Origin of the sequence: Rhizobium sp. BK008 (assembly GCF_014197345.1) — a bacterium.
Classification (GTDB): Bacteria; Pseudomonadota; Alphaproteobacteria; order Rhizobiales; family Rhizobiaceae; genus Rhizobium; species Rhizobium anhuiense.
In genome coordinates, this window is the sequence record NZ_JACIFK010000002.1 from 283,174 (window position 1) to 340,844 (window position 57,671).

At 61.1% G+C, this 57,671-nt stretch carries 51 protein-coding genes and 1 pseudogene (2 of these 52 only partly in view); 31 read left to right on the top strand and 21 right to left on the bottom strand.

Annotated elements, in window-relative coordinates:
- The 12 genes from FHT69_RS12820 to FHT69_RS12875 form a co-directional block, all read left to right on the top strand.
- Window positions 1-613: the end of a cytochrome-c peroxidase gene (locus tag FHT69_RS12820; RefSeq protein WP_097622704.1), read on the top strand. The gene continues 677 nt to the left of window position 1, outside the view; 613 of the gene's 1,290 nt are visible here — the last part of the coding sequence; its start codon lies off the left edge, out of view; its stop codon occupies window positions 611-613.
- 126 nt (window positions 614-739) lie between these two features.
- A complete protein-coding gene (locus FHT69_RS12825) occupies window positions 740-988 on the top strand; it encodes a FitA-like ribbon-helix-helix domain-containing protein (protein WP_183905435.1) in 249 nt (82 codons plus the stop codon).
- Entirely contained in the window at window positions 985-1,416 is a 432-nt protein-coding gene (locus tag FHT69_RS12830; RefSeq protein WP_183905436.1) for a type II toxin-antitoxin system VapC family toxin, read from the top strand. Before FHT69_RS12825 ends, FHT69_RS12830 begins: the two co-directional genes overlap by 4 nt.
- 99 nt (window positions 1,417-1,515) lie before the next feature.
- Window positions 1,516-2,442, top strand: a complete 927-nt coding sequence (locus FHT69_RS12835; protein ID WP_174824429.1) for an ArsR/SmtB family transcription factor — start codon at window positions 1,516-1,518, stop codon at window positions 2,440-2,442.
- A gap of 210 nt (window positions 2,443-2,652) precedes the next feature.
- Window positions 2,653-4,161, top strand: a complete 1,509-nt coding sequence (locus FHT69_RS12840) for an alpha-N-arabinofuranosidase (protein WP_183905437.1) — start codon at window positions 2,653-2,655, stop codon at window positions 4,159-4,161.
- A gap of 166 nt (window positions 4,162-4,327) precedes the next feature.
- Window positions 4,328-6,232 (top strand): ABC transporter substrate-binding protein, encoded by a 1,905-nt coding sequence (locus FHT69_RS12845; RefSeq protein ID WP_097622701.1) that lies wholly within the window; start codon window positions 4,328-4,330, stop codon window positions 6,230-6,232.
- Between the two features lie 113 nt (window positions 6,233-6,345).
- Window positions 6,346-7,350, top strand: a complete 1,005-nt coding sequence (locus FHT69_RS12850; RefSeq protein ID WP_097595657.1) for an ABC transporter permease — start codon at window positions 6,346-6,348, stop codon at window positions 7,348-7,350.
- A gap of 3 nt (window positions 7,351-7,353) precedes the next feature.
- Window positions 7,354-8,211, top strand: coding sequence for an ABC transporter permease (locus FHT69_RS12855; protein WP_047612835.1), 858 nt, complete (start codon window positions 7,354-7,356; stop codon window positions 8,209-8,211).
- Between the two features lies 1 nt (window position 8,212).
- Window positions 8,213-9,202: an ABC transporter ATP-binding protein gene (locus FHT69_RS12860; protein ID WP_097543484.1), complete on the top strand. Its 990-nt coding sequence runs from the start codon at window positions 8,213-8,215 to the stop codon at window positions 9,200-9,202.
- Window positions 9,199-10,011 carry an ABC transporter ATP-binding protein gene (locus FHT69_RS12865; protein ID WP_047612830.1) on the top strand — a complete coding sequence of 271 codons (813 nt, stop codon included), beginning with the start codon at window positions 9,199-9,201 and terminating at the stop codon, window positions 10,009-10,011. Before FHT69_RS12860 ends, FHT69_RS12865 begins: the two co-directional genes overlap by 4 nt.
- A 106-nt stretch (window positions 10,012-10,117) precedes the next feature.
- Window positions 10,118-12,346: an EAL domain-containing protein gene (locus FHT69_RS12870; protein WP_183905438.1), complete on the top strand. Its 2,229-nt coding sequence runs from the start codon at window positions 10,118-10,120 to the stop codon at window positions 12,344-12,346.
- 234 nt (window positions 12,347-12,580) lie between these two features.
- A complete protein-coding gene (locus FHT69_RS12875; protein ID WP_097622699.1) occupies window positions 12,581-12,859 on the top strand; it encodes a hypothetical protein in 279 nt (92 codons plus the stop codon).
- Between the two features lie 236 nt (window positions 12,860-13,095).
- Here the strand turns inward: FHT69_RS12875 and FHT69_RS12880 are convergent, their stop codons facing one another.
- The 3 genes from FHT69_RS12880 to FHT69_RS12890 all read right to left on the bottom strand — a co-directional run bounded on the left by FHT69_RS12880 (window position 13,096) and on the right by FHT69_RS12890 (window position 17,229).
- Complete coding sequence (locus FHT69_RS12880; protein ID WP_097543485.1) at window positions 13,096-15,189, bottom strand: carboxy terminal-processing peptidase; 2,094 nt, start codon at window positions 15,187-15,189, stop codon at window positions 13,096-13,098.
- A gap of 256 nt (window positions 15,190-15,445) precedes the next feature.
- Window positions 15,446-15,910 carry an NUDIX domain-containing protein gene (locus FHT69_RS12885; RefSeq protein WP_097622697.1) on the bottom strand — a complete coding sequence of 155 codons (465 nt, stop codon included), beginning with the start codon at window positions 15,908-15,910 and terminating at the stop codon, window positions 15,446-15,448.
- A 101-nt stretch (window positions 15,911-16,011) separates the two neighbouring features.
- A complete protein-coding gene (locus tag FHT69_RS12890; RefSeq protein WP_183905439.1) occupies window positions 16,012-17,229 on the bottom strand; it encodes a flavin monoamine oxidase family protein in 1,218 nt (405 codons plus the stop codon).
- Window positions 17,230-17,329: 100 nt separating this feature from the next.
- On the opposite strand from FHT69_RS12890, the gene FHT69_RS12895 reads away from it, so the two are divergent.
- Together FHT69_RS12895 and FHT69_RS12900 are read left to right on the top strand one after the other, a co-directional pair.
- Window positions 17,330-18,871: a cation:proton antiporter gene (locus tag FHT69_RS12895; RefSeq protein ID WP_183905440.1), complete on the top strand. Its 1,542-nt coding sequence runs from the start codon at window positions 17,330-17,332 to the stop codon at window positions 18,869-18,871.
- Between the two features lie 304 nt (window positions 18,872-19,175).
- On the top strand, window positions 19,176-19,481 hold the full coding sequence (locus FHT69_RS12900) for a hypothetical protein (protein ID WP_097622693.1): 306 nt from the start codon (window positions 19,176-19,178) through the stop codon (window positions 19,479-19,481).
- Between the two features lie 102 nt (window positions 19,482-19,583).
- Here FHT69_RS12900 and FHT69_RS12905 read toward each other — a convergent pair whose 3' ends face one another.
- Entirely contained in the window at window positions 19,584-20,480 is an 897-nt protein-coding gene (locus tag FHT69_RS12905; protein ID WP_097622692.1) for a GGDEF domain-containing protein, read from the bottom strand.
- Window positions 20,481-20,684: 204 nt separating this feature from the next.
- Here FHT69_RS12905 and FHT69_RS12910 point away from each other — a divergent pair, with 204 nt between their 5' ends.
- From FHT69_RS12910 to FHT69_RS12940, 7 genes are all read left to right on the top strand, one after another.
- On the top strand, window positions 20,685-21,119 hold the full coding sequence (locus FHT69_RS12910) for a hypothetical protein (RefSeq protein ID WP_097543488.1): 435 nt from the start codon (window positions 20,685-20,687) through the stop codon (window positions 21,117-21,119).
- A 511-nt stretch (window positions 21,120-21,630) separates the two neighbouring features.
- Window positions 21,631-24,621: an AAA family ATPase gene (locus FHT69_RS12915; RefSeq protein ID WP_183905441.1), complete on the top strand. Its 2,991-nt coding sequence runs from the start codon at window positions 21,631-21,633 to the stop codon at window positions 24,619-24,621.
- A gap of 15 nt (window positions 24,622-24,636) precedes the next feature.
- A complete protein-coding gene (locus FHT69_RS12920) occupies window positions 24,637-25,785 on the top strand; it encodes a YcaO-like family protein (RefSeq protein WP_097622690.1) in 1,149 nt (382 codons plus the stop codon).
- The gene (locus FHT69_RS12925; protein WP_097622689.1) at window positions 25,778-26,542 is read left to right on the top strand and encodes a TfuA-like protein; all 765 of its coding nucleotides are present in this window, start codon (window positions 25,778-25,780) and stop codon (window positions 26,540-26,542) included. The genes FHT69_RS12920 and FHT69_RS12925 overlap by 8 nt, the downstream gene beginning before the upstream one ends.
- A gap of 42 nt (window positions 26,543-26,584) precedes the next feature.
- Complete coding sequence (locus FHT69_RS12930; RefSeq protein ID WP_097622688.1) at window positions 26,585-27,805, top strand: hypothetical protein; 1,221 nt, start codon at window positions 26,585-26,587, stop codon at window positions 27,803-27,805.
- A 19-nt stretch (window positions 27,806-27,824) separates the two neighbouring features.
- Window positions 27,825-28,301 (top strand): hypothetical protein, encoded by a 477-nt coding sequence (locus FHT69_RS12935; protein ID WP_047614865.1) that lies wholly within the window; start codon window positions 27,825-27,827, stop codon window positions 28,299-28,301.
- A gap of 23 nt (window positions 28,302-28,324) precedes the next feature.
- Entirely contained in the window at window positions 28,325-28,690 is a 366-nt protein-coding gene (locus tag FHT69_RS12940) for a hypothetical protein (protein WP_097622687.1), read from the top strand.
- A 97-nt stretch (window positions 28,691-28,787) separates the two neighbouring features.
- On the opposite strand, the gene FHT69_RS12945 is transcribed toward FHT69_RS12940, so the two are convergent.
- The 6 genes from FHT69_RS12945 to FHT69_RS12970 form a co-directional block, all read right to left on the bottom strand.
- Window positions 28,788-30,158 carry an alpha-glucosidase/alpha-galactosidase gene (locus FHT69_RS12945; RefSeq protein WP_047614861.1) on the bottom strand — a complete coding sequence of 457 codons (1,371 nt, stop codon included), beginning with the start codon at window positions 30,156-30,158 and terminating at the stop codon, window positions 28,788-28,790.
- A gap of 22 nt (window positions 30,159-30,180) precedes the next feature.
- A complete protein-coding gene (locus FHT69_RS12950; protein WP_183905442.1) occupies window positions 30,181-31,848 on the bottom strand; it encodes an ABC transporter ATP-binding protein in 1,668 nt (555 codons plus the stop codon).
- 10 nt (window positions 31,849-31,858) lie between these two features.
- Complete coding sequence (locus FHT69_RS12955) at window positions 31,859-32,995, bottom strand: ABC transporter permease (RefSeq protein ID WP_097543495.1); 1,137 nt, start codon at window positions 32,993-32,995, stop codon at window positions 31,859-31,861.
- 1 nt (window position 32,996) lies between these two features.
- The gene (locus FHT69_RS12960; protein ID WP_047613455.1) at window positions 32,997-34,004 is read right to left on the bottom strand and encodes an ABC transporter permease; all 1,008 of its coding nucleotides are present in this window, start codon (window positions 34,002-34,004) and stop codon (window positions 32,997-32,999) included.
- A 173-nt stretch (window positions 34,005-34,177) separates the two neighbouring features.
- Window positions 34,178-36,265, bottom strand: a complete 2,088-nt coding sequence (locus tag FHT69_RS12965) for an ABC transporter substrate-binding protein (RefSeq protein ID WP_047612783.1) — start codon at window positions 36,263-36,265, stop codon at window positions 34,178-34,180.
- A 122-nt stretch (window positions 36,266-36,387) separates the two neighbouring features.
- Entirely contained in the window at window positions 36,388-37,854 is a 1,467-nt protein-coding gene (locus FHT69_RS12970) for an alpha-glucosidase/alpha-galactosidase (RefSeq protein WP_097543496.1), read from the bottom strand.
- Between the two features lie 245 nt (window positions 37,855-38,099).
- Here FHT69_RS12970 and FHT69_RS12975 point away from each other — a divergent pair, with 245 nt between their 5' ends.
- On the top strand, window positions 38,100-38,942 hold the full coding sequence (locus FHT69_RS12975; RefSeq protein WP_097543497.1) for an AraC family transcriptional regulator: 843 nt from the start codon (window positions 38,100-38,102) through the stop codon (window positions 38,940-38,942).
- A gap of 19 nt (window positions 38,943-38,961) precedes the next feature.
- Here the strand turns inward: FHT69_RS12975 and FHT69_RS12980 are convergent, their stop codons facing one another.
- Complete coding sequence (locus FHT69_RS12980) at window positions 38,962-40,023, bottom strand: class I SAM-dependent methyltransferase (protein WP_097543498.1); 1,062 nt, start codon at window positions 40,021-40,023, stop codon at window positions 38,962-38,964.
- Between the two features lie 329 nt (window positions 40,024-40,352).
- Between FHT69_RS12980 and FHT69_RS12985 the strand changes: the two are divergent.
- From FHT69_RS12985 to FHT69_RS13005, 5 genes and pseudogenes are all read left to right on the top strand, one after another.
- A pseudogene (locus FHT69_RS12985) lies at window positions 40,353-40,439 on the top strand (XRE family transcriptional regulator); the annotation flags it as partial.
- A 31-nt stretch (window positions 40,440-40,470) separates the two neighbouring features.
- Window positions 40,471-40,710, top strand: coding sequence for a hypothetical protein (locus FHT69_RS12990; RefSeq protein ID WP_047612774.1), 240 nt, complete (start codon window positions 40,471-40,473; stop codon window positions 40,708-40,710).
- Window positions 40,595-40,939, top strand: a complete 345-nt coding sequence (locus tag FHT69_RS34645) for a hypothetical protein (protein WP_080759866.1) — start codon at window positions 40,595-40,597, stop codon at window positions 40,937-40,939. The genes FHT69_RS12990 and FHT69_RS34645 overlap by 116 nt, the downstream gene beginning before the upstream one ends.
- Before the next feature lie 125 nt (window positions 40,940-41,064).
- Window positions 41,065-43,626: an FAD-dependent oxidoreductase gene (locus FHT69_RS13000; protein WP_183905443.1), complete on the top strand. Its 2,562-nt coding sequence runs from the start codon at window positions 41,065-41,067 to the stop codon at window positions 43,624-43,626.
- A 511-nt stretch (window positions 43,627-44,137) separates the two neighbouring features.
- Window positions 44,138-45,658: a mechanosensitive ion channel family protein gene (locus tag FHT69_RS13005; RefSeq protein WP_183905444.1), complete on the top strand. Its 1,521-nt coding sequence runs from the start codon at window positions 44,138-44,140 to the stop codon at window positions 45,656-45,658.
- Between the two features lie 72 nt (window positions 45,659-45,730).
- Here FHT69_RS13005 and FHT69_RS13010 read toward each other — a convergent pair whose 3' ends face one another.
- The 3 genes from FHT69_RS13010 to FHT69_RS13020 all read right to left on the bottom strand — a co-directional run bounded on the left by FHT69_RS13010 (window position 45,731) and on the right by FHT69_RS13020 (window position 47,601).
- Window positions 45,731-45,955: a hypothetical protein gene (locus tag FHT69_RS13010; protein ID WP_183905445.1), complete on the bottom strand. Its 225-nt coding sequence runs from the start codon at window positions 45,953-45,955 to the stop codon at window positions 45,731-45,733.
- On the bottom strand, window positions 45,952-46,704 hold the full coding sequence (locus FHT69_RS13015) for a COG4280 domain-containing protein (protein WP_097630774.1): 753 nt from the start codon (window positions 46,702-46,704) through the stop codon (window positions 45,952-45,954). Before FHT69_RS13015 ends, FHT69_RS13010 begins: the two co-directional genes overlap by 4 nt.
- A gap of 159 nt (window positions 46,705-46,863) precedes the next feature.
- A complete protein-coding gene (locus FHT69_RS13020) occupies window positions 46,864-47,601 on the bottom strand; it encodes a phosphatase PAP2 family protein (RefSeq protein WP_183905446.1) in 738 nt (245 codons plus the stop codon).
- 191 nt (window positions 47,602-47,792) lie between these two features.
- Between FHT69_RS13020 and FHT69_RS13025 the strand changes: the two genes are divergently transcribed.
- Entirely contained in the window at window positions 47,793-48,335 is a 543-nt protein-coding gene (locus FHT69_RS13025; protein ID WP_183905447.1) for a hypothetical protein, read from the top strand.
- 5 nt (window positions 48,336-48,340) lie between these two features.
- Here FHT69_RS13025 and hutH (FHT69_RS13030) read toward each other — a convergent pair whose 3' ends face one another.
- The 5 genes from hutH (FHT69_RS13030) to FHT69_RS13050 all read right to left on the bottom strand — a co-directional run bounded on the left by hutH (FHT69_RS13030) (window position 48,341) and on the right by FHT69_RS13050 (window position 53,019).
- Window positions 48,341-49,834 carry a histidine ammonia-lyase gene (gene hutH, locus FHT69_RS13030; RefSeq protein ID WP_183905448.1) on the bottom strand — a complete coding sequence of 498 codons (1,494 nt, stop codon included), beginning with the start codon at window positions 49,832-49,834 and terminating at the stop codon, window positions 48,341-48,343.
- Window positions 49,831-50,607 (bottom strand): ABC transporter ATP-binding protein, encoded by a 777-nt coding sequence (locus FHT69_RS13035; RefSeq protein WP_183905449.1) that lies wholly within the window; start codon window positions 50,605-50,607, stop codon window positions 49,831-49,833. The genes hutH (FHT69_RS13030) and FHT69_RS13035 overlap by 4 nt, the downstream gene beginning before the upstream one ends.
- A gap of 23 nt (window positions 50,608-50,630) precedes the next feature.
- On the bottom strand, window positions 50,631-51,335 hold the full coding sequence (locus tag FHT69_RS13040; protein WP_028759049.1) for an ABC transporter permease: 705 nt from the start codon (window positions 51,333-51,335) through the stop codon (window positions 50,631-50,633).
- A gap of 10 nt (window positions 51,336-51,345) precedes the next feature.
- On the bottom strand, window positions 51,346-52,071 hold the full coding sequence (locus FHT69_RS13045; RefSeq protein WP_028759048.1) for an ABC transporter permease: 726 nt from the start codon (window positions 52,069-52,071) through the stop codon (window positions 51,346-51,348).
- Between the two features lie 105 nt (window positions 52,072-52,176).
- Window positions 52,177-53,019 (bottom strand): transporter substrate-binding domain-containing protein, encoded by an 843-nt coding sequence (locus tag FHT69_RS13050; RefSeq protein WP_183905450.1) that lies wholly within the window; start codon window positions 53,017-53,019, stop codon window positions 52,177-52,179.
- A gap of 196 nt (window positions 53,020-53,215) precedes the next feature.
- Between FHT69_RS13050 and hutC (FHT69_RS13055) the strand changes: the two genes are divergently transcribed.
- Entirely contained in the window at window positions 53,216-53,971 is a 756-nt protein-coding gene (gene hutC, locus FHT69_RS13055) for a histidine utilization repressor (protein ID WP_183905451.1), read from the top strand.
- Window positions 53,972-54,005: 34 nt separating this feature from the next.
- On the opposite strand, the gene hutC (FHT69_RS13060) is transcribed toward hutC (FHT69_RS13055), so the two are convergent.
- Together hutC (FHT69_RS13060) and FHT69_RS13065 are read right to left on the bottom strand one after the other, a co-directional pair.
- Complete coding sequence (hutC, locus tag FHT69_RS13060) at window positions 54,006-54,728, bottom strand: histidine utilization repressor (protein WP_183905452.1); 723 nt, start codon at window positions 54,726-54,728, stop codon at window positions 54,006-54,008.
- A gap of 120 nt (window positions 54,729-54,848) precedes the next feature.
- The gene (locus FHT69_RS13065; protein WP_183905453.1) at window positions 54,849-56,195 is read right to left on the bottom strand and encodes a formimidoylglutamate deiminase; all 1,347 of its coding nucleotides are present in this window, start codon (window positions 56,193-56,195) and stop codon (window positions 54,849-54,851) included.
- Between the two features lie 122 nt (window positions 56,196-56,317).
- Between FHT69_RS13065 and hutI the strand changes: the two genes are divergently transcribed.
- A complete protein-coding gene (gene hutI, locus FHT69_RS13070; protein WP_183905454.1) occupies window positions 56,318-57,580 on the top strand; it encodes an imidazolonepropionase in 1,263 nt (420 codons plus the stop codon).
- Window positions 57,577-57,671 carry the start of a histidine ammonia-lyase gene (gene hutH, locus FHT69_RS13075; RefSeq protein ID WP_028757211.1) on the top strand. Its footprint extends 1,441 nt past the window's final position, so the window shows 95 of its 1,536 coding nt (coding positions 1-95); its start codon is at window positions 57,577-57,579; its stop codon lies off the right edge, out of view. Before hutI ends, hutH (FHT69_RS13075) begins: the two co-directional genes overlap by 4 nt.

Genomic DNA, 57,671 nt, shown 5'->3' on the forward strand with positions numbered 1-57,671 from the left:
TTCCAGCCGCTACGACGCCTTTCTCGCCGGCAAGGCGACGCTGACAGCGCAGGAGCTACGGGGGCGGCAGCTGTTCGAGGATCCGGCCAAGGGCAACTGTTCGAGCTGTCATCTGAGCGAGCCTGCCAATGACGGCGAACCGCCGCAATTTTCCGATTTCGGCTTCCTCGGACTCGCCGCTCCCCGCAATATGGCAATCCCGGCCAATAGCGATCCGAACTATCACGATCTCGGCCTCTGCGGCCCTCAGCGCACCGACTTTGCCGGACGCAGCGACTATTGCGGCCTGTTCCGCACCCCGACGCTGCGCAATGTCGCTCTGAAGAAGAGCTTCTTCCACAACGGCTATTTCCACTCGCTGCGCGACGTCGTCTCCTTCTATGCGACCCGCGACAGCGATCCCGGCCGGTGGTATCCGAAAAATTCAGATGGCACGGTCCGTAGATATGACGACCTGCCGCAAGCCTATTGGGACAATCTCAACCAGGACCCACCCTTCGGCCGGAAGTCCGGCGATGCGCCTGCCCTCACCGACCTCGAGATCGACGACATCGTCGCCTTCCTGGGAACGCTGACGGATGCCGATCTGCAATCTGATGCGATCGGGCATTGACCCGGGGCCGGCGGACCACTCTTGTTATGGACTTGCTAGGCTAAGGACGGAAACGCATCTCGCGACCGTTGCTTGAGAATATGCAATCAATGATTTATATGCTGTCATTGATGAATGGAGGCAATGATGGCCAGCATGACGATCCGCAATCTCGATGATGGATTGAAGCAGCGGCTGCGCGTTCGCGCCGCCACGCATGGGCGATCAATGGAAGACGAAGCACGCGATATTCTGCGTACGGCACTTGCGACCACCGAGCCGGTGGCGCGCAATCTCGCCGATACCATTCGCGCCCGCGTGCAATCGGTCGGAGGGGTTGAGCTCGAAATTCCGCCCCGGCAGCCGATCCGGGACGCGCCGGACTTTGACGCGTGATCGTTCTCGATACCAACGTCATTTCGGAACTGCTCACGCCGGCGCCGAATGCGGCTGTAATCGAATGGCTCGGGGCACAACATCCACTATCCGTATTCACGACCGCGATCACCGAAGCGGAAATTTTGTATGGCTTGCGTCTCCTTCCTCCCGGCCGGCGTCGGCGTAATCTCGAGGCAGCCATCCTGCCGATATTCAATGAGGACATGAGTGGCCGTATCCTGCCATTCGATCGTGACGCGGCAGATGTCTATGCCATCATTGCCACCGATCGCCGCAAGGCTGGCAGGCCGATCAGCCAGTTCGATGCGCAGATCGCAGCCATCGCCATCTCGCGCGGCGCTTCACTCGCAACGCGAAATGTGTCCGATTTCGACGGAACCGGCTTGCAGATCATCAATCCGTGGAAGGATCTCCTCGCATCGTAGAATTCTAAACCATCTAAGTCAGCCAAGGTCGACCTAAGCATTCCCACTTGATGTATCATAATTTCCGATATACATCATTTTACTGGAAATGATGGGGGAATGATGGAACGCTCGTTTTTGACGATTGCCGCCGGCGAGAATAACGACGCGATCCGCGCCCTTTCGGCCCCGGCGCGGATTGAGATTCTCAAACTGCTCTGTGCCAAAGGGCCGATGAATATCAACGACATCGCACGCGCGCTTTCCCTCCCCCAATCCACCGTCGCAACCGGCATCCAGATTTTGGAGGACGCCCGGCTTGTCGATTCCCAGCTGGCGAAAGCCCGCAAGGGAAATCAGAAGATCTGCTCGGCAATCTACAGCGAAATTCTGATCAGCTTCGAGGAAAGTGCGGCCCAAAGGGCCAACAATATCATCGAAGTCGAGATGCCTGTGGGGTTGTACACCAGTTGCGACGTCCATGCGCCCTGCGGTCTTTGCTCCACCGAGAGCGTCATCGGTCCCCTCGATGTGCCGGACTATTTCCTCGATCCGCAGCGCATGCAGGCCGGGCTCGTCTGGTTCGGCCGGGGCTATGTGGAATATAAATTCCCCAACAACGCCAAGGTGTTGAACAAGGATATCCGCGCCATCGAGTTTTCGCTGGAGCTGTCGTCCGAGGTGCCCGGCACCAATCCGGACTGGCCCTCCGATATCACGCTCTGGGTCAACGGCATGGCGATCGGCACCTGGACATCGCCCGGCGATTACGGCGACAAGCGCGGCGCCTTCACGCCGGCATGGTGGAAGCTCGAGGGCTCGCAATATGGGATGATGAAGACCTGGCGCATCTCGACGCGCGGAACCTTCATCGACGGCATCGCCGCATCGAATGTCACGCTCAGCGATCTGGCGCTTGCCCAGCACTCCTCGATCCGGCTTAGGGTCGGCATCGCCGAGAATGCCGGCCATACCGGCGGCGTGAATATTTTCGGCCGCGGCTTCGGAAATCATGGACGCGATATCATCATGCGGCTGCATGTCTGAATTATAAATATCGGAAATCTTGATTTAAATATCACGCTTCTTTCCAGATTTGACAACCAAAAATGCACGACAACATACTGTAATAACACAATTATTTTAGAAAATTGAATTAGTATGATTAAAACCGTAACTCGGTTGACAGAACGACATTCCTGATATCAAGTTAGAGACAAGAAAACAAAAATTCTGATATATAAACGGGAGGATCCGTTGAAGACGAATGTCGTTGCCCACCGCGATTTCCGCGTCGCGACCATTGACGCCAGGCTCTACAGTTCATTTCTCGAACATCTCGGCAGAGCGATTTACGGCGGCATCTATGAGCCCGGACATCCCACAGCCGACGAGGACGGATTTCGCCGCGACGTGCTCGATCTTGTGCGTGAGCTCGACACGCCATATTGCCGTTATCCCGGCGGCAATTTCGTCTCGGCCTATAATTGGGAAGACGGCGTCGGCCCGCGTTCGGAGCGCCCGGTTCGCCTCGATCTTGCCTGGCGCACCCGCGAAGCCAACCAGATCGGCGTCAATGAATTCGTCGACTGGTGCAAGAAGGCCAACACCAAGCCGATGCTCGCCGTCAATCTCGGATCACGCGGCCTCGATGCCGCCCGCAATTTCCTGGAATATTGCAATCATCCCGGCGGCACCTACTGGTCGGACCTGCGCCGCAAGCACGGCTGGTCCAATCCGCACGATGTCAAATTGTGGTGCCTCGGCAACGAGATGGATGGGCCCTGGCAGGTCGGTCACAAGTCGGCCTATGAATATGGCCGGCTGGCGGATGAGACGGCCAAAGCCATGCGCGGCTTCGACAAGTCGCTCGAACTCGTGGTCTGCGGCTCGTCCAATTCCGATATGAAGACCTATCCCGAGTGGGAAGCGCAGGTTCTCGACCAGTGCTATGACAGCGCCGACCATATTTCGCTGCACATGTATTTTGCCAATCGCGAGAAAAATACGCTCAACTATCTCGCCCGCGCGACGAAACTCGACCGCTACATCACCACGATCGGCGGCGTGATCGACTACATCAAGGCGAAAAAACGCTCCAAGAAGTCGATCGGCATTTCCTTCGACGAATGGAACGTCTGGTATCATTCCAACCAGCAGGACAAGGAGATCCTGGCGCGCGACGAATGGCCGGATGCGCCGCATCTCCTGGAAGATATCTATAATTTCGAAGACGTGCTGCAGGTCGGCGGCATTTTGAACACCTTCATCCGCCGCTCCGACCGGGTGCGCATCGCCTGCATCGCCCAACTCGTCAACGTCATCGCCCCTATTATGACCGAGGACGGCGGTGCGGCCTGGCGCCAGACGATCTATTACCCCTTCTACTACGCTTCCCGATATGGCCGCGGCTCGGCGCTGCAGCTGGTCGTCGACGGCCCGACCTATGACAGCGACGAAGAGAACGACGTCCCCTATCTCGACGTATCGGCCGTCCATTCCGAAGACGGCAGGCAGCTCACCTTCTTTGCCGTCAACCGTCATCCGAACGCGGCGCTCGATCTCGACGTGCGGCTGGAAGGTTTCGAAGCCGCCCGGGTGGTCGAGCAGGTGGAGATGACCCATGGCGACCTGGAAGCCGTCAATACGGCTGCGCGGCCGAAGACGGTCGCTCCGGTCAATGTCGAGACTGCGAAGGTCGAGGATGGACGGGTGCGGGCAGCGCTGAAACCGCTGTCCTACAATGTCATCCGGCTGTCGGTGTGACAGCCGTCGCCGGGTAAGCCCCGGCTGAAGATATTCGGCTCACTGCGAGGAGGCAGGCGGGCCGGAGGGATGGTTCACTGAGGCTCTGCCTCTGCGAACCGACAACCGCGACGTGCCCCTGCGTGCCTTTGCGGCCGCCGTATCGTCGCTTTCTAGGGAGGAGTTCATGCAACAGTGGAAGAGGCTCGCATTTGGCGTCGCGCTGGCCGCACTCGGCCTGACAGCGGCGGCCAAGGCTGATGACTACACCTCCTTGCCGCGCAAGGAGACGCTCATCGTCGAAAATCCGGAAGGGACGATCAAAAATCCCGGCTGGTTCAACATCTGGGTCAATGGCGGCGGCGGCGTATCGACCGGCCTGCAGCAGCTGACCATGGATACGCTCTGGTATATCGACCCCGAACAAGGGCTTGGCGGCGCGACCTGGGACAATTCGCTGGCTGCCGACAAGCCGCAATATAATGCCGACTTCACCGAGATGACCGTGAAACTGCGCAAGGGGCTCTTCTGGAGCGACGGCGTGGAGTTCACGGCAGACGACGTGGTCTATACCGTCAAGACGCAGATGGATCACCCCGGCATGGTCTGGAGTGCTGCCTTCTCGGTGCAGGTGGCAAGCGTCGAGGCGACCGACTCCTCGACTGTGGTGTTCAAGCTGAAGAAGCCCAATTCGCGCTTCCACGCCATCTTCACCGTTCGCTGGAACGGCGCCTGGATCATGCCCAAGCATGTCTTCGAGAAAGTCGAAGATCCGCTTCGCTATGATTTCGCCAATCCCGTCTCGCTCGGCGCCTACAAGCTCAAGTCCTACGATCCCCAGGGCAAGTGGTATACCTGGGAGAAGCGTGACGACTGGCAGCGGACATCGCTTGCCCGCTTCGGCGAGCCGGCCCCGAAATACGTGACCTATACCGATCCCGGCCCGCCGGATAAACGCACTATCGCTCAGCTCGAGCACAATCTCGATATCATTCACGACAACACGCCCGAGGGCATGTTCACGCTGAAGGAAAAATCGAAGTCGATCGAGACCTGGTTCCCGGGCTTCCCCTTCGCCCATCCGGATCCGACACTTCCGGCTGTCATTTTCAACACCCAGAATCCGCCCTTCGACAACGCCGATGTACGCTGGGCGCTTGCCCTGCTGATCGACATCAAGGCCGTTGACATGGCGAGCTACCGCGGCGCTGCGACGCTGTCGGCGCTCGGCGTGCCGCCGACGGCGGCCACGATGAAGGACTATCAGGCGCCGATGCAGGATTGGCTGAAGGATTTCGAGATCGATACCGGCAAGAGCAAGATCAAGCCTTATGACCCGACGGTCGGGCAACAGATCGCCGATATCCTGCGCAAGCAGCCGAAGTTCAAGGACCAGATCCCGACCGACCCGCAGGCAATCAGCGGTGCCTTCGGCTATGGCTGGTGGAAACCGGATCCGAAGGCTGCCGGCGAACTGCTGGAGAAGGCAGGCTTCAAGAAATCCGGCGGCAAATGGCTGACCCCGGATGGACAGCCCTTCAAGATCCGGATGACGGTCGAGGGCGACACCCGCTCCGTCTTCACCCGGGCCGGAACGCTGATCGCACAGCAATGGGCCTCCTTCGGTATCGACGCCAAAGCCGTGCCGGCCGCGAAACTTTGGCAGGTGGCACTCCAGCCCGGCGATTTCCAGGTGGCGATCGCCTGGAGCGTCGAAACCTGGGGCGGCGATCCCGATCTGTCGTTCTTCCTCGACAGCTGGCATTCGCAGTTCGTGGCCAAGAAGGGTGACAATCAGCCGCCGCGCAACTGGCAGCGCTGGAGCAATCCGGATCTCGATAAGATCATCGAAAGCATTCGCGGCATCAGCGCCGATGATCCGAAGGGCGTCGAGCTCGGCAAGGATTATCTGAAGCTGGTCGCCCGCGAAATGCCGACGATCCCGCTGATGTCCTATAACGTCTTCACCTCGATGGATACGACCTATTGGACCGGTTATCCGACGATCGCTGATCCTTATACCGATCCGGTGCCGAATTGGGCCAACTCCAGGCTGATGATGGTCAAGCTGAAGCCGGCACAACCGAAATAATCCTCCCAACGCCGGCGCGAGTGTTGCGCGCCGGCCCCCTAATCGACGGGCATGTGGCATGTCCGTCGATCCTTTCCACTTGATGAAGGGAACCAGAGAGGAACCACCGCCCTATGACGTCCTATCTGATCTTTGTGCTGAAGCGGTTCGGTCAGTTTCTGCTTGTTGTATTTCTTGGCGTGACGATAACATTCTTCGTCACCCACCTGACCCCGATCGATCCGGTCGAAGAAAGCATAGGCGCCATCACCCAGATGGGGCAGTCCGATCCGAATGCGATCGAACTGATGCGCCAGTCGCTTCGCGAGCTTTACGGTATGGAGGGCTCGATCTGGCAGCAATACCTGCATTTCTGGCTGCGGCTTGCGACCGGTGATCTCGGTCCCTCGCTATCGGCTTTTCCCACCCCCGTTTCCACCATCATAATGCGGTCCCTGCCCTGGACCATCGGGCTGATGTCGGTGTCGACCCTGATCACCTTCGTGCTCGGCAATGCGATCGGCGCGCTCGCCGGTTATTACCGCAAGGACATGGTGCTGAAGGCCGTCAGCCTCGTCTTCATCGCCCTGCTTCCCATTCCCTATTACATCCTGGCCTTCGTGCTTCTGATTGTCTTCGGCTATCTCTGGCCGGTGCTGCCGATCAATGGCGGCTACGAGATGAACGCCAATCTCGACCTCTCTTTTGCCCTCGTCCTCGATATCCTGAAACACTCGATCCTGCCGGCCTTGTCACTGATCATGGTCGGCGCCGGCAGCTGGCTGATCGGCATGCGCGCGCTCGTTTCCAACATCATCACCGAGGATTACGTCGTCTTCGCCGAGCTGGGCGGCGTTCCGAAGCGCAAGATTCTGCGCTCCTATATCGCCCGCAATGCCATGGTGCCGCAGTTCACCGGGCTTGCCATGTCGCTCGGCGCGATCTTCAACGGCACGGTCATTACCGAAATCGTCTTCGGCTATCCGGGCATCGGAAACCTGCTGATCGAAGCGGTGCATGCCGGCGACTACAGTCTGGTGCTCGGCCTCAGCGCATTGTCGATCGTCGGCGTTGCCGCCGCCGTGTTCATCATCGACATTCTGAGCCCGCTGATCGATCCGCGCATCAAGGTGGAATAGAGCATGTTTACGATCGTCCGCGACCTCGCGCGCCAGAATATGGAATTCCTCAGCGGCCTGCTGCTCTTTGCCGTCATCGTCGGGCTGGTCATCATGTCCTACTTCTCGCCGTACGGCGCGACCGACATCTATCTTCTGCCGCCCGATATGCCGCCCGATGGCGAATATTGGCTCGGCACGACATCGCGTGGCCAGGATGTTTTCTGGCAACTGACGACCGCGCTCCGCAACACCCTGTTTTTCGGCATCGGCGTCGCCTTCATTTCACGCATCATTTCGCTGGTCGTCGGCCTCGTCGCCGGCTATGCCGGCGGCGCGGTCGACCGGGTGCTGATGGCCATCAACGACAGCGTCATGGTCATCCCGCAATTTCCGCTGCTGATCCTTTTCTATTTCGTGCTGAAGGACAGCATGACCTGGACGGTGCTGATCGTCATCATGGCCTCGCTCGGCTGGTCCTACGATGCACGCCTCATCCGTTCGGTGGCGATCAGCCTGAAGACGAGATCCTTCACCACCCAGAGCGTCTATTCCGGCATGAGCATGCGCAAGATCCTCGTCGAGGAGCACCTGCCCTATGTTCTGCCGATCGTCTTCGCCACCACGATGAACAACATGATCTGGTCGATCGGCATGGAGATCACCCTGTCGGTGCTGGGCTTCACCGATATCGAGACGCCGACCATGGGCATGATGATCTATTGGGCCAATGCGCATTCGGCGCTGATATCAGGCATATGGTGGTGGGTGGCCGCCCCCGTCGCCGTCATCGTCGTCCTCTTCCTGGCGCTCTTCCTGCTGTCCATGTCGATGAACGAATACAATGATCCGCGCAGCCGGCTCAACCGGATGGGAAGTTAGTATGGATCCTTTGGTCGAAATTGAGAATCTGAAAGCCTATTACCGTGCCTTCCTCTACGGCGTCGATCGCGAGGTGCGCGCCGTCGACGATATCAGCCTGACGATCGCCCGCGGCGAGGTCTATGGCGTTGCCGGCGAATCGAGCAGCGGCAAGACAACCTTGATCAAGACCATCGCCGGCGCGATCCGGCCGCCGCTCCGGGTCGTCTCGGGAAAGGTGACATTCCATTTCGACGGCGGCACCCAGGATATCTACGCGATGAAGCCGGAAGAGCGCCTGGCGCTGCGCTGGCGGCATCTGTCCTATATCATGCAGGGTTCGATGAATGTGCTCAATCCGGTGCGCCGGATCCGTCACTCCTTCACCGATTTCGCCTTTCGCCACATGAAGGTCGGCAGGAATGAGTTTTTCGAAAGGGTCGCCACCCATCTGCAACGGCTGAAGCTGGATCCGCATCTGCTCGACGCCTATCCCCACGAGCTCTCCGGCGGCATGCGCCAGCGCATGACCATTGCGCTTGCCACGATCCTGACGCCGGAATTCATCATCGCCGACGAACCGACGACCGCGCTCGACGTGATCGTTCAGCGCGACGTCCTATCGATGATCCGCGAAATCCAACGCGAGATGGGTTCGTCCTTCCTGTTCGTCACCCATGATATGGGGGTTCATGCGACGGTCTCCGACCGCATCGGCATTGTCTATGCCGGGCGTCTTGTCGAGGAGGCGCCGACCGCCAAACTCTTCAACATGCCGCTCCACCCCTATACGCAGCACCTCGTCGGCAGCCTGCCGCGCATCGGCGATGCGACGGCCCGCCCTTCGCTGGAGGGTCGTCCGCCGAACCTCGCCATGCCGCCGGAAGGCTGCCGGTTTCACCCGCGCTGTCCGAAGCGCATGGAGATCTGCTCGCAGAAGGTTCCGCCGCTCGTCACCGTCGAGCCGCAGCGGCGCGTGGCGTGTTTTGCCGTTACGGGAGATCAGGTTTGAGCGCTCTTCTTAGCCTCTCGCATGTCACGAAAGTCTACCGGCAGGGCGGCATGCTCGGCCGGCGCCTGATCACGGCGGTCAAGGACGTCAGCTTCGAACTTGGAGCGGAGCCGGAGATCCTGTCGATCGTCGGCGAATCCGGCTCGGGAAAATCGACGATCGCGGCGATGATCCTCGGCCAGACCGAACCGACGGAAGGCGAGCTTCAATTCAGCGGCAGGACCGTTGCCATCCATAGCAGGTCCGAACGCAAGGCTTTCATGAAAGAGGTCCAGCCGGTGCTGCAAAACCCCTTCGAAGCCTTCAATCCGCTGAAACGTGTCGACCGTTATCTCTTCGAGACGGCCCTCAATTTTTCATTCTCGGGAAAACGGCCGGACCGGCAGCAGGCGGAGCGGATGGCGGATGCCGCGCTCGTCCATGTCGGCCTGACCCTTGAAGAAGTGAAAGGCCGGTTTCCCCACGAACTATCGGGCGGCCAGCTCCAGCGCGTCGCCATCGCCCGGGCGCTGATCCCGCAACCCCGCCTGCTGGTGGCCGATGAACCGGTCTCCATGGTCGACGCATCACTGCGCATGGCGATCGTCAACCTCTTTGGCCGCCTGAAAAACGAGCTCGGTCTCTCCATCGTCTACATCACCCATGACCTCGCCACCGCCTATTACATCAGCGACAACATCATCATCATGCGCAAAGGCGAAATCGTCGAACGCGGACAGGCCCGCCCCGTCCTGGACAACCCGCAGCATCCCTATTCGCGCGCGCTCAAGGATGCGGTGCTGGCCGCCGATTTCAGCCCGGCGACCTAAGCCTCGCAACGAGTAGGCAGCTTTCCCTCACGAGGGTTGGCGAGTTTAGCGTTGCCTTAAAGAAACCGTGCAAGGATGAGCGTCTGTCATCCACGCCGGCAACCTGATGAAGTTTCGAAGAAATCTCGCTCGCTCCGCAATAAGCCATACCAGCGCATTCGCTCCCGCAATATTTGCGGCGATTATTGCAGCAATCGTCGTCTGGGTGGCAACGAACTGGCGGCTGGAGCGATCGCTGGCCGAGGAACGTTCGATCGTCGCCGGCGAGCTTGCCACCATATCCTCCCGACTTCAGACGAACCTCAACAGCAATGTGAAGCTGTTGCAGGGGTTGGCGGCCGGCATCGCAGTCAATCCGGAGATGGGCCAGAACGGATTTTCCAAACTCGCCGCGCAGATCCTGCAGCCCGATTCACAATTGCGAAGCTTCGCCGCCGCGCCCGACATGGTGGTCCGGTGGGTCTATCCGGAGAAGGGAAACGAAAAGGCCATCGGGCTCGACTACCGCACCAATGAGAAGCAACGGGCTGCCGCGATGCTGGCGCGCAACACCCACAATATCGTTCTCACGGGCCCGGTGGAGCTTGTCCAAGGTGGAACCGCTTTCGTGGTCCGGTACCCAATTTACATCACTGAGGGAAAAAGCCAGATTTTTTGGGGACTGCTTTCCGGCATCATCGACATACCAAGGCTCTACCAGGAAAGCGGTCTTGGTTCGACCGAGCTTGAACTCGCCATCAGCACCGTGCCGGAGCCGAACGAGCCCAAACAGGTCTTTTTCGGCAGCATGGCAACCTTTTCCAGGAAGCCGGTCCTGGCATCCGTCGATATGACCTACGGCCGTTGGACCCTCGCCGCACTGCCGAAGCGCGGATGGGGCCAAAAGAGCGGGATCGGCATTTTTGAGTTCTACGCGAGCCTGCTGGCACTATGTGTCGTTGCGCCGATCGTCTGGATCGGCTTTCTGACCAGATCGCGCCAAAGAACGATCGAAAAGCTTCGCCTTCACAAGAAGAAGCTCGTTCGGGCCCGGCAGAGGCTGGAGTTCCTGTCCTTGCATGACGCATTGACGGGGCTTCCCAATCGACGATTTGTCGACCGGATGATCGCGCAACCGCCGAGACCCCGTGCACAGGATTGTCTGATCCTCATTCATATCGACCTCGACCGGTTCAAGGAGATCAACGACACGAAAGGCCATGCCGGAGGTGACGCGGTCTTGCAAGGGACGGCTTCGCGCCTTGCCGATTTGGCTGGTCCAGACGACGTTGCGGCTCGGATCGGTGGAGATGAGTTCATCTTCGCCAGCTGGAGCGCCGATCCGGAGCCGAAGGCAAACGCATTGGCCCGGCAGATTGTCGAGACCCTCGAGCAACCTCTCTTCATTGACGGTATGGCCTGCGTTGTCGGGGCAAGCGTCGGCGTCGCCTGGGAGACCGATCTCGGGCGGGACCTCGGCCAATTGCTTCTCGATGCCGATCTGGCCCTGTACGAGGCGAAGAAGGCGGGCCGCGGCCGCGCGGCGGTGTTTACCGAAGAGCTTCGTAGCGCCGCGATCCATTCGAAAGAATTGGCGGACGAATTCAATCACGCGCTCGATCGCGATGAACTCGTTGCATTCTTCCAGCCGCAATTCGATGCCAACACATTGGCCATTGCCGGCGTCGAGACGCTTGCCCGTTGGGACCACCCGCAAAAGGGCCTGCTCGCCCCGATCAGATTTCTCGACGTCGCCGAAAAGCTGGGGCGTAGCGGCGACATGGACAGGCTGATCCTGCAAAAGGCCCTGTTCGAGCTGACGCGATGGGACAGCCTGGGAATGCAAATCCCCCGTGTCTCGGTCAATATTTCAGCGCGCCGGCTGGCGCAGGCAAATCTGCTTGCCGAGTTGTCCGAGCTTCCCATCGCCAAGGGTCGCCTGTGTTTCGAGCTGCTCGAGACGATCTCCTTCAACGATCTTCAACCTGTTCTCAACGAGATCATTCCAGCGGTTAAAAAGCTCGGCATCGAAATCGAGATCGACGACTTCGGCACCGAACATGCCAGCATCGTCAGTCTGCTTCGATTTGAGCCGCGACGGCTGAAGATCGATCGCGAGATCATCAAGCCGATCATCGCGTCTCCATCGCAGCGCCGTCTGGTCGCCTCGATTATCGAAATCGGCCGATCGCAGAACATCGACATCGTTGCGGAGGGCGTGGAGACGATGGAGCATGCGAAGATCCTGAAAGAGCTCGGTTGCCATATATTGCAAGGTTATGCGCTGGCACGGCCCATGACCTCGGAGCAATTGATTGAATTTTGCCGCGGCTCGCACGCGTTGCAGTGCGGTTGATCAGTTACGGTCGGCCTGCGCGACTATTGCTCTGACGCAGATCCATCAGGTTCCGGAAAGCGTCATCGCGCGGAGATACCGTGGTCGTCGTCGTCCATGAAGGACCATGAGCGTGCCCAACAGAGACATCGTCACCGTCACCGTCGCGCAGCCCGAGACGACGGATGGCGACGCTGACGCAGTGGAACCGGCTGTCTCTTGAGGTGTTTCTCCCGATCAACAGGGAGCTTCCAAATGACCTACGTCGCATCGCCAAGCTACGATCGTAACGACGCCAGCCGCGCGTCCAACCTCCGTCAGTGTCTCGAGACTGCCAGACGCCACCTGAATGAGACTTCACACAATTCGGAAACCGAGAAAATCGAGAGGCTCGTGGCTTCGGCCATCGAGGCGGGTTGGGAAGAGGATGAAGTGCGCCAGGCACTGAGCGGCGGCGAGGAGCAAGGAAACAAGACGCCGAAGCAGGAACCACCTGTCCCGACTATGGGCGTGGTTCCATCGTCATCCTTCTAGCGCATCGGCCCGAAAATCCGATTTTCGGAAAGCACGATGCGAGGATTGAAAGTGTTGGAGCGCCGTGCCTCCTTTTGGACGCACGGCGCTCTAACGACGGGCATCAGCCACAGTTCCAGGCTTGTTCCTGGATTGGGACTGACGCCGTCATCAACAGCAATTGGCTGATGCGGACGTGCTAACCCGGTCCAGGAGGAGGAAGTTCGCAGTGCCTTATGTCTTCCGTCCGCATTCCCTTATTGTTTCGTGGCTGCCTTGAGCACGCCTTGCTGCAAATCCGCCTCGTCGGCAAGAATGGCGGCTGCCTCGTTGAGCAGGACGTCCTTGGCGTTCTTGCGGGCATTCTCGATGGCAATATCGGCGCTCAGGCTGCGCTCGCCTGCCTCCAGGCCATCATCTCCAAGGTCCTCGCCATCCCCTGCTTCGGCTCGATCCTTGAGCCGTTTCTCGCGAGCCGCCGCTTCTTTGCGACGTTCGGCTTCGTTGAGGGAAATGACCCCTTTTTCGCGCTGCGCCTTGAGGTCGGCAATGTCTTTCACCAGGCGCTGGAAGTCCGGATCGGTCTTGACCCGCGCATCATGGCGGCTTTGCAATGCCGGAAGCAATGTCGCGACTGTCTCGGCACGCGGGTATTTCGCGGGCTTGATCTCAGCCCACGGCAGCGCATTGTCATAACTGGTCTCGCCGAAAGCAGTCGGATCGGACAATCCCGGCAGGCTGAGATCAGGCGTCACGCCATGCAGCTGCGTCGTGCCACCATTGACCCGGAAGAACTGGGCAATCGTCACTTTCAGCTCGCCGAATTCGGGTTTGCTATTGTGCACGATCTGGTCGAGATCGACGACCGTCTGAACGGTGCCCTTGCCGAAACTGGGTTCGCCGACGATCACGCCGCGACCATAGTCCTGGATTGCCGCGGCAAAAATCTCCGAAGCCGAGGCCGAGCCGCGATTGATCAGGACACCCATCGGGCCTGTCCAGACAGGCGCTGCAAGATCGGCGCTTTTGACCTCGACCTTGCCGTCGCTGCCGCGTTGCTGAACGACCGGCCCCTTGCCGATGAACAGACCGGTCAAATCGATCGCCTCGTCCAATGAACCGCCGCCATTGTTGCGCAGGTCGATGAGAACGCTGTCGACCTTTTCGTCCTTCAACTCGCCGAGAAGCTTGGCGACATCGCGGCTTGCACTTTTGTAATCCTTGTCGCCCTTGCGCTTGGCGTCGAAATCCTCATAGAAGACCGGCAGGGTGATGATCCCGATTTTACGCGTGGCGTCGCCCGCCTTGACGGAGAGTACGGTCTTCCTGGCAGCCTGCTTGTCGAGAGTGATTTTATCGCGCACCAGGCTGATGACGCGATGCGTGCCATCGGCTCCGGCATCGGCCGGGAGGATATCCAGCCGCACGACAGAGCCTTTTTTGCCGCGGATCATCTGCACGACTTCATCGAGGCGGGTGCCCACCACTTCCTTGATCGCCCCATCCTTGCCTTGGCCAACGCCGGTAATGCGGTCTCCGACCGCAAGCTTGCCGGAGAGTTGCGCCGGCCCGCCGGGCACGAGCTCACGGATCGTCGTGTAGTCGTCGCGCTCCTGCAGCACGGCGCCGATGCCAAACAGCGAAAGCTTCATCGAGACATTGAAATCGGCCGAAGCGGCCGCGCCGAAATAGTCGGTGTGCGGATCGATCGACGTCGAATAGGCGTCCATGAACGACTGGAACACGTCGTCGCTTTTAAACTTGTAGGCGCGCTCGAGCGTGTTTTCATACCGTTTGTCGAGCGTTTCGCGAATGGCCGCGTCGGTTTTGCCGCCGAGCTTCAGCCGCAGCCAGTCGCTTTTGACGCGCTTGCGCCAAAGCTCATTGCTCTCGGCATCCGATTGCGGCCAAGGCGCTTTATCGCGCAGCACCGAAAAATCTTCCTGCGCACTGAAATCGAAGCCCTGCTTCAGCAGGCCGCGCGCATAGGTCATGCGGTCGACGACGCGCTGTTCATAGGCGTTGAAAATCGCAAACGGGATCTTCAGGTCCTGCTTTTCGATCGCATCGTCGATCTCGTTGCGATCCGCCATGAACCTGTCGACATCGGCCTGCAGGAAGAGCATGCGGTCCGGATCGAGCGACTTGATGAACCCATCCATGACCTTGGCCGACAAGGCATCGTCGAGCGGAACGGGCTTATAGCTATACCGCGAAAGGAATTGCGCGCTCAACTCAGCGGCCTGCGCCTGCCGCTTCAGCGGCTCCAAGACCGGCGGCGACGCGACTTCAGCATAGGCGGCCTGTGCGAGTGCAAGAAATGCACCGAGAAAAACGTAGTGTATGCGCATCCAGCGTCGATCCAATTCTTCATGCCTGTGGTCGATGTGTGATCTATGTGAGGCAATCATGGTTTTTTGGCAACCGGGTGGCAAATGGGATGGCTGAAAAGCCGCGGATTGCGGATCGCAGCTCCAATTTTCTCGATCTGATTCAGATGGCGGCGATTGTCGCATGCCGGCGGCCTCCAGAAGCAATTCATGGCTGCCGCGTGATTCACCCATAAGTGCGGCGAGACGGGCCTCTGAAGCTGGAATTTGGGGCCGGTCACTCAAGATGCGTCAGGAGGTCGACGACCATCGGTCGCTGTCCTTTCAACAGTTTAAGCGTTGCGTCGGCTAAGGAAAACCAACCCGCGCGATCAACCTCCGGAAAGCTTCTTACCTGGCCCGACCTTGGCGGCCATTCCATGTGAAATTCGGAACTCCGTATCGCGTTCACAGCCAGGACTGGATCAGCTTCGATCGACCACACGACGACAATCTTGCCGCCAGATTGCCGGTAATCGCCAAGCGGTCTGAATATGCCATCGATTGTTACACCAAGCTCTTCGGCAGCTTCCCTTTTCGCAGCCGCGAGTGCGTCCTCTCCAGGCTCGACCAATCCTTTAGGGATCGACCAGGCAGCCTCGTCTTTCTTCGCCCAGTAAGGTCCGCCCGGATGGACGAGAAGGACTTCGTAATTCTCGGAAGCGCGCCGGTATATGAGAAGTCCGGCGCTACGGATTGCCATTGCGTTATCCTCTCGCGTTGATGGCGCAGCCATTTCGGGTGTAGGGCCGGCTCTCCCATCAATAAAGCGAACGAAGTTCGCCCTTCTATGTCACGAGGGCATTAAACTGCTGCGGCCTGGTCGGCAGCCCGCAATCCGCTTTGCCACGCACCATGGGCTGTCGAGAAGTCGGACTGATGCGTCGCCTCGCCGGCGAAAAACAGCCGGTCGCCGACGGGACGCGCCAAGACTGCGCGTGCGCCCGCATGGCCGGGCAGCGCATGGCTGTAGGAGCCGCCTATCCAATCGGTATGACACCAGGAAGAGGCTGCCAGGGGCCGCAGGTGGTGACGAATATTGCTCCCGAGCAGCGACGACAGCTGGTCCAGAGCGAAGGCGAATGCTTCCAGTAAACCCGCGCGTTCGATGACGACGGCGCCATTTCCGCCAAAGAAGCCTTCGACGACCGGCCGCCCGAGCGGCCGGATATAATAGCTGCCGGTCTCAGCATTTCGCGGGTCGCCGAGCAGATGGGTTTCCGGCTCCAGACCATGATTGCCATGGAGTTCCAAAAACAGCTTGTCTGCGAGGCCAAGCGGCAGCTGACTTGCGGCGTGGAGGTGATCGTCGGCCTCCGGGTCGAAGATAATGGCTCCGCGGGCTAGAACGTTGGTCGATGACGTGATGATTGCCGCACCGGATGTGACAGGACCGCGGTCGGTCTCCAGCTGGACGCCGTTCGCGGTCAAGGTCACGGCTCGAACGGGCGTCGAAAGGCGCAAGGCCACGTTGGGAACGGCGGCGCTGATCAGACTTCCGTAGCCTTCCCGCACGCGCCAATTGGCATCGGTTGCCGCATTGTCATAGGCAAGAAAGTCAGAGACCGACAGCCGATCGAGCGGTGCGCCGTTCAGATATCCGCTGAGCGACTGGCAGTAGGCGTTCCATTCGCCGCCCGGCTCCAGCGCGTCCGAAGCCCTGTCGCTGGCGGGAGGATTGGCGCGCATCCGCTCCTCAAGCGCGTTCCATGCAGTCGCCGCAGCCGCCCGTTCATACGGCGTGAAGCCGAGATTGCGCCACTGGCTTTGCCACGCCGTGCGCCCGCGCTCGATAGTGAACCCGGATGCACGGCCAATGGCGACGAGAGGATTGCGCTCGGCAGAATGCAGCCAGCCGCAACCCAAATCCAGCGGCATCCCGGCCAATTCGATTGTCCAGGCGCGTCCACCCACGCGGTTGCTGGCTTCCAGGATGACGACCGAGCGGCCGGCATCGACCAGCTTTTTTGCTGCTGCAATGCCGGCCGCGCCAGCGCCGACAACAGCAACCTCGTAATCCATCGTCGCCCTCCGCCGCTGCGTCGCCAGCTTGATACGACACAAGCTTTACATCTAGGCTGCACCCGCTTCAACGGGCCCGAAAGCCTGCTAGTATGCTGACATGACATTCTTCGAAACACTTGTTGCATTGCTGGCGGTTGCCATCCTGCTGCTGCAGGTCACGCGCCGCATGCGGCTGCCCTACCCGGGCATTCTGGCTGCCGCCGGCGTCGCCGTGGCAATGCTGCCTGGGGCGCCGACGATCCCGATCGATCCGCCGACGGCGCTCGCCTTGTTCATCGCCCCCGTCCTTGTCGACTCGGCCTATGACTTCCCGGTGGGTGCGGCGCGGCGCATGCTGCTGCCGCTGTTCTTCTATGCCGTCGTCGCCGTTCTCGTCACGACAGGCGTCGTCGTGTCGATCAGCATGCTGACTGTCGGGCTTCCGATTGCGGTTGCGGTCACGCTGGGCGCAATCGTCGCGCCACCTGATGCGGCAGCCGCCACGGCGGTCCTTTCCAATTTGCCCGTCGCCCGCCGTGTGGATGCCCTGCTCAAGGGAGAAAGCCTGTTCAACGACGCGACCGCGCTGCTGCTTTTCGGGGCCGCGCTCACTGTCCAAGCGCGGGGCGGGCTGGATGCCGGGACGGCGCTTCAGGTGGCTATCGCCGCACCGGGAGGGATCCTATTCGGCATCGCTTTCGGCTTTGTCGTCTCGCGGCTTCGACCGATAACCGAAAACACCGTCGGCGGGACCCTGTTTCAATTCGTCTACGCATTTTCGACCTGGCTGATCGCCGAGCATCTGCACCTGTCGGCCGTCCTTGCCACCGTGGCGAGCGCAATGACCATCGCCACCCTTTCTTCGGTCGAGGATTCGCCACGCATGCGGGTGCATTCCTTCGCGGTCTGGACGACGGTCGTGTTCCTCTTGAACGTGGTGGCTTTCCTGCTGATGGGGCTGCAGGCGCGCCGCATCCTTGAGGCGATGTCGGCTGAAGAGCTTCAGCGGGCGGTGGGATTTGCCGCGATCGTGGTGGTCGGCGTCATCCTGGCGCGCATGGCGATGGCTTTCCTGTTTCACGCCGTCGTTGCGACCCGTCACCGGCGCGGCCGTGAACTGGCGCCTTTCACATCCGGGGAAACCTTGCTGGTGGGTTGGGCCGGTATGCGCGGCCTTGTTACGCTGGCGACGGCATTCGCACTCCCTGCCGACTTTCCCGAGCGAGACCTGGTCGTGCTCACGGCTTTCGCGGTGGTGCTTGCAACCCTGGTCATTCAAGGGGCGACCCTGGCACCGATGATCCATCTCCTGAAACTCGGTCGGCAGGCAGAAGTGCGCGATGAACTCAAGGCGGCCCGCGTGTCGCTCGCCGAGGCCGCCTTTCAGCGGCTTGAGAAGGAAAGCGGTACTGAAGCCGAAGCGATCCGGACGATCTGCAAGGATCATTGGACAGCATCCACCGATGCGGCCAGAACCTCACCGCTCAATCGGCGCCGTGACCTGACAATCGCAGCCGTTCTCGCCCAGCGCCAGCGCCTCGAGGAATTGCGCGATACAGACCAGATCGGTGCGACGCAATATCTCGAGTTGCAGGAGGACCTTGACTGGAAGCAACTCTCCATCGGCTCAGATGAGGATCGCCGCATCACAGAAAGCTAGATCTGACCAGGCAGTGGTCGACGCCAGGACAATCAATGGTTCCCTGATAGCGAACTGGGGTCGGATGGTCCGTTGCCGTCCCCTCTATTGGAAAGCGGCGCCATTCTCAAACACAAGTCTCGCAGTCGTTGCTACCGCTGGGCTTCTTGACGGCCTCACCCGGGAGAAGCGCTTGGCTCTTCGTGATCAGCGCCTGCACTTTCAGTTCCTGCAGGCGTCGATGGGGATGGTTCTGCAAAGTTTGAGTTGACCGTTTTCGATCGTGAGGCGACAGTTGCACTTGAGGAAAGCAGGAGGAAAAACGATGGACGAGCCGGATCGCTGGCGCAATATGGCAAACGCTCCGAAAGACGGCAGTCGGATCCTCGTCACGATCCGCCCGTCCGAACAGGGGCCGGCGGAAGTTGACCTTGCCTATTGGACGAATGGCGATCAGTTCGGTGGAGAAGGCTGGCGCGCCTCCGATTCCTCGCCCGGGCACATCATCGAATATGCCGAGCCGGAATTGAAGTGTTGGATGCCGATGCCCTCGGCAAACCTCGCCAGCAGCTCGATGCCCTCCCCCTGGGAAGGCGACGATGACCAGGAGCTTTACGGGTCGGGGATCTGACACATCGGGCCCGATTACATTGGTTCCGGCCCCGGCGAACAGGGCCGGATCGTCGTCCGCCACGACTGCGTCAACCAGATTGGGGTTCAACCGCATAAGCGCCTAGGCTGCGCGCACCCTGTCCCGGCCGCTTAGCTTAGCCGCATAGAGTGCTTGATCGGCGCGTCGATAAAGATCCGACGTGCTGTCGGACGGGGCGCACCCGGCGATACCGGCAGAGCAGGTGTAGCTGAAGTCGGGTGACTCAGGCAGGGGCCGGGAAAACCGGATCACCGTCAGCATGCGCTCGACGATGGCAATGGCGTCTTCCGTCTCGGTTGCCGGCATCACCAGAAGGAATTCTTCTCCGCCGACCCGCCCAAAACAATCGTTGCGGCGAACATTCTGATGAATGCGATGCGCAAAATCGCGCAGGACCTCATCCCCGGCGTGGTGGCCAAGGCGATCGTTGATGTATTTGAAATTGTCGATGTCGAATACGGCAAGGCATCCGTTGCTGCCATGCTGGGCGGCCGCCAGCATGTCGTCGACGCGCGCCATCACGAAGCGGCGGTTGGCGACACCCGTGAGCTCGTCGGTGTAAGACGCCTTGATCGCCTGATCGCGATCTTGCCGGACAGTCCTGCCATGCGCGCGCAAAGTGGTGATGTCGCTCGCAATGCACAGCATCCAACCGTTCTTCTGCACCGCCTCGGTCATCCAGAACCATCGGCCGTCCCACTGGTCCGTCTCGAAAGCGCGATAGCCGATCTTGCCGCGGCGCGACTGAGTCGAGCGCAGCCACTCTTCGAAATTGCTCGTTCGAATGACCGTGCCCCGCTGCTGTTGGAAATTACGCCGCATGAGATCCGGCCAGAGGGGCGTTTCATCCGGTTCGATGAAATAGGCCGAACGAAAGGCGCTGTTGGCGTATTGCAGCCGGTCATGACCATCATAGACCGCAATCAGCGTTTGCGTGCATGCAGAAAGGTGCAGAAGCTGTTCGAATATCTCGTCCATCCCGAACCCTGTCTGGTTGCCTCGGTATGACATGGCGCAGAGATCCTATGAGAAAAGAGCCTGTCAGCAAGCAAAAGACGCCTCCAGTGATTACGGAAGCGTCAACGAGCTGCCGGTCCCAATCGTGATTGGACATCGGCCGCCACCTGAGCGACGCTATCTTTGGGAGCGGACCATCTATTTTTCCGGAGATAGGAGGCCGAGATGGAACAGTACGCACTCGATCAGTTGAAAACCATTGCCAAGGTCAGCACGACCTGCACGCGCCTTGACATGACGCGGCGCGAACGGCTTGAGCGGTGGGCCGAAAGTCTCGACCGCAGCCCCAGGGCGTTTCTGAACACGCTTCACGAAACCGAATATAAGTCGATGGCGGAACGGCTTGCGCTGCGGGATGACGACACCCCGATCTCCGTTGCATTCGCTGACCCCATTCTGCGGGCGGCGGGAATGGAAAATGACAGCTATGGAGAGGCCAGGCGGTTCTTCGAGCTCAGCGACGAGCAATTGCACGGCCTTGTCTGCTTCTGCCATTTCGGTGAACACGTCAGCGCGGCAGTCATCGCTCGCCGCCTGCGAAAGATGGCGAGTTACAAACCAGGCGGCTTCTTCGCTCAGCTTCGTGCGTTCTTTGCCTGATTGAGGCTGAAGGCCATCTGGCGCTGCAAGGCCGGCGGTCGCCGCGGCGATGAAAGGGCCGCCACGGCGACCGACAGGCCGCCGTTACTGGCAATCTCCGGTGGCCCGGCGGTGAACGTCGTCGTTGCCAAAAACCGGCGCGGTTCTTCGTAACCTGGCTGGCGGAATGCCAATGGCTGGGAATAGCGACGGGCGAGCCGTAGCGGCGGGGCCGGATTTTGATGTGCCTTCGATCGGGCTGCTGCACGTTCAAGGAAAGGCGATTCAGTGCGGCACGCCCATCTGGCCATCCCTTGAACGCCAAACTGTCCAATCTCACGCGAAGGAAAAGATGGCGGGCCCGAAGGAATATGGCGGGGGCACGCGCATGCGTCGCGGTGAAAAGAGGGCAGCCCATGATCAAGCCGCAGGCCGCATAACGGATATATTGGCACCGCCGCACGAAAAGCTTGCATGCAAGCTATAAATCGGATGTCCTGAAAAAGGCTGCTGTGGTGTTGGGCGACTCCGAATGAAAACCCTCGACGCGCGAATTCGGTTTACAGGTGAGCGGCGACAGGTCACTGCCCTTTTCTATGACATTGTCGGCTCCACGGAGCTCTTATTGCGGAGCGAGCCGGAGAAATTCTTTCGCTCTGTCTCGGCATTACATCAGAATGCCGAAACGATCATAAAAAAGCATGGAGGTTTTCTTCATCAACGGCTCGGTGATGGGGGATGCTGTTTCTTCGGATATCCCGACCAATCCGAAGATGCGGCTGAAAGTGCGGTGCAGGCTTCTTTGGAATTGTTAGGCATTGCAGCGAGCACCAAGGGCAAGGCGCGCACAGCTTTCAGGCTGCGGATCGGGGTTGCCACCGGTCTTGTCGTCTTCTCCGCGCAAGGAGACGAGATTGTTGGCACAGCGCCGGTGCTGGCGGCTCGCTTGCAGGCAGAGGCCGAACCGAATTCCGTTCTGGTCGCAGATTCGACCGTTCAGCTCACCCGACACAATTTCGACTATAGCCTGGTGCGGAAGGCCAAACTCAAAGGCTTCGAAGAGCCGGTTGCGCTCTGGCGTCCGCAGGAACGTGATCGCTCAACGTCTGCGCTGTCGCCATTCAGCGAATGGGATCGGCCGATAAGAGGCAGGGAAAGAGAACTTGCCGCTCTTTCGAGCGCCTGGAATTCAGCTCTCGACGGCAAGGGCAGTTCAATCACCGTGGTCGGAGAGGCGGGCATCGGCAAATCCAGACTGATCGGCGAATTCGCCCGCAGCCTGTCCCATACTTCGCACGAGACCCTGATCTTTCAGTGCGGCAGGCGCTTGGAGAGCCAGCCGCTGCACCCCTTTATGTCGTTTCTCGAGAGGCTTGTGGCCGAACCCTCTGTTCTGAAGAATGGCGATAGCGGGGCTTTCATGCAGGCCCTTCAAACATCCGGCCGAGCCTTAGGGGCAGACATCGTCGACACCATTCTCTCATTTACATCAGACCGATCGCCGGCGACCTCGCGCAATCTTCGCGTGTCGGATCTGTCGGGGCGGGCATTCAGGCGGAAGGTCATCGAAGCCGCTGCCGACATCCTGACCTGCAAGGCGACTGGCGTTCCGACGCTCCTCGTCTTCGAGGATGTCCACTGGGCTGACGGCATGACGTTGGAGCTGATCGATCGGCTTGAATCACTCGCAGGCACGTTGCCGATCCTCGTGGTTCAGACATCGAGGATCAGACGATCCCTGGCACTGGCGACCGAGATAGAATTATCCGGATTGGCCTCTGCGGCGGTTCGCGATCTCGTCGCCTCGGTCTGGCGTGAGCGTCCCCCGCCGGGCCTGTCGGATTTCATTCTGGATCAATGCGATGGCATGCCGCTCTACGCCGAAGAACTGGCCAACTTCTTCCTGGAAAGGCAACCCTTGGGCAAGGCCTTATCCGAATGGAAAGGGCTGCTTATGGAAGGTGGCGTCAGCTCGCTGAATGATCTGCTTGCCGCCAGACTCGCGGCGACCGGTTCCGCACGACGGGCAGCGCAATTTGCGAGCGTCATCGGTCGCGAATTCAACATCTCGCTGCTCGCCTACCTTCTCGAAGGGGTCAGCCGGCAGACGGTGGAGATCGCGGTCGAGCGGCTTGTTTCCCAAGGCATCATCGAGCCCTCTGCCGACACGCCCGGCTCCTTTCAGTTCCGGCACGTACTCACCCAGGAAGCCGCCTATAGCAGCCTTCTCAAAAGCGACAGACGACGCATACACAAGCGGATCGCCGAACTCCTGATCGGAGAAGCAAAGCCCAGTCTGCCGGCTGCCATCGCTGCCTGGCAGTGCGCCGAAGCAGGCTTGCACGACGCCGCGGCCAGGTTTGGCCTGGCGGCGGCGGAGGCGAGCGTTCTGCGCTCCGCTATGCACGAGGCGAACGTATCGCTCGAACTCTGCGCGCAGGAGGTCGACAGGCTTTCCCGGCGCCATCCCGATCGCACCGAACTGGCATTGGGCCTGCTCGAACTTCAGGGGGTCGTTGCGACCGCGCTCGAGGGAGAGGGCTCGGAAAGCGCGCGCCGGGTCTATTCCCGCGCAATGCAGCGTCTGAGGAAACAGGCCTCGGCTGTCCGGTCGAAACATTTCCCGGTCTATTGGGGATGGTGGTTCACGGCACCCAACATTCTGACGCAGCAGTCTCGCGCGCGCATCCTCGTCGGCGACATGCAAACCGTCGAAGATCAGGAGACGCGGCTTCAATCCTATCACTGCGGATGGGCGACGAGCTTTCACGCCGGCGAGCACGAATTCTGCCTCGATTGCGTCGCCAGAGGCCTTGATCTTTACGATCCGGAAAGAGCGGTCAGAAATCGCGCCTTTTTCGGCGGACATGACGCCAAGGTCTGCGGCTTGGGCGAGAGCGCCCTGTCCTACCTGCTTCTCGACAATGCCGATGCCAGTGAACATGCGATCGGACAGTGCCTGGACTGGGCGGCCTCGACCGATCATGCCGGGAGCATGGTTCACGCGCTTTATTACGCCATCGTCCTGCGCCGCTGCCAAAGCCGATATGACGATGTCCATGACCTCGGCGAACAAATGCTGGCGCTTGCCGAGCGACACGGCCTCGCCGCCAGCCAGGCGCGCGCCAACATGTATTGCGGCTGGGCGGAGCTGATGACGTCGTTTGCCGAACGCGGCGAAGAGCGATTCCAACACGGTCTGCTGCTCCAGCAGCAATTGGGCACCGACGATAATTTTTCCATGCACAGCGACATGCATGCGCAGGTGTTGCAGCGGCTCGGCAAGCCTGCTGAGGCCCTGGCGACCATTCACAATGCGATCAACGTTGGCCGCAACAGCGGCCAACGGTTCTGGCTCGCCGAACTCTACCGCCTCAGTGCAAGACTGAGACGAGATCTGAACGACCCTCCATCCTTGATAAGAAGAGACCTGACGAGGGCGGTGCAGATTGCCGAGGGACAAAAGGCTGCCTGGCTGGCCGAAAGAGCAAAGCGCGCCTTGGACGGACTACCAAGGTCGTAGGGCCAGGAGGAGGCGATGGAGAACGGGGTGCTCGACAACATCTTTGATGCCCCTACCCTCTCGCCCCCTGATCCCTGGCAGACGGTGCAGCGCATCCTGGCGCGCAAGCACGAATACGGGATCACCAGGCTGGGCTCGGTCACGGAACTCGACCGAATCGGGATCCCCGTCGTCCAGGTTGTCAGGCCGCGCTCCCTTTCCGTCGCCGTCAGCCAAGGCAAGGGCTTGACCTTGCCGCTTGCGGCGATATCGGGCCTGATGGAATCCCTGGAGGGATGGGCCTCGGAGCGGATTGCCCCGGAGCGCGTCTTCGGAGCGGCTTTTCGCGAGATGAACGAGCAGAAATTCTGGTCGCACCTCGGCGTCGGACGAGAGGCGGAGAGGCTTTCCTGGATCGAGGGACTGGATCTCCTTTCGGGCCGGAGAACCCCTGTCCCGCTTGCCCTTGTCGACTCCGCCTACACCCTCCCCTCGCCTCATCCGCATTGGCTGCCCAGAGACACAACGGGTCTGGCAGCCGGCACCAGCCTGCAAAGCGCAACCTTGCATGCCTGCCTGGAGATTCTCGAGCGGCAGGCGCGATGCACGGCGATGAAGACGCCGCATTTCTTCGACCGCTTCCAGATCGACTCGCGCTCGGTCCGCTCAGGCAGCGCCGGGGAGATCATGCAACGGCTGGCCAAGGCGGGGTTTATCGTCGGCATCTGGAAAATCCCGGCGCCGCATGCGCTGCCGATCTACTGGTGCCACGTGATGGAAGATGCCGGCCGCGCGCCCTTTGCGCCCTTGCCGGCCGAAGGCTTCGGCTGCGACTTCAGCCACGATCGGGCGCTGACGAGCGCATTGCTCGAAGCGTGTCAATCGCGGCTGGGAGTGATTTCGGCTGCGCGCGACGATATCAGCAGCGAAGTCTACGCATATGCCGACGCTTCGGAGCTCGCCGCATGGCGCGCGCAACTCGTAAAGGGCGGCAGCTCCTACCGCCCCGATGAAGGTCATGGCGCCAGCGGCCGCCCCATCCTGGCGATCGTCGAGGGGTTGAGGCTGGCCGGCGCGAAGGCGGCGATCCTTGTGGTTCTTCATTCCGACGATCGCGTCCCTCTTCACGTCGTCCGGGTGGTTGCTCCTCCGCTGGAAACAAATCCGGAGGCGGATCTTGCGTGACGATATCGTGGTCTTTCTCGGCCCCACCCTCTCCGCGACGGAAGCGCGGAAACATCTGGAGGCGATCTATCTGCCTCCCGTCGGCTGCGGCGACGTCGTGCGCGCCGTGGCGGACTACGCGCCACTGGTGGTCGTGCTGATTGACGGCGTCTTCGCGCAGCGCCCCGCCGTTCGCCACCAGGAAATTCTCTGGGCGATGGCCCGAGGGCTCCGCCTCTACGGTGCGGCCAGCATAGGCGCGCTCAGAGCAGCGGAGCTCGCTCCCCAGGGAATGCTCGGGCATGGACTGATCTACCGGTGGTACCGACGGCACTCGCTCGCCGACGATGCCGACGTCACGGTGCCGATGGCTCCCGTCGAACTGGGCTCGCGCGCATTGGGTGATGCTCTCATGGACATCAGGCTCAGCCTGAAAAAAGCGGAACGCGCCGGGGTCATCGAAAGACGACTGAGACATCAGCTTCAGTCACTGGCACGCTCGCTCCACTTCAGCGAAAGGTCGTACGCCAGGCTTTTCGCGGCCGCAGAAAACAATCTCAGCGCTGCGGACCAGCTCGCAGTTCTAAAGGCGTGGCTGAAAGCCGGAACCATGAACCAGAAGCGAACCGACGCTGTAAATCTCCTGAGATATCTGGCCGATCACAAGATCAATTGTCTGAACAAGCCTCCTTCGTTCGAATTTGAACTTACGGAATCATTCGCCAATGACATGGAGTACTGTGGAATTCTCGACACGCTATTGTCGAAATGCCCGTAGTACTGGTATAGTCGAAGATCGCTCGGCGTTGGGCAACGAGCGGTGGGGGCAGCTTTGGATGCCATCACACATTCGCGGGGAGCAGGCGACGGGTCGGCTTTGGAGCGGCCGCTCGGAACGCGTTTCCTTGTCTTTCCGCAGCCATCCTTCATTCCCGGCTATGAAAAGCCGGAAGTGGTGTGGATCGGGCCGTCTGCAGGCCCGATTCTCGCAGGGCCGTCGGACAGCCGGATGTACGTCGCAAATCCGATTGAGCCGAAAATCCCTTACGCATCGCCGAATCTGCCCCCATATCGGGGTTTTTTGAGGCCGCCAGCAGAACCCGGCCCCGACGGCCATTTTGACCACATCGGTCCCGACTCACCTGCTTTCCTTTCGACACACAGCTTTGCCTGTGCACGTCGCGTTCTCGACATTTGTGAGAGCTACGTTGGGCGCCCGATCAGCTGGTTCTTTGAACCGACGCTGGAACGGCTGGAAATCGTTCCCCGCATTCCCCATTGGCAGAATGCGCAATCCGGCTTCGGCTTTCTGGAGCTCGGCGAAAGCGAACCGGAAGGCCCGACATCCTGTTTCGCGCTGAATTTCGACGCGGTTGCCCATGAAATGGGGCATCTCGTTCTGCTGAGCGAACTTGGGATCCTCGAAGGCGACGGATCCGGCAGCGCCTTCTTTTCCTACCACGAAGCGATCGCCGATTTCATATCGCTCCTGGGATTGCTGCAATTCGATACCGCGCTGGACCGGCTGCTTCGCCGCACAAGAGGCAACCTCCTCCTGCACAACGAACTCGACAAATTTGCCGAGCTCAGCGACGAAAAGCAGCTCAGATCGCTCAACAACTCGCTTCGTGTCAGTGATGTCAGCCAGGAAGTGCACGACCAGTCGAAGCCCTTTGCGGCGGGCCTCTTCGACTGCCTGATCGAGGTCTACCAATCACTGCTGTTCGAGCGCGGACTGTCGAAGATCAATCCCAGGAAGTTCAGCGACCTCCGCCAGCAGATGGCGCCGGCGCTGATAGAAGAAGGATTTCGGGCATCGGCGACATCCTATGAGCTGACGCATTTCGCCGCGAAAGCCGCCCTGCAGGAGGCGCGCGACGTGATCGGCGAGGCGGTGACGCGCTCCTGGACATATCTCGACCCGGATAGCCTGACCTTCGAGGCTGCGGCTTCGGCCTTTCTCGAGGCCGCCTGGCGGGGGCGCGGGCGCGCTTATATCGACCAGCTCGAAGATTGCATGAGGTGGCGCGGCATCCTTTAACCAAAGACGGGAGGCATCGATGACAGACGACAGCGTTCCAGCACCTTCACTACCTGGACTCCCCTATGTGGCGGGCCAGATCATACTCTACGGCATAGACTTGAACGACACCAATCGCATTACCCACCTGGATGTTGGGATGGCGGGAAAGGCGGAACTGCAGATAAAACTCGCAAGCGGAGTCGGCATAACGGGATCGACGGTCCTTGCTTACGGCTACGCATTCGAGGGTCACTGCTACAGGCTGGATTGCAACCGCATTTTCGTTGTCACAGGTCCGCATGCCGAGCCTGCAGCCGGCTGCGGCTTTGACCCCGCGTTGGGGTACAAAATGTGGCGGCTGACGGCATCCACACAAATCCTGGAGATCTCGACGGCTTTCGGCGACGCCAGGACGCTTATTCTGGATGCCCAGTTGCCCGGCAAGAGGTCCCCGAGTTCCTACGCTATCACACTCAGAATGGCCCATCGCAATGGTCGCCTCAGCAACGATTAAACTTCCAACGGGGGAGAACAATCATGCCATGTGACGTGACAATAGATGTGACGGAAGCCTTCACCGCTTTAACAGTGGACGATGGGCTTAGTCCCTACGTGGACAAAAACAATCAAAAGCTTGAGAACTTAGCTGTGGGGCCTGCAACCTTCGACATATCGGTTGCGCTCGATAGCAAGAATGAAGCTATGGTCTTCGTCCGGGCGACGGATACCAAATCCACAAAGTGGATCTTCAAATACAGCATTCCCGATGAACTCGATGGCGGGGGTAGGATCTATGTTCCCAAGAGAGTGCCGACATCGCAAGCCGCATCGCAGGCGGACCTCGATAAGCTTGCGCAAGAGGTCGAGAGCTTGAAGGAGAGTATTGCAGGCGGTCCAAGGTAGCGAGATACACATCCCGGCCGTCCCGCCAATTATACGCAAAAACCCCGCGGTGTGTTGCCACCGCGGGGCTCTTTGACGCCCGACCCGGGAGAGAGGGTCAGGCAGCCTGAACCTTGCGGCTGGTGCGCGCCCATTCGGGCAGCCAGTCGCCGTGGGTGGCGAGCAGATCGTCGACCAGCGACCAGATCTGGTCGAGGTCGAGTTCGGCTGCCGTATGCGGGTCCATCATCGCGGCGTGGTAGATGTGCTCGCGATTTTCCGTCATCAGCGCCTGCACCGTCAGTTCCTGCACGTTGATATTGGTGCGGATCAGCGCCGTGAGCTGCGGCGGCAGGTCGCCGATGAAGGTCGGCTGGATGCCGGAGGCGTCGACGAGGCAAGGCACTTCGGCGGCGCAATTGGTCGGCAGCGAGGTGATGCAGCCATTGTTGCGGACATTGCCGTAGATCACCGAGGGTTCGCCGGTCCAGACCGAGTTGATGATCGAGGAGGCATATTCCTTCGACGGCTGAACCTCGATCTTGTCGGCCGAACGATAGGCCTCCGCCTGCCCCTTCCAGCGCTCGATCTGCTCGATGCAGCGTTTGGGATATTCATCGAGCGGGATGCCGAATTTCTCGATCAGGTCCTCGCGGCCCTCCTTGATGAAATAGGGCGTGTATTCGGCGAAATGCTCCGAGCTTTCGGTGACGAAATAGCCGAGCCGGGTCAGCATCTCATAGCGCACCTTGTTCGGGCAGCGCGGGTTCCAGCCGGGCTTCGGCGCCCTGCCCTCGCGATAGCCGCGCAGGAGATCGGGATAGAGGTTGCGATAGGACCCGTCCGGCTGGCGATGCTCGAATTTGAGATAGAAGGCCATGTGGTTGATGCCGGCCGCGCGGTAGCGGATCTCCTCGTAGGGAATGTCGAGGTCGTGGGCCAGCTCCATCGCCGTGCCCTGCACCGAATGGCAGAGACCGACCTGGCGAATGGTCGGGTATTTCTCCGATATCGCCCAGGTGTTGATCGCCATCGGGTTGACATATTGCAGCATGATCGCCTCGGGGCAGACGGCGAGCATGTCCTCGCAGACCTTCCAGAGATGCGGCACGGTGCGAAGCCCGCGCATGATGCCGCCGACGCCGAGCGTATCGGCGATCGTCTGGCGCAGCCCGTATTTCTTCGGCACCTCGAAATCGGTGACCGTGCAGGGCTCATAGCCGCCGATCTGGAAGGCGACGACGACGAAATCGGCGCCGGCAAGCGCCTTGCGCTGGTCGGAATAGGTCTCGGCCTTCGCCTTCACGCCGAGCGTCGAGATCAGCTTGTTGACGACGATGGCGCTTTCTTCCAGCCGCTGCGGGTTGAGATCCATCAAGGCGATCGTCGCGCCCGACAGGGCCGGACGCTGAAGCACGTCGCCGACGATGTTCTTCATGAAGACGGTGGAGCCAGCTCCGATGAACGTGATTTTGGGATTTGCTGCCATTATAACCTCCGGCATTCGGCAATCATGCTACCTCGAAAGCGGCTTTGACGAGCCGTTCGGTGTAGGCGGTCTTGGGATGGGATAGAACTTCGTTGACGGGGCCCTCTTCGACGATCTTGCCATGCTGCATGACGATGACGCGATGGCAAAGAGCCCTGACGACCTTGAGATCGTGGGAAATGAACAGGTAGCTTAGGCCCCGCTCGTCCTGCAGCTTGCGCAGGAGTTCGATGATCTGCGCCTGGACGGAAAGGTCGAGCGCTGATGTCGGCTCGTCGAGCAGAATGAATTCCGGCTCGAGCGCGATGGCGCGGGCAATGGCGATGCGCTGGCGCTGGCCGCCGGAAAATTCGTGCGGGAAGCGCGACAGGATATTGCCGGGCATGCCGGCGGCAATCAGCGCCTCACGCACCCGGTCCTGCCGTTCGGCCTTGGTCGCCCCCAGCCTGTTGACGACAAGCCCTTCCTCGATGATCTGGCCGATCGTCATGCGCGGGTTGAGCGATGAGAACGGATCCTGGAACACCACCTGCATGCGGGCGCGCAACAGCCGCATCTCGGCTCTGGAAAGGCCGTGGATCGGCTGATGGTCGAAATGGATCTCGCCGCTCTCGGGCGTGTTCAACCGCAGGATCGCCTGGCCGAAGGTCGTCTTGCCGGAGCCGGATTCGCCGACGAGGCCGAGCGTCTCGTGACGGCGCAGGGTCAGGTCGAGGCTGTCGACGGCGACAAGCTCGCGCATCGCCGGCTTGAGAAAGGTACCGTGACGCATCATGAAGGAGACGCGCACGCCCTTGGCATCGAGGATGACATCCGATCCCTCCGGCAGCGGATTGGCCTGGCCGCGTGGCTCGGAGGCAAGCAGATGCTTGGTATAGGCGTCCTGCGGATTGGCAAACAGAGCTTCGGTGGTGTTGTGCTCGCGCACTTCGCCAAGCTGCATCACATAGACGTAATCGGAGAACTGCCGCACCACGGTCAGATCGTGGGTGATGAGGATGACGGCCATCCCCAACTCCTTCTGCAGGTTGCGGATCAGGTTCAGGATCTGCGCCTGCACGGTGACGTCGAGCGCCGTCGTCGGCTCGTCGGCAATCAGCACGTCCGGATCGTTGGCAAGCGCCATGGCGATCATCACGCGCTGGCGCTGGCCGCCGGAGAGCTGATGCGGATATTGCATGAGCCGCACGGCAGGATCGGGGATCTGCACATGTTCGAGCAGTTCGAGCGCACGCTTTTGCGCATCCCTCTTGCTGATCCGGCGATGCACGCGGATCGCTTCGACGATCTGGCTGCCGATCGTATAGATTGGGTTCAGCGAACTCATCGGCTCCTGGAAGATCATCGAGATGCGATCGCCGCGCAGCTTGCGGCGCGCCCGCTCGGAGAACTTCAGGATATTGCTGCCGTCATAGGCGACCGTCGATGCCTCGGAGACGACGGCGCGCTTCGACAAGAGCCCCATCACCGTTCGCGCCGTTACCGATTTGCCCGAACCGGATTCGCCGACGATCGCGATCGTCTCGCCGCGATAGAGCTGGAAGGAGACGTCCTTGACGGCTTCGACCATGCCGTCTTCGACCTTGAAATTCACCGCCACGTTGCGGGCGTCGATGATGGGCGTGTCCGAACGGCCATCATGGTCGTGGCGGACGGGCGGGGCGAAGGAATTGACCAGTGCAAGAGCCATATCAATCACCTCAATAAGGATCGACCGCGTCGCGCAGTCCGTCGCCAAGCGCATTGAATGCGAAGACGGTGACGAGCACGAAGCCGACGGGGGAGAGAATCCAGGGATAGGAGCCGATCACCGAATAGGTCGCCGTATCCTGCAGCATCAGCCCCCAGGAAATCAGTGGCGGCTTGACCGCGAAGCCGAGGAAACCCAGGAAGGATTCCAAGAGCACGACGCTCGGTATGGCGAGCGTCACCGCGACGATGACATGGCTCATCACGTTCGGGAAGATGTGCTGCATGATGATGCGCATGTCGGTGGCGCCGACGGCCATCGCCGCCCGGACATAATCGATACGGGCGAGCGCCAGCGTCTTGCCGCGCACTTCGCGCGACATCTGCGCCCAGCCGAGCGCCGACATGACGGCGATGACGAAGGCAAGGAAGACGTTGGTCGGCGCCGTCACCGGGATGAGCGAGGTCAGCGCCAGATAGAGCGGCAGTTGCGGGAAGGCGAGCACCAGTTCGACGAAACGCTGCAACCAGATATCGAATGTGCCGCCGAAATAGCCGGACACCATTCCGACGGTCGTGCCGATGATGGTCACGATGAAGACCACCGTCAGGGCAATCGTCAGCGAAATGCGCGAGCCGATGATGGCGCGCGACAACACGTCGCGGCCGAACTTGTCGGTGCCAAGAAAATGCACCGGCTGGCCGTCAGTCGAGCCGAAGAAATGCCGGTTGGCCGGGATCAGGCCGAAAAGCCGGTATTCAGCGCCCTTGACGAAGAAGCCGAGCAGCCGCGGGTTGTCGTAATCCACGCCAACGATCGGCTGGAAGGTGACCGGGTCGAGCTCCTCGGAATCCGACAGCGCATAAACGCGCGGCTGGAAGACCACACCTCCGTCCTTGTCGTGGAAGCTGATCATCTGCGGCGGCGCGAAGCCGACATCGGTTGCCTTCGGGTCCATCGGCGCAAAGAAATCGGCAAAGATCGCCATGACGATCAGGAGCACGACGAGCACCAGCCCTGCCATGCCGGTCCAGGAGCGTCTCAGCCGGCGCCAGACAAGTGCGATGTAGCTTTCATGCCCACGCGATGGCTTGTTGATGGAAAGTTCTGTCGTCGGCGGAGGCGGCGCGGAGTCGAAAGCCAGCATCTCAGGCTCCTCCATACTGGCGGACACGGGGATCGAGCAAAGCGAGCAGCATGTCGGCGATGATGTTGCCGACGATCAGCGTCGCCGACAGCACCATCATGAAGGTGGCGGTGACATAGACGTCGCCGACCGCCATCGAGCCGACGATCGCCGGGCCGACGGTCGGCAATGCGAAAATGATCGCGGTTTCGATCTCGCCGGTCAGCATGTAGGGCAGCACGACACCCTGATACATCACCAGCGGGTGCAGCGCGTTCGGCACCGCATGGCGCATCACCACGGCGGCGCCGGAAAGGCCCTTGGCCTTGGCCGTCTCGACATATTGGGCATTCAGCGTATCGAGCAGATTGCCGCGCATGACGCGCATATTGTAGGCGAGCCCGCCGAAGGTGGCGATCGCCACGACCGGCCAGACATGGCGAACCAGATCAGCGAATTTCGCCCAGGACCAGGGCGCCCCGCCATACTGCGGCGAGAAGAAGCTGCCGATTTCGGAGACGTTAAGCTGGAAGACCAGCAGATAGACGATGATCAGCGCCATCAGGAAGCGCGGCACCGTCATGCCGAGGAAGGAAATCGCCGAAAGCGTGCTGTCGATCCAGCTATACTGTCGCGTCGCCGCCCAGATGCCGAAGCCGATGCCGAGCACCGAGGCAAAGAGATGGCAGACGAGCGCCAGAAGCAATGTCCGCGGCAGGCGTTCACCGACGACATCGGCGACCGGCTTGTTGTAAAACATGCTGTAGCCGAAATCACCGCGGGTCACTATACCGCCGATCCAGTTGACGTATTGGATGACCAGCGGCTTATCGAGGCCGTGCTCGACCCTGTAGAGCTGTGCCTGCGCTTCGGCCTGGGCATAAGATGCGCCGCCCTGGTTGATCAGCTGGGATCTTATATAATCGGCGTAGTCGCCGGGCGGTGCCTGGATGATCGCGAAAGTCACCACGCTCAGGATGAAGAGAATGGGGATCGCAGAGGCTATGCGCACGAGCAGGAATCGTAACATCGAACGGTTCGCTTCTCCTTGCCGCCAGTCGCTGCTTGTCAGCGCGGCCGGCTTGTTGGTCATATCAGGCCGCGCGCCACGCGCGGCCTGAATCTCACTTCAGCTGGGAGGGAACTCTCCGGCGTCGCATCACACGCGACGCGCTCTAGCTCTTTGTGTCCTGATGACACGCATCAGTTGATCGGGCCCTTGTCCCCGGGCTTGCCGGGCAGCTGCTCGGGGAACAGCTCGTATTTGCCCTGCTTGTCGGCAGCTACCCACACGCGTTCGCGGATGATGGAGTCTTCAGCCCAGTTGAACATGAAGATCGGCGTACCCTGGGGCACGTTGGAGAACCGCTTGTTGATGATCAGCGCGCCCGGATATTCTGTCAGGCCGACGGTGTTGACGTGCTCCGTCGAGATCTTCTGATACTGCTTCATCAGATCGACGCGCTCGTCATTGCTCTGGCTCGTCGTGAACTTGTTGACGACATCGACAAGTTCCTTTTCGAACGGCATCAGATCGAGCTGATCGTCCTTGCCGGCACGATGGTGCCAGCTGGTGCGCGGACCGACAGGGGCAAGCTGTTCGGTATTCTGCACCACCGACGACAGTTCCGTCGTATTGCGCTGGATCAGCCAATCAAAGCGGCCGGCATAATGCGCTTCGTCGCGCTTTGCACCGTCGAGCCCATTGAGGATGACCTTCAATCCGAGCTTTTCCATCTGGCCGACGACACCTTCGGCGAGGCTCTTGTCTGTCGTGTAGTCGTTGTTGACGAGCATGACGATTTCGACATTCTTGCCGCCTTGCGTGCCGGACGGGAAGTTCACGATGCCGTCGCCATCCGTATCCTTGAGGCCGGCCTTGGCGAGTTCCGCCTTGGCACCCTTAAGATCATAGGGGTAGTAAACGGTCGAGTTGCGGTCGTAGAAGCTGGTGCCGGAGGAGAGCCCACCGGGATAGATCGCGGTAAACGGTCCCTTGACCAGCGAGTCGCCGATTGCCTTGCGGTCGAGCGCCATGGTGACGGCCTTGCGGAAGTCCTCGTTGCGGTTCAACTCGCGGATCGCCTCACCGCGCTCGTCCGGGTTGCCCCAGCCGTTGGCGGAGAAGTTCATGCGCAGATTGTAGCCGATCAGGCGCGGGCCGAAGGCAAGGCGGGCGGGTGCGGTCTTTTCGGCGGCGCGCTTCAGCGACGCGACGAAGTTTTCCGGCTGCTCGAGGTTCGAGATGTCGGCGGATCCGGCCACGGCCTGAACGTCACGGTCGGCCCAGGTCGAGAGCTTGTAGTGCAGCTCATTCAGATAGGGCAACTGATCGCCCTTCTCGTCGACCTTCCAGTAATAGGGGTTGCGGCGCATGACGATGATGTCGTCCGGGCGATATTCGACCGGTACCCAGGCGCCCATCACCGGCATGTTCATGAACTCGGGCGGGAAGGCGTTCTTGAACTGGTCGTAGGTGTTCTTCGAATATTTCGGATGCTTCGACTTCAGGATGTGCGACGGACCCGGGCAGAAATTCGGGTAGGACATCGTGTAGAGATATTGCTTCGGGAAGGCCTCCTTGAAGGTCCATTCGACGGTGTAATCGTCGACCTTCTTCAGCGTCGTGCCGACGCCGAAGGCTTCCGGCGAGGCGCCGCCGCCGAGCGGCGAAACGTTCGGGTCGATGACTTCGTCATCCCAGTAGAACATGATGTCGTCGGCATTGAATGGCGCGCCGTCAGACCATTTGGCGCCTTCGATCAGGTGCATGGTCAGCTTATGGCCGTCTTCGGACCAATCCCAGCTCTTGGCGAGGTTCGGCAGCGGCTCGGTGTCTGAGGCCTGTACCTGGAACAGCGGCGCGGTACGCGTCAGGCATTCGGAAAGGCCGATATCGATACCGCCCCAGCCCTGCGTCTGGCCGGCGCCGTAGTTCCAGCCTTCCGGCCGGCCGCCGATGACGTGGCGCATCGTATCGCCGTAGACGCCGATACCGTCGGGCATATTGCCCGTCTTGAAGACCAGCGGCTCCTTCGGCAGCCGGTCCTTGACCGGCGGCAGCTTGCCGGTGGCGACGAAATTCTTCGTGACCCAATCCGGCTCATGATATTCGGGCAGCGCCTTGAACTCCAGGATGGAGTCGCGCGCCACATATTTGATCTTGCCTTCGGCCGGAAAGTCCGCCGGCGCCGGCGGGATGGTTGCCTCGGAAGCATATGCATTCAGCGCCGCGGCCGAGACGCTGAGCGCCAGCCCGGCAAGAATGCCCAGATTGCGGAAATTCATCATCGTTTCTCCCTCTGTTCCGGAGCGCGAGTCACACGGCTCCTTTTCCTCGCACGACATGAAAGCGGGCTTGATGTCATGGATTTCCCTCCCGGAAACCCATGACGACCCAACCTTCACAAAACTTAGACGGCCTGCTTCAGCGCCGCCTTTTCGGCGCGCAACTCCTCGATCGAGCGGACGTTGCGGCGCGCAGCCCCCGCCCAGTCGCGGGTCTGCACCTTCGATTTGGACAGCCGCTCCTTGGCGGCCGGCACGGCATCGGCATATTGCGGCAGCCAACGTGCCTGGGCAACGACCATCTCGTCGACCATCTGCCAGACTTCCTCAGGCGTCGAGACGGCGCCGACCAGCGGATCGTGCAGCACGGCGAGCTTCAGGAGATCGATGTCGCCTGAAACAGCCGCATGCACCGACATGCGCTGGACGTTGATCGAGGCAATGCAGGTGGCGGCACAAGCTTCCGGCAGGGTGACGCCGGAAACCATGTTGATGCCGAAGCGGTCGACGAAGCCGGGCGATTCGATGATCGCATCGGACGGCAGGTTGGTGATGACGCCATTGTTCTTGACGTTGAAATGGCCGCGATAGACCCGGTTCGTCTCCAGCGCCTCCAGGATATGGCTGGCGTGTTCGTTCGAGCGCTTGGCAGGATCGATCGGCTTGGCGGCCGATTCCAGGAATTGCGGATATTCCGTCTCGAACCAGTTGCGCGTTTCGGTGGAGTGGCGGAGATAGCCGCCGGTCTCGCCGTGGATCCAGTCGGACATGTCGATCCAGCGGGTGATTTCGTCCGGCCGCTTGCGATACCAGGGCAGGTATTCCGAGAGATGGCCGTTGCTTTCCGTGGAATAGACGCCGAAACGCTTCAGCACGTCGATGCGCAGCTTCTCCTGCTGCGAATAGACGGGGTGCGCCTCGAAGGCGGCAATCAGCTCGTCCCTGCCGATCTTGCGGCCGTTGAGGCGCAGGTCGATGAACCAGGTCTGGTGGTTGATGCCGGAGCAGATGTAATCGAGTTCGCTCACCGACTTGGCGCCCAGCACCTCGGCGATCTGTTCGGCGCCGTGCTGGACACCGTGGCAGAGGCCGACCGTGTCGACCTTGCCATATTCGATCGCCGCCCAGGTGTTCATCGCCATCGGGTTGGCATAGTTCAGGAACTTGGCGCCGGGCTCGGCGACTTCCCTGATGTCCTTGCAGAAGTCGAGGATCACAGGGATGTTGCGCTGGCCATAGAGGATGCCGCCGGCGCAGATCGTATCGCCGACGCACTGGTCGATGCCGTATTTCAACGGGATGCGGATATCGTCGGCATAGGCTTCGAGGCCGCCGACCCGGACGCAGCTGATGATGTAGCGTGCGCCTTCCAGCGCCTTGCGCCGGTCGGTCGTCGCCGTGACTTTCGTCGGCAGTCCGTTCGCCTCGACGACACGATCGAGGATCGCCTTGATCATTTCGAGATTGTGCTCGCTGAGATCCGTCAGCGCGAATTCGATGTCGCGAAACTCGGGAACGCACAATATGTCGGTAAACAGCTTCTTGGTGAAGCCAACGCTGCCCGCACCGATGATAGCGATTTTGAAACTCATGATCTTCACCTCGACCCAATCGAATGCTAGAGAAAAGATGGCTATGGAGGATCAGGCCGCATGCCGGCGCATGTGGTTGAAAAAGCCGTAAAACTGCCTGTTTTCCTCCCGGCCGCTCTAATCGGCCGTGGTCTCTTCCTTCTTGTCGACCGGGATTATGCCCGAAATCGTCGGGGCGACCAGAGAAGGATTATGCTTTCAGGGGTAATTTTGTGCTGCAGGATTTAATTGCCAACGGACAGTCGATGAGGACGGTTTCGCTGCCCCGCGGCCGCCAGCGATTGCACGCCATGCCGACCAGTACCGGCTATGAGGTGCGCGAGAACGAGACCTATGACTGGGATGGCCGACGGCGCGGCCAGACGCCCTTCACGGTGCTGCAGCACACGATCAGCGGCAGCGGCCGGCTGCGCTACCAGAACCGCAATTATCGGCTTCAGGGCGGCGATACGCTGCTGGTGCTCGTCCCGCACAATCACCGCTACTGGCTGGAGAAGGGCGACCGCTGGGAATATTTCTGGATCTCGATGAATGGCGAGGAGACGCTGCGCATCCATCAGCTGGTGCTTTCCACGTCAGGCCCGGTGTTGAAGCTGCAGCCCTCGACCATCGATCATCTGGCCGATTGCAGCCTGCGCCTCGTCAGAGGCGCGACGTCGCCAGGTGCTGCCTCGGCGATCGCCTATGAGGCGGCCATGGCGCTCTACGACGATGTCTTCGGCTCGCCGGCCTTTGCCGCCGAGCTCAGCCTGATGCAGCCGGTGGTCGACCATATCAACGCCAATCTCGACAAGCCGCTGCCGGTCAGCGAACTCGCCGGCATCGTTGGCCTCAGCCGCGCGCATTTCTCGCGCAGCTTCGCCGAAAGCGAGGGCATGCCGCCCGCCGAATTCGTGCTGCAGCAACGCCTGCAGCGCGCCGTCAAGCTTCTGACCAAGGCCGACTTCCTGCCGGTCAAGGAAGTCGCCATCATGTGCGGCTTCGAGGACGCCAACTATTTCTCGAAAGTCTTCCGCCGCGTCTACGGCACCAATCCGACGGAATTCCGCACGACGGGCATGTATGCCAGCATCGGCAAGCTGAAATAGCGGATCATCCCAAATCGTGTCAGGCCCGCACCTCGAACACCATGTTGAATGGGGTTTCCGTCGCCCGCCGGAAATGTGTGAACCCGGCGTCGAGCGCCACCTTTCGAAGCTTCATTTCTCCCGCCTGTGCGCCGAGCCCGAGCCCGACCTCCTGGGAGAGCGATGCCGGCGTGCAGATCATCGTCGATGCTCCATAAAAGACGCGGCCGACCGGGTTGAGATTGTCCTTGAGATGGTCATGGGCAAAGGGCTCGACGATCAGCCACGTGCCGTTCGGCCCAAGTGTTTCCTTGACATGCCGGCCGGCGCCGACCGGATCGCCCATGTCATGAAGGCAGTCGAACATGGCGACCATATCATAGCCGCCGCCCGGAAATTCCGCCGCCGAGCCCTGCTTGAACGTCACGCGGTCGGCGACACCCGCATCTTCCGCGGCGGCCTTTGCCCTTTCGATCGACGGGCCGTGATAGTCGAAACCGGTGAAGCGGGACGCGGGATAGGCCTGCGCCATCAGGATGGTCGAGGCGCCATGACCGCAGCCGACATCGGCGACACTGGCGCCGGCCTTGAGCTTTGCTTCGACCCCCGCAAGCGCCGGAATCCATTCGTTGACGAGATGGCTGTTGTAGCCCGGGCGGAAGAAGCGCTCGGTGCCTCGGAACAAGCAGGTGCTGTGCTCATGCCAGCCGAGACCCTTGCCGGTGCGGAAGGCATCGGCGACCTTCGGCTCATCCATCCACATGGATTGCACGACCTCGAAGGCGCCGACGAAGAAGGCCGGGCTGTTTTCCTCGGCAAACACCATCGCCTGTTCCGGCGTCAGGCTGAAACGATCGGTTTTTTCATCGTAAGCGACATAGTCCGCAGCCGCCTGAGCGCTCAGCCATTCCCGGAGATACCGCTCCTTCACCCCTGTTTTTGCGGAGAGTTGCTGGACGGTCATCGGCGTTCCGTCGGCCATCGCCTTGAACAACCCCACCTTGTCGCCAAGCACGACCAAGGCCCCTGACATGGCGGCGCCGACGTCCCCAACAAGACGACCGACGAGCGCATCGAGTTTCTGCATATCTGGCTCACGCATTGTTACCTCCCGGGTGCGTGATGAAGGAACAGTTAAATTAGTCTTTAATAATATTCAGTCAATCAACCTTCCCGTTTCACCAGATGAGCGTGGAGTATTGACGGTCGAAAGAATGTAAAAGGCGGGATGAATAGGCCGTTCCATTCCGGCGCAATTTACGCGTGACTACATAATCCGGGGAGATTGCCATTCCACGAGAAGACCAACGTCAACCGCTCAAAACATCTTGTGTCGTCATGCGCTTGCTCTCATCATCGCTTGTATCGAGATTACATTTTTCATATCATCCGCGGGAAGCAGCGCTACACTTTTGATGCAAGGTTATTGTTTTGAGCCTATCTTCCGCCCAATGCCGCGCCGCGCGTGCCCTGCTGGCTTGGTCTCAGGACGACCTCTCATCGGCCTCAAAAGTCGCCTGAAGAGCCATCCGTGCATTGAGGAAGATTCGTGAAGAGCATCAATGATCTAGTCGCATCGGCGAAAACCGTCTGCGATCGATACCGGGCCGGTCGGATGGAGCGCGAGACCGTGCGGGAATGGGTTCTCGGACTCGGCGCCTATCCGCCGCCGCATGGCGAGCGTGTACGGGAAGCGGCGGAATGGTTCCGATTGCACAATCGTGAGCCCGTTTCCGAAGATATCGTGCTCGCGGACATCGACCGGCTCAAGGCGATTTCAGCGCCGTGATCCCGGGGCGTGCGAACGACAGGCGGCCGGCTCAGCTCCTGCTTCGCATTTTCCTGGAATAGCTCCAGCCTCGCGGGCTGGCGCAATCACGCCGGTACTCGGCGGCGTAGGACCAATGACGATCATGAGCATGATGCATAATACCGCCATCGCAGCTTTCATGCGAAGAGGTCTGGAGGTTCCGCAGCAGAGCGGTATGGCGCTTCCGTTGAAAGCTGAGCCGCTCTAGCCGCGAAGCGCAGGTCGAGCGCGGCTACTGCAATTCAAGGTGTTGCAGCGTCCTGTGCGCGTCCTATCAGACGCGCGGCGCTGCAGGTAAATTTTAATTCGTCCGATAGGCAGAAGGGACAGTACGTGGCCACATTTCCGGAAAAGGCAAAGGTCGTCATCATCGGGCTCGGCGGTATCGTCGGCGCCTCCATCGCGCATCATCTCGTCGAGCGCGGATGGGACGATATCGTCGGCATCGATAAGTCGGGCATCCCGACCGACATCGGCTCCACAGCCCATGCCTCGGACTTCTGTTACACCACGAGCCACGACTATCTGTCGGTCTGGACCACACAATATTCGATCGATTTCTACGAGAAGATGGGCCACTACGCCCGCATCGGCGGCCTCGAAGTGGCGCGGACCGGCGACCATGCCTGGATGGAGGAAATCAAGCGCAAGCTTTCCTCGGCACGCGCTTTCGGCACGCGCGCCCATTATGTCAGCCCTTCCGAGATCAAGGAAAAGTTCCCGCTGATCGAGGAGGATCAGGTAATGGGCGGCCTTTACGATCCGGATGCCGGCCTCGTCACTCCGCGCTCGCAGACCGTTGCCGGCAAGCTGGTCGACGCCGCCGAAAAGGCAGGCAAGCTGCAGGTATTCGGCAACACGCCGGCAAAGTCGCTGATCGTCGAAGGCGGCCGCATCAAGGGCGTCGTCACCCATCGCGGCACGATTATGGCCGACCACGTCATCGTCTGTGCCGGCCTCTGGGGGCGCCTGATCGCGGAGATGGTCGGCGAAGACCTGCCGGTCATGCCGGTCGACCACCCGCTCACCTTCTTCGGTCCCTATAACGAGTTTGAAGGCACAGGCAAGGAAATCGGCTTCCCGCTGCTGCGCGACCAGGGCAACTCCGCCTATATGCGCGATACCGGCGACCCGGCGACGACGGAGGGCGGTCAGATCGAGTGGGGCTATTACGAAGCCACCAATCCGCGCATGTGCCATCCGCGCGATCTTCTCGAAAAACACGAAGCACGCCTTTCGCCTTCGCAGCGCGACCTCGAGATGGAACAGATCATCGAGCCGCTCGAGCGCGCCATGGAACTGACGCCGATCCTCGGCGAACTCGGCTATAACGAAGGTCACTCCTTCAACGGCCTGCTGCAGGTGTCCGCCGGCGGCGGCGCATCCTGCGGCGAGAGCCAGAAGGTGCGTGGTCTCTGGTATTGCGTTGCCATCTGGGTCAAGGACGGCCCAGGCTACGGCAAGCTGATCGCCGACTGGATGACCGATGGCCGGACTGAAATCGATCACAACAGCATCGATTACGCCCGCTTCTATCCGCATCAGTTGACGGAAGAGTTCATCGAAGGCCGCTGCTACGAAGCCGCCCAGAAGATCTATTTCCCGGCCGTTCACACCCGCGAACCCTATGCATCCGGCCGCAACGCCAAGCGCTCGCCCTTCTACGAGCGCGAAAGGGAGCTTGGCGGCTACTTCATGGAACTTGGCGGCTGGGAGCGCGCGCACGGCTACGCCGCCAACGAGCACCTGCTGGAGAAATATGCCGACCGCGTCCCGCTTCGCGAGAATGAATGGGACAGCCGCCATTTCTGGCGCGTGTCGAATGCCGAGCATCTGGCGATGAGCGAGGATTGCGGGATCGTCAATCTCAGCCATTTCCACATGGTCGATATCGAAGGACCCGACCATGTCGAACTGATGGAATGGCTGTGCGCCGCCAAGGTCGGCGGCGATGCAAACATCGGCAAGGGCATTTACACCCACTTCCTCGACGACGAAGGCATGGTGCGCGCCGACTTCACCGTCTTCCGCATGGCCGACCGCTGCCGTCTCGTCAACGGCGCCGATGCCGGCCCGCGCGACCTGCACTACATGAAGCGCGTGGCCCAGGACCGTGGCCTTGACGTCACCATCACGGACGTCTCGGAAAAATTCGTGACGATCGGCATCTGGGGTCCGAACGCGCGCGACACGCTGAAGAAGGCTGTCGCCGATCCGGCCGGGCTCGCCCAGGAAAACTTCGCCTTTGCGGCGATCAAGCCGATCGAAATCGCCGGTAAGCCTGTCACCGCCTTTCGCATCTCCTATGTCGGCGAGCAGGGCTGGGAACTGCACATGAAGTATGAAGACGGCCTCGCCGTCTGGGATGCGCTGCGCTCGACCGGCGTGATGGCCTTCGGCGTCGAGACCTATGCAAACTCGCGCCGCATGGAAAAGAGCCTGCGCCTGCAGAATGCCGACCTCCTGACCCAGTACAATCTGATCGAAGCCGATCTCGCCCGTCCGAAGGTCAAGGAAGCCGATTTTCGCGGCAAGGCAAAACATCTGGAATACAAGGCGCGCGAGCACCAGCCGGCCATGCTCTGCACGCTTGTCATGACCGAGAATACCGACAAGTCGGGCGTGAAGCGTTATCCCCTCGGCAACCTGCCGGTTATCGATCCCGCCACGGGAGAGGTTCTGGTCGACGAGCTTGGCCGTCGGTCCTACACGACCTCGATCGCCTACGGCCCGACGGTCGGAAAGAACATTGCCTTGGCCTATTTGCCTTGGTCGCATTGCCAGGTCGGACGCAGGCTGAATATCGAGTATTTCGCCGAGAGTTATCCGGTGGAGGTTGTCGGCGTCGGGTACAAGCCGATCTACGACCCAGAAAATCTGAAGCCGCGCAGCTAGAGCAGCTCAGCTTTTAACGGAGCACCGAACCGCTCTATCATTTTGTTCTTACGCAATTCCGGGCAAATCCGCTTCGCGCTTTGCCTGGAATTGCTCAAGGCACCTCTAGGCAGATGTGGCGCCACAACGGCGGCTTGATAAGCTCGCTCGAAACGCAGATCCGTCATCTGTTCCCGGCGCCCGCAAAAACTTGCTTGGAATTTCGCTGAAACACCGTCGCTGTCACCGTTTCCCAACGTCCATCGCATCGTCAGGGGCGGCTCGGAACGCGCCGCTTTGAGACCAGCCAGCAGCCAATCGCCCAGAGCGTGCCGTGCGCCGCCGAGTGACGTCCGCACCCGTTTCCGACGCTGTCGGCGCTGGCGCTATTTTAAGGTTGCCTCGCAGCCGGATTGGAAGTCAGGATGCGGCGAAGCCGTCTAGACGCGCTTTGGAATTCAATAGCGAGCCATGATGTTGCACGAAAACCGCTCACACTCTTCGGCATCATGCTCCGGCAAATGGACGGTCGATGCTTGATACTCTCACTTGGTCCGCAGTGCTTGCCGATCCCATCGTCCAGGCCGGGACCCTGGCAGTGGTCGGCGCGGTCGTTACGCGCATAGCGCTTCGGCCCTTCCCGAGCTGGAAGCTTGCCGGCCAGGTGTTTTTTTTCGCGGTACTGACCGTCCTGCTGCTCTATCACGACATCGTGCCCTACGAAGTTGGGCCGACGCCCGCGTCGACCTTCGAACGCGTCTTCATCGCCCTTGCCAAGGTGGTCTGGTGGATCAATGCCGCCTGGGCACTGATCGCCTTCGTTCGCGTCTTCCTGATCTTCGAGCGGCAACCGCGCGAAGGTCGCCTCGTTCAGGATCTGGTCATCGGCCTGATCTATCTCGGCGCGATCCTCTCGGTGGTCGCTTACGTCTTCAGCTTTCCCGTCGGCACGCTGATCGCCACCTCGGGTGTCTTTGCCATCATCCTCGGCCTTGCGATGCAAAGCACCCTGAGCGACGTCTTTTCCGGCATCGCGCTCAATCTCGGCCGGCCCTATACGATCGGCGACTGGATCGTGCTGAATGATGGCATCGAAGGCCGTGTCGTCGAAACCAACTGGCGTTCCACCCATCTGCTGAACGGCTCGAACGACCTCGTCGTCCTACCCAACAGCTTCCTCGCCAAGGTCGGGCTGACCAATCTCAGCAGTCCCGACCGCAGCCACGGGACGACGCTGATGGTCCGCGTCGTGCCGACGATCGGGCCGTCGGCGATCGTCGACGTCATGCGCACAGTCCTTTTGAGCAGCAACTCGATCCTGACCGAACCGAAACCCGGCGTGCAGATCAAATCGCTTACATCGGATGCAATGGAACTGGAACTCTCCTTCCGCGTCAGGGATATCGGCCAGGTCGGGCCAGCGAAGAACGAGATTTTTGACCTCATCTACCGTCACATCAAGGCCGCAGGCCTCACCTTGGCCCGACCGATCGATGCCGCGGGGCCGCTGCCCGACCGCCTGCAGTCGGAGGAGATGGCGAAGCCGCACCGGCCGACGCCGCTCAAGCTTCTCGACGCCATCCCGCTCTTTTTCTCGCTGACCGAAGACGAGAAGGAAACGCTCGCAGCATCGATGACGCGACGCACCTACAAGAAGGATGCCATCCTCATCGAACAGGGCGATACGGTCGCATCGCTGATGATCGTGCGCAGCGGCGCCCTTGTCGCCACGCGGCGGGAAGGCGACAAGGAAATCGAACTCGGCCGGCTGGCGCCGGGCGACTATTTCGGCGAAAGCGGACTGCTGATCGGCCTCGGCGAAGCCGCCAGCCTGCGGGCGCTGACCTTCGTCGTCGTCTATGAGATCGCCCAAGCAAGCCTGACGCCGCTGTTACACGACCGGCCAGGCATCGCCGAAGAACTTGCCGCCACCCTGTCGCGCCGAATCGAGACGGGCCAGCACTCCTTCGCAACTGAAGGCGCCACGCTGAACGGCGGCTCGGTGAGCTCGCTGGTGACGCGGATCCGCCATCTGTTCAAGGTGCCGCAGTAGCTCCCTAAATCAAAGAAACGGAGCATGACGTCGTCCGAAACCGCTTCACACTTTTCGGTATCATCATCCAGGCTATTTCCGCTGAAACTTCTTCCGCGCCGCGCGCATCACACTCTCGGCGAGGATCAGCAGGCAGCCGAGGAGAAGCAGAGCGGCGGCGAGCAACGCGTCGGCATGGGCGAATTTCACCAGCACGCCGACGACGGCGATCAGCAGCAGCGCCGCCAGCGCCAGCGCGCCGTCGTCGACGAACATGCCGAAGAATTCCTTGAACGCGACTTTAAGAATATTCGTCATGCGGCGACCTCGGCATGGGCGTTGAAATACTGGCGCAGCACCCGGACCGCGGCGAAGGAAAAGACGGCGAGCACGGCAAGGATCGCCAGGAGCGAAAGGTCGGCGCCCGGCCACTCTGCACCGATGCCCTCGCCGACCCAGAATATGCCGAAGGCGCTGAGCAGCAGCCCGACGACGAATTTGAGGCTGTTCTCCGGAACCGCTGAAAGCGGTTTGTGCACGAAGAGGCCGATGATCAGCACCAGCAGGCAAGCCGCGGCAGCCCCAAGGCTGGCATAACCGATCATGCCATGTCCGGCGCCGGTGGCGATGACGATGAACACCACTTCGATCCCCTCGAGCAGCACGGCCTTGAAGGCCGCAATGCCCGCCAGCAAATTCGCGCGACGCTCTGCGGATTGGCGTCTCAGACTATCCGTCTCGGCCGCAAAGGCTTTTTCCTCGTCGTGCAGGGCGATGAAGCCAGAAGCCCTGAGGATCGCCTTGCGCAACCAGCGCAGGCCGAAGAGAATGAGCAGCGTTCCGATGACGAACTGCATCAGCTCGACCGGAATGAGGCCGAGCAACGGACCGAGCGCCAGCACAAGAATGGCCAGAACGCCGAGTGCAAGACCGGTACCGATGAAGGCCGGACGCCAGCTTTGCGTGACGCCGACGGCAAGGATGATGGTGAAGGCTTCGACGACCTCGACGAAGGAGCCGAGAAATGCGGCCGTGACCGTCGAGGTGATCGTTGTCAGAGTTGCCATGGGTTCTGTCCGTTATGCCGGCGGAGATCAAAGCCTTGTTGATGCCGGCAGCACTGTGCAACAGCTGCGAGAAAGGGAAAAGGCATGCGCTGCCAAAGATTGTGCATGAAGGGCGATCCCTATCTCTCCGCCGCCTGCGCCATGGACGGGACAGGAGAGCTATCTGCTATCACCGTTTTCAGCCTCGGCGCCATCGTCCGGAGCGCGGCTTGGAACGAAGCGTTTCGAGATCAGCCAGCAGCCGAGCGCCCAGAGCGCGCCGGCGCACCATCCGGCGAAGACGTCCGTGGGGTAATGAACGCCGAGATAGATGCGGCTCAAACCGACAATGACGGCGAGGAAGACGCCGGCGCCCATGACGAAGATCCGCGTCGACCGGTAACGCTGTGTCCGCGCCAGCAGCGCCCCGAGCGTCAGATAGGTCACCGCTGAGACCATCGCATGTCCCGAGGGAAAGCTGAGATCGCTCACTTCGACGAGATGCGGCACGATGTCGGGACGTGGCCGGGCAACAAGGATCTTCAGCGTCGTGCTCGCCAACCAGCCAGTCAGCACCGAGGAAAAGACGAAGATCGCGATCGGCCAGCGCCGGTCGAGCATGAGATAGACGGTGATGAGAACCGTCAGCAGCGAGAGAACGGTGACGCCGCCGAGGCTGGTGATATCGTCGACGGCATGTGTCAGCCAGGCGGGCCCGATCGGCACCGCAAGTTCGCCCGGTCGCCGCAACGCCAGCAGGATCGCTTCGTCGAAGCGGAATGTCTCGCCCTCCAGGACTTCGCTCGTCAATCGCTGGAGCACAAACAGCCCACCTGCAACGGATGCCAGCATAATCAGCGTCAACGGCTCGTAGGCGGTAAGCCGTGTCAAAAAACCGCGTCGTTGAACCTCGGACATGCCTGTCATCAAACTCCGTTCACATGTTGTCGTCCCTCGCCAGATTGGCAATGCAAACCCAGGATTCAAGTCCTCGCGGCATTCAAAAACAGTCCTGCGGGCCGCCGGCGCCGGATCTCCGGCACTTGGTAGCAAAAGCTCAACCTTCTTTTGCTATCGCTGGAGTTGATTGCGTTGGAGATGGTTCGGCAATGAAAATTCTCACTGCGACGGTCCTGATGGCCGCCGCCCTGCAGCCGGTTTCGGCCTTGGGCGAGACCGAGTGGATGGGCGGCGCAAGACAATGGTCGGTGGGTTTTGCAAGCGAGAGCCCGCCCTATTGTCGCCTGCGGTGGGATAGTGAGCTCGGCAAGACCATGGAATTCCGCCAGAGCTCCAGCGAGACCTTCTGGCTGGTGGCAAAGAGCACCTGGGACATTCCAGCCGACACCAAGACCGAAGTGACGCTGACCGATCGCAATTTGACGAAAGTCGTCGCCGCCGAATTCTTCGACAAAACCACGCTTCGCCTCTGGCCTCCGGCCAGCAAAGGAAGCGGCGGACTGAAGAAGATCATCAAGAATTCCTTCGCCGGAACCCCTGACGTGCAGTTGACCTTTGCCGGCGACGAAGGCGACTGGACGCTGCCGCTCTCGCGGGTGGACCAGCTCTACCCGACCTATCTCCAATGCCTCAAGCGTCTCGAGGCCGGCGGAAAGCCCAAGCAGGATTCCGAAACCAGCAAGCCGTTCTGACGAGATCAGCCGAGCGGCGGCGGCGCGGTCTCGCGGATCAGGCTGCGCACAGCCTCGATATCGCCGTTGAGCGGCCGCTCGTCGCCATAATGGGAAACATGCTGGCGCACGACCTGGTAGACAAGGCCCGTGCCGGCCGCCCGCGGCGCCTTTGCCGCCAGGAAATCATGTGCCTGGGCCGCCGCCATCAGCTCGATCGCCAGGATATATTCGGCATTGTCGATGACGGCGAGCAGCTTGCCGGCGGCGGCTGTGGGATGCGCCAGGAAGTCCTCCTGCAGGCCGGAAGTCAGCCCACCGTCCATGGCCGCGGGTGCGGCAAGGCGGCGGTTCTCGTTGCTGAGTGCGGCAGCGGTATATTGGGCGATCATGAAGCCGGAATGGCTGCCGGCATCGCTCGCCAAAAAGGGCGGCAGACCACTCACCAGCGGATTGACGAGCCGGTCCATGCGCCGTTCGCTGATCGCGCCGATCTGTGCGAGCGCAATGGCCAGGCTATCGGCCGCCTGCCCGAGCGCCGGGGCAACAGCATGCGCCTCGGAAGAGACGATCGGTTGTTCCGGCGTGCCTGAGACAGCCGGATTGTCGGTCACCGAAGCAAGCTCCTGATCGACGACGCGGGCGGAATTATCGAAGACATCGCGGGCAGCGCCATGGGCATGCGGCACCGAACGAAGGCTGAGCGCATCCTGCGTGCGCCGGCCGAAGGCGGCGGCGACAAGGCCGCTGCCCTGAAGCCGCGCACGCAGCGTCGCTCCCACCTTCTCTATGCCGGCCGATGGGCGCAACGCCAGCACCGCTGCGTCGAAGGCGGCGATCTGGCAGCCTGCCGCTTCCAGCGTCAGCGCCGCGATCGCATCGGCCCAGTCGAGCAGCCGTTCGGCGCGGGAAAGCGCAACGGCCGTCAGGCCAGTGGCACAGGCCGTGCCGTTGACCAGGCTCAAGCCCTCCTTGGCGCCGAGCACCAACGGTTCGAGGCCGATCGCGGCAAGCGCCTCGCGGCCGCTCAGGCGCCGGCCGGCCAACTGAGCGCTGCCTTCGCCAATCAGGACCAGCGCAATATGGGCATTGTGGACGAGGTAACCGGCAGAGCCCTTGGACGGCACGTCAGGAATGCAATCATGTTCCAGCATGGCAGCGAGATGCTCTATGATCTCGCGCCGCACGCCGGAATGGCCATGGGCAAAATTGGCAATCTGCGCTGCGATGATGGCGCGCACCTCGCGGGCATCAAGCAATGGCCCGACGCCGCAGGCATGGCTGAGCACGATGCTGCGCGACAGCAGGCTCTGCGAGGCACGATCGACCACCGTATCGGCGAGCGCCCCGACGCCGGTGTTGACGCCATAGGCGCGCACGCCCGTCTCGACGATGCGCGCGACGATGCGGCTTGCCTGCTCGATCCGCGCCCAGGCGGCGGGCGACAGCGACAGCGCCTCCCCTGCCCCGACGCGCGCGACATTGCGCCAGGTCAGCAATGCATCGATGGTGATCGTCATTGACCGCTTCCGAAATGGCCGATGAACTGGCGGAAGGCGGGTGTGGCGCCGCCGGTGAACATCTCGTCCGGCTTGCCGCTGCTTTCGATCAGTCCTTCGCGCATGAAGACGACGCGGTTCGAGACGTTGCGGGCAAAGCTCATCTCATGGGTGACGACGAGCATGGTCATGCCCTCCTCGGCCAGCGCGCGCATGACACGCAGCACCTCGCCGACAAGCTCCGGATCCAGCGCCGAGGTCGGCTCGTCGAACAGCATGACCTTCGGTTTCATCGCCAGCGCCCGGGCGATGGCGGCGCGCTGCTGCTGGCCGCCGGAGAGATGGGCGGGATAGGCGTGGCGTTTGTCGGCGATGCCAACCTTTTCGAGCAGCGCTTCGGCCTCGGCGATGCAATCGGCCCGCGGCCGCTTCAGAACGTGGATCGGTCCTTCGATGACGTTCTGCAGGATCGTCATGTGGGACCAGAGATTGAAGGACTGGAACACCATGCCGAGTTCGGAGCGGATATGGTCCACCTGCTTCTGGCTGGCGGGTTTGCTCTTCCCGTTCTTGTGAACCATTTGAATATGCTCGCCGTCGACCCAGATCTCGCCGTCGCTGGCGGTTTCGAGCAGGTTGATGCAGCGCAGGAAGGTCGATTTGCCGGAGCCGGAAGCGCCGAGCAGCGAAATCACATCGCCGTCTTCGGCATCGAGGGAAATGCCGCGCAGGACCTCGTGCGTACCGAAGCTCTTGCGGATATTGCGGACCGAAAGTCGGGTGACGCCTGGCATGAGTGCTCCAATGGTTAGGCCGCTTACGCCTTCAGCGCCTGCGGAATGGCGCGGCGATGTCGGGACAGCGAATATTCGAGCAAGGCCATGCCCTGCAGGATGATGAAGTTCAGGACGAGATAGATGATCGCCGCGCAGAGGAAGACTTCCATCGTGCGGTAGGTCTGCGAGATCAGCCGCTGGGCAACACCGGTGACCTCCCAGACGGTGACGAGGCTTGCGAGCGCCGTCGACTTCATCATCAGCACGATCTCGGTGGAATAGGCCGGCAGCGCATGGCGGAAGGCAATCGGCGCCAGGATGCGGCGGACCAGCAGGAAGCCGGACATGCCGATCGAGCGCGCCGCCTCTATCTCCTTCGGCGAGACGGCACGGATGCCGCCGCGGAAGATCTCGGCCGTGTAGCCGGCCGTGCAGAGCGCCAGCGACAGCACGGCGCAGACCATCGGCTCACGCAGGAACGGCCAGAGGAAGGAGTAACGGATGACGCCGAACTGGCCGAGGCCGTAGAACACCAGGAACATCTGGATCAAGAGCGGCGAGCCACGGAAGACGAAGATGTAGCCCTTGGCGAAGCCCGAAAGCACCGGATTGCCGCTGACCCGCATCCAGACGATGACGAGCGCCAGCAGACCGCCGCAGAGGATCGACAGGGAAAACAGGATGAGAGTTGTCGGTACGGCCTTGAGCAGGGTGACCATGGTCGAGGCGATGAAGGTGAAATCCATCATTCCCTCCTTACGCCTGGCCCATGGCGGATGCCGGCATGCTGCGGTTGGCGCGGCGCTCCGCCCCGTTGAAGATGCGGTCCGAAAGGCTGGTCAGGATCAGATAGAGGCAGCCGCCGGCGATGAAGAACAGGAAATATTGCCGGGTCGAGCCCGCCGCCACCTGGCTGGTGCGCATCAATTCGGCAAGGCCGGTGACGGAGACCAGCGCCGAATCCTTGAGACTGAGCTGCCAGACATTGCCGAGGCCGGGAATGGCCAGGCGAAGCACCTGCGGCATGATGATGCGGCGAAAGCGCAGGCCGCGATGCATGCCGATCGCCGAGGCCGCTTCGAGTTCGCCCTTGGAGATGGCGAGGAAGGCGCCGCGGAATACCTCCGCCTGGTAGGAGCCGGAAATGATGCCGACGGCAAGCGCGCCGGCGATGAATGAAGGCAGACCGAGGAAGCCCTCGTAACCCATCGCCTGGCCGATCGAGGTGACGGCCGAGGAGCCGCCGAAATAGATGAGATAGATTATCAGCAGTTCGGGAACGCCGCGAAATACGGTCGTATAGACGTTGCCGAGCGTGACGAGAACAAGATTGCCGGAGAGTTTTGCCGCCGCGACGGTGGCGCCGAGCACGGCGCCAATCGCCAGCGCCGTCGCCGTCACAGCCAGCGTCATCAAGGCGGCGGCAATGAGCAGCGCGCCCCATCCGGTCGAGCCGAAGCCGAGCAGTTCCAAGCTTGCCATATCGTCCGTTCCCCGTCCGTGGCAGTGTTTTGCGGATTGACAATAACATGCTGTCTCCGGCGATAAAGCCGGAGACAGCTGTTTGCGGCCGAAAGGCCGAAACGCTTATTCCTGCGGGCTGACGTCGACCTGGAACCACTTCATCGACAGGTTCTTGACCGTACCGTCGGCAAGCGTCGACTTGATCGCTTCGTTGAACTTGTCGCGCAGGTCCGTATCGGCCTTGCGGATGCCGAGGCCTTCGCCCTCGCCCCAGATCGAGCCGACGATCTCGGGGCCGGTGAAGGCGAGCGTGTCGTTGGCGTTTTTGAACGCGTTGGCGAAATAGACGGCATCGTCGAAGCCGAGGTCGATGCGGCCGTTCTGCAGGTCGAGGTCGCGGTCGGCGCCGGTCTTGTATTCGCGGATTTCGGCAATATCGCCGAAATTGTCATAGACGAACTTGGCGTAGACGGTCGCCGCCTGGATGCCGATCGTCTTGCCCTTGAAGGCGGCCTTCAGCGCGTCGATCTCCTTCACGCCGGTCTGGCCGGGCGTCATCTTGATCGTGGCGCCGGTGCCGGCGGCCTTTGCCAGCGGGCTGTCCTTGGCGGTTGCGAAGGCGGCAGGGGTGGCGGCATAGGGAATGGTGAAATCGATCACCTGCTTGCGCTCTTCGGTGATCGACAACGCATCCATGATGACGTCGAACTTGCCGGCGTTGAGCGCCGGGATCATGCCGTCCCAGTCGGAAGCAACCAGCGTGCACTCGATCTTGGCGCGCTCGCACAGCACCTTGGCGAGTTCGGGCTCGAAACCGCCGAGCGTGCCGTCGGCATTGGTGAGGTTCCAGGGCGCATAGGCACCTTCGAGCGTGATGGTCGCCTTCGTCCAGTCCTTGGAAAAGGCAGGCACGGCAAAAGCGGAAAAAGCCGCCACGCCGCAAAACAGGATTGCGCTAAATTTCATTTGTGAATTCTCCTCTGGAGTTGAAACAGACCTTGCGGCACCACGGCCGATCTGCGCCGGCTTGCCCTTTCCCGTCCTATTTCTGTTTTAAGGACCGATTGGGAGGTTGTATATGGTACCATATGAGATATTTTGTGATATGCAAGAGGAAAGTCGCTTTATGCGGCGAATTCCCTTCGTGCAAAAGGAATAGGCAATGAAGCGTTCCGGCGAGATGAAGCGCGAACTGGCGGAAAATGACAGCACGCCGCTCTATGCCGGCGTCAAGCAGGTGATCCTCGACCGCATCCACAGCGGCGAGTGGCCGCCGAAATACCGCGTGCCGTCGGAAAACGAGCTGGTCGTCGAGCTGGGCGTCAGCAAAATGACCGCCAACCGGGCGCTGCGCGAACTTGCCAATGAGGGTGAACTCGTCCGCATCCAAGGCGTCGGCTCCTTCGTCGCCGAGCGCAAGGGTTATTCGGCGCTGTTCGAGGTCCGCAACATCGCCGAGGAAATCGCCGAACGCGGTCATGTCCACGAAGCCTCCGTCGTCGTTCTTGCCCAGGAAACAGCCTCTCCCGAGGTTGCCGACGCGCTGGAACTGCCGATCGGTGCTGCGGTTTTCCACTCGCTGATCGTCCACAGCGAAAACGGCGTTCCGGTGCAGATCGAGGACCGTTTCGTCCATCCGGAGGCCGCCCCGGAATATCTCGACCAGGATTTTTCGACGTTGACGCCGAACGCCTATCTGACGGCCGCAGCCCCGCTCAGCGGTTCCGAGCACGTCGTCGAGGCGGCGATGCCGCAGGCCTGGGAATGCAAGCTGCTGACCATCATGAAGACCGAACCCTGCCTGACGATCCGCCGGCGCACATGGTCGGCAAAGCAGGTGGTCTCGACCGCCCGCCTCGTCTATCCTGGCCATCGCTATCGGCTGGAAGCGCGCAGCGGCAAGATGTTCGAGGAATGAAAACAGCGGCCATGTTGTATATGGAACATGGCCCTTATTGTGACGCCGGCGTGAACCGTGCCACCAGCGCGTGACGATCGCCCGGATAGGTGAAGCGCACATGCGTCACCGGCCCGGCGCCGCTCCAGGTGCGGCGTTCGACCACGAGGCAAGCGGTGTGACGCGCTATGTCGAGGGCCGCGGCCACTTCGGCATTGGCGGAAACGGCATGGATCCGGTGCTCGGCCGTGCTCCACGGCACCTGATTGAGCAGCCACGGCCCCGGCGCCATCGCCAGGAAGTCGGCATTGGCGGCCTCCGGCACCGTCGCAAGGCTGATCAGCCGCTCCTCCAGGCAAAAGGGCCGCGCGCCGGCATTGTGGATGCAGACGACCTCGACGACCGACGACGCCACAGGCAGTTCCAGCCGGCGGCTGTCGTCCGCCTTGGCCTTGCGGCTCGTCTTCTTCGACACCGCATAGGAATAGGGCAGGTTCAGCGACTGCACCTCGGCCTTGATGTCGTGGATTTCGAGAACGGCCGATTGCGCCTGCGGCTGGGTGACGAAGCTGCCGGATTTCTTGCGCCGCTCGATGAGACCAGCCTTGGCAAGCTGGGTCAGCACCTTGTTCACCGTCATGCGCGAACAGTCGTAGTGCGTGGCGAGATCGACCTCGAAGGGAATGCGGTGCCCCGGCGGCCATTCGCCCGAGACGATATGACCCTCGATGTCGCTCAGGATGCGCTGATGCAAGGTCGGATCCCTGCTTTGGTCCATTACCACGCTCCGGTTGGTCTCCCGCTATCTCTTTGTTTTAGCGCAATTCCGGACGCAAACCGCTACGCACTTTTGCTGGAATTGCTCTAATTCGAATATCGGGATGGGAAAAGCTCTTTTTCAGGCAGCAAGCAATTCGCCCATTGCGGCGAGGAACCGCCGGTCGATAGCGTCGCGTTCACGGTGGCGACCGCCTTCCACTTGCTTGCGGCCGCGCGCCCAGACGCAATCGACGGAAACGCCGCCGGCAAACAGCCAGTGGTCGAGGATCTGATCACCCGCGAGATAGGGAACGGCTGAAATATCGAGCGAAACGATATCGGCGTGATGGCCCTTGGCGAGACCTGCCGGCGCTTTCAGCGCGGCACCGCCGCCGGCAAGCGCGTGTGTGAACAGCGAAAGCGCCGTCGAACCGCCGGGGGCTGCGACGACATTGCGGGCGCGAAGCGCCAGGCGCTGCGAATATTCGAGCTGGCGCAGTTCCTCCGGCACGGAGATCAGCACGTTGGAATCCGAGCCGATGCCGTAACGCCCGCCCTCTTGGAGGAAGAGTGGCGCGGCAAAGGCGCCGTCGCCGAGATTGGCTTCGGTGATCGGGCAGAGGCCGGCGATTGCGCCGCTTTTCGCCATTCGCCGCGTTTCGTCTTCGGTCATGTGCGTTGCATGGATCAGGCACCAGCGTTCATCCACGGGCGCATGATCGAGCAGCCATTCCACCGGCCGCGCGCCGGACCAGGCGATGCAGTCCTCGACCTCCTTCACCTGTTCGGCGACATGGATATGGATGGGACCGTCGCCAGCCATCGGCACGAGCCTCGTGAGCTCCTCGAGTGTCGCGGCGCGCAGGCTGTGCGGCGCCAGCCCGAGCTCGGCGCCATCGAGCCGGCCGGTCACTGCCCGGCATCCCTCCATCAGCCTTTCGAAGCTTTCGAGCGAATTGATGAAACGCCGCTGGCCGTCGATCGGCGCAGCGCCGCCAAAGCCGGAATGGGCGTAGAAGACCGGCAGCAATGTCAGGCCGATGCCGGTCTCTGCGCTGGCAGCGCCGATGCGTTCGGCAAGCTCGGCGATATTGTCGTAAGCGCTGCCATCCCTGTCATGGTGGAGATAGTGGAACTCGCCGACGCGGGAAAAACCGGCTTCCAGCATTTCCGCATAAAGCTTGGCCGCGACGGCCTCGACATGCTCGGGCGTCATCGCCAGGGCAAACTTGTACATAACAGTGCGCCAGCTCCAGAAGCTGTCGTTGGCCGGGCCGCGCACTTCCGCAAGGCCGGCCATCGCCCGCTGGAAAGCATGGCTGTGCAGGTTCGCCATGGCGGGAACGAGCAGCGCGTGGCGTTCATCGCCCGGCTCGGGAGAAGCGCCGATTTCGACCCGCGCGATGCGCCCGCCCTCAAGCGTCAGCCGTACATTCTTCTGCCAGCCTTCCGGCGTCAGCGCCGTGTCTGCGTGAAGCGTGGTCATCGCCTTCCCTCTCCTCTTGCCGCGCCGCCGATCTTTCTTTTCCAGAAAAGCGCGCAAAATTTCACTTGTCACCTGTTGATTATGTATATACATGTTTTGGCATAAGGAAAGGCGCAAAGCTGATGACCGGGAACAATTTTTCAGAGGAAGCCTCATCCGCCGACATCAGGCCGGCGCTTTGGCGCAATGCGCGGCTCGCGACGCTTGCGCCTGACAAAGAAGGACTCGGCATCGTCGAAAAGGGTGCCGTGCTGATCGAAAACGGCCGCATCACCTTTGCCGGCGCCGAAAGCGATCTGCCCGCATCGGCCATCGAACATTCCGAAATCGTCGATCTCGAAGGCCGCTGGGTAACGCCCGGTCTGGTCGACTGCCACACCCATATCGTCCACGGCGGCAACCGCGCCCGCGAATTCGAAATGCGCCTTGCGGGCGCCACCTATGAAGAAGTCGCGCGCGCCGGCGGCGGCATCGTCTCCTCGGTGAAGGCGACCAATGCGCTGTCGGTCGAGGAACTCGTCGCCGAGGCCCTGCCGCGGCTCGACACACTGCTTGCCGAAGGTGTGACGACGATCGAGGTCAAGTCCGGTTACGGGCTGAACCGAACCGGCGAAGTGAAGATGCTGCAAAGCGCCCGCCTGCTCGGCCATATCAGACCGGTGCGCGTCGCCACCAGCTATCTCGGCGCCCATGCGACGCCGGTGGAATATAAGGGCCGCAACGGCGATTATCTCGATGATGTCGTCCTGCCCGGTCTCGACGACATGTTTAGTCTCGGCCTTGCCGATGCCGTCGACGGCTTCTGCGAGGGCATCGCCTTTTCCACGACCGAGATCGCCCGCGTCTTCGACAAGGCCAAGGCGCTTGGCCTGCCGGTCAAGCTGCATGCCGAACAGCTCTCCAATCTCGGCGGCGCCAAGCTCGCTGCATCCTACGGCGCGCTTTCGGCCGATCACCTCGAATATCTCGACGAAGACGGCGTTGCGGCGATGGCCGCAGCCGGCACCGTCGCCGTGCTGCTGCCCGGCGCCTTCTACGCCATCCATGAGAAGCAGAAGCCGCCGGTCGAAGCATTGCGGCGGGCAGGCGTGCCGATCGCAATCGCCACCGACTGCAATCCCGGCACCTCACCGCTCACCTCGATGCTGCTCACCATGAACATGTCGGCGACGCTCTTCGGCCTCACCGTCGAGGAATGCATCGCCGGCGCCACCCGCGAAGGCGCCCGTGCGCTCGGCCTGCTCGACAAGACAGGAACGATCGAGCCCGGCAAGTCCGCCGATCTCGCCGTCTGGAATACCGAAAGCCTCGCCGAACTCGTCTACCGCATCGGCTTCAACCCGCTTCACGCGCGTATCTTCAAGGGCGAAAGGAACGGTCGATGACCATCACGCTCCACCCGGGCTCCGTCTCGCTCAAGGATTTGGAAATCATCTATTGGACCGGCGAGCCGGCAAGGCTCGATCCCGCCTTCGA

Bases quoted from the DNA above. Each gene is read 5' to 3' on its own strand.
- FHT69_RS12825 (WP_183905435.1), top strand. From the start codon at position 740: ATGGCCAGCATGACGATCCGCAATCTCGATGATGGATTGAAGCAGCGG.
- FHT69_RS12835 (WP_174824429.1), top strand. From the start codon at position 1,516: ATGATGGAACGCTCGTTTTTGACGATTGCCGCCGGCGAGAATAACGAC.
- FHT69_RS12845 (WP_097622701.1), top strand. From the start codon at position 4,328: ATGCAACAGTGGAAGAGGCTCGCATTTGGCGTCGCGCTGGCCGCACTC.
- FHT69_RS12850 (WP_097595657.1), top strand. From the start codon at position 6,346: ATGACGTCCTATCTGATCTTTGTGCTGAAGCGGTTCGGTCAGTTTCTG.
- FHT69_RS12855 (WP_047612835.1), top strand. From the start codon at position 7,354: ATGTTTACGATCGTCCGCGACCTCGCGCGCCAGAATATGGAATTCCTC.
- FHT69_RS12860 (WP_097543484.1), top strand. From the start codon at position 8,213: ATGGATCCTTTGGTCGAAATTGAGAATCTGAAAGCCTATTACCGTGCC.
- FHT69_RS12870 (WP_183905438.1), top strand. From the start codon at position 10,118: ATGAAGTTTCGAAGAAATCTCGCTCGCTCCGCAATAAGCCATACCAGC.
- FHT69_RS12875 (WP_097622699.1), top strand. From the start codon at position 12,581: ATGACCTACGTCGCATCGCCAAGCTACGATCGTAACGACGCCAGCCGC.
- FHT69_RS12880 (WP_097543485.1), bottom strand. From the start codon at position 15,189: ATGCGCATACACTACGTTTTTCTCGGTGCATTTCTTGCACTCGCACAG.
- FHT69_RS12885 (WP_097622697.1), bottom strand. From the start codon at position 15,910: ATGGCAATCCGTAGCGCCGGACTTCTCATATACCGGCGCGCTTCCGAG.
- FHT69_RS12890 (WP_183905439.1), bottom strand. From the start codon at position 17,229: ATGGATTACGAGGTTGCTGTTGTCGGCGCTGGCGCGGCCGGCATTGCA.
- FHT69_RS12895 (WP_183905440.1), top strand. From the start codon at position 17,330: ATGACATTCTTCGAAACACTTGTTGCATTGCTGGCGGTTGCCATCCTG.
- FHT69_RS12900 (WP_097622693.1), top strand. From the start codon at position 19,176: ATGGACGAGCCGGATCGCTGGCGCAATATGGCAAACGCTCCGAAAGAC.
- FHT69_RS12905 (WP_097622692.1), bottom strand. From the start codon at position 20,480: ATGGACGAGATATTCGAACAGCTTCTGCACCTTTCTGCATGCACGCAA.
- FHT69_RS12910 (WP_097543488.1), top strand. From the start codon at position 20,685: ATGGAACAGTACGCACTCGATCAGTTGAAAACCATTGCCAAGGTCAGC.
- FHT69_RS12915 (WP_183905441.1), top strand. From the start codon at position 21,631: ATGAAAACCCTCGACGCGCGAATTCGGTTTACAGGTGAGCGGCGACAG.
- FHT69_RS12920 (WP_097622690.1), top strand. From the start codon at position 24,637: ATGGAGAACGGGGTGCTCGACAACATCTTTGATGCCCCTACCCTCTCG.
- FHT69_RS12935 (WP_047614865.1), top strand. From the start codon at position 27,825: ATGACAGACGACAGCGTTCCAGCACCTTCACTACCTGGACTCCCCTAT.
- FHT69_RS12940 (WP_097622687.1), top strand. From the start codon at position 28,325: ATGCCATGTGACGTGACAATAGATGTGACGGAAGCCTTCACCGCTTTA.
- FHT69_RS12945 (WP_047614861.1), bottom strand. From the start codon at position 30,158: ATGGCAGCAAATCCCAAAATCACGTTCATCGGAGCTGGCTCCACCGTC.
- FHT69_RS12950 (WP_183905442.1), bottom strand. From the start codon at position 31,848: ATGGCTCTTGCACTGGTCAATTCCTTCGCCCCGCCCGTCCGCCACGAC.
- FHT69_RS12955 (WP_097543495.1), bottom strand. From the start codon at position 32,995: ATGCTGGCTTTCGACTCCGCGCCGCCTCCGCCGACGACAGAACTTTCC.
- FHT69_RS12960 (WP_047613455.1), bottom strand. From the start codon at position 34,004: ATGTTACGATTCCTGCTCGTGCGCATAGCCTCTGCGATCCCCATTCTC.
- FHT69_RS12965 (WP_047612783.1), bottom strand. From the start codon at position 36,265: ATGATGAATTTCCGCAATCTGGGCATTCTTGCCGGGCTGGCGCTCAGC.
- FHT69_RS12970 (WP_097543496.1), bottom strand. From the start codon at position 37,854: ATGAGTTTCAAAATCGCTATCATCGGTGCGGGCAGCGTTGGCTTCACC.
- FHT69_RS12975 (WP_097543497.1), top strand. From the start codon at position 38,100: ATGAGGACGGTTTCGCTGCCCCGCGGCCGCCAGCGATTGCACGCCATG.
- FHT69_RS12980 (WP_097543498.1), bottom strand. From the start codon at position 40,023: ATGCGTGAGCCAGATATGCAGAAACTCGATGCGCTCGTCGGTCGTCTT.
- FHT69_RS34645 (WP_080759866.1), top strand. From the start codon at position 40,595: ATGGCGAGCGTGTACGGGAAGCGGCGGAATGGTTCCGATTGCACAATC.
- FHT69_RS13005 (WP_183905444.1), top strand. From the start codon at position 44,138: ATGCTTGATACTCTCACTTGGTCCGCAGTGCTTGCCGATCCCATCGTC.
- FHT69_RS13010 (WP_183905445.1), bottom strand. From the start codon at position 45,955: ATGACGAATATTCTTAAAGTCGCGTTCAAGGAATTCTTCGGCATGTTC.
- FHT69_RS13015 (WP_097630774.1), bottom strand. From the start codon at position 46,704: ATGGCAACTCTGACAACGATCACCTCGACGGTCACGGCCGCATTTCTC.
- FHT69_RS13020 (WP_183905446.1), bottom strand. From the start codon at position 47,601: ATGTCCGAGGTTCAACGACGCGGTTTTTTGACACGGCTTACCGCCTAC.
- FHT69_RS13025 (WP_183905447.1), top strand. From the start codon at position 47,793: ATGAAAATTCTCACTGCGACGGTCCTGATGGCCGCCGCCCTGCAGCCG.
- hutH (WP_183905448.1), bottom strand. From the start codon at position 49,834: ATGACGATCACCATCGATGCATTGCTGACCTGGCGCAATGTCGCGCGC.
- FHT69_RS13035 (WP_183905449.1), bottom strand. From the start codon at position 50,607: ATGCCAGGCGTCACCCGACTTTCGGTCCGCAATATCCGCAAGAGCTTC.
- FHT69_RS13040 (WP_028759049.1), bottom strand. From the start codon at position 51,335: ATGGATTTCACCTTCATCGCCTCGACCATGGTCACCCTGCTCAAGGCC.
- FHT69_RS13045 (WP_028759048.1), bottom strand. From the start codon at position 52,071: ATGGCAAGCTTGGAACTGCTCGGCTTCGGCTCGACCGGATGGGGCGCG.
- FHT69_RS13050 (WP_183905450.1), bottom strand. From the start codon at position 53,019: ATGAAATTTAGCGCAATCCTGTTTTGCGGCGTGGCGGCTTTTTCCGCT.
- hutC (WP_183905451.1), top strand. From the start codon at position 53,216: ATGAAGCGTTCCGGCGAGATGAAGCGCGAACTGGCGGAAAATGACAGC.
- hutC (WP_183905452.1), bottom strand. From the start codon at position 54,728: ATGGACCAAAGCAGGGATCCGACCTTGCATCAGCGCATCCTGAGCGAC.
- FHT69_RS13065 (WP_183905453.1), bottom strand. From the start codon at position 56,195: ATGACCACGCTTCACGCAGACACGGCGCTGACGCCGGAAGGCTGGCAG.
- hutI (WP_183905454.1), top strand. From the start codon at position 56,318: ATGACCGGGAACAATTTTTCAGAGGAAGCCTCATCCGCCGACATCAGG.